Genomic DNA, 56,675 nt, shown 5'->3' on the forward strand with positions numbered 1-56,675 from the left:
AGGTCCTTCGTGGCCCGGTCCGCGGCCAGACGCAGGATGGTCTCCGGCGGAGAATCCGCACCGGGGTCGCTGAGTTGGAGCAGGTTCTCCAGTCGGCGCTGATTGACCAGACCGTGCAGGGCCTCTAAGACTTGTTCCTCATCCAGGCCGAATTCTCTCCGGTAGCGGTCGATGAGCTGCACAGCCCGGACGGTGTGCGGCGGATGTCCCAGGTCGGCGGGGGTTTCCCAAGCGTGCTCCCCGTCGAGGACCGCGCGCAGACAGTGCGCCAACGTGAGCATCGGCGGGGTGACCTTCAGTTCCTGCTCCCCCAGGCGGAGAGTCCACGGGGTCCACCGACCCCGGTACTGGCGTTGGGTGGGCTGCCGGACACCCCGGGAAATCCGCAGTCTGTTGTTGTTCAGCACCGCGGAATCGGCACCGTCGGCGAAATCGGTGATCCCCAGCAGCGCCGCCGCACTGAACTGTGCCGCAATCCAGGAGGGGTACTCCGTCAGGTGCGCCACAATCCGGGTCCCTGCGTTGACCTGGTGGTGGTGTCCACGTGGGTGGTGCGCGGCATCCCGGGCGACCAGTCCCGCGGAGCGGGCTGCCTGACGGGGCACTCCGTGGCTCATCGAGACCGGCAGATAGCGCTGGCCCACCTGGCGGGTGACCTCAGGGTCTCCGTGCGGGAGCCCCAACTCCCCCGCCAGCTGCCGCATCAGCTCCTCCGTGGCGATGGGCACAGTGAAGCGGTCCGGTGACAGCCCCATCCCGTCCGCGGCCACCAGACGCCCGTTTCCCTCCGCAATGAGCCCGTCGATCCTGGTTCCCCTGTAACTCATCTCCGCATCCCTCCATGTCTCATCATTCTTGGACTCTGTGGACAATCGAATGGTTCCCGAGGTTGCGGAGCTGGAAATAGGTGCCTGAATATCTGGCCTGAATATCTCACCGGCGCCTGAATATCCCTGCTCACCATTGGTGTGACGTGAGGTTTTCAGGGCCCTGAATAACTCACCTGAAAACCTCACACCCCTCCCCGGCACAATGGGGCCATGAGTTTTGATCTGAGGCGCATCGGCCAGGGCCTGCCGGTGGCCGCCACCATCGGCCAGCTTCCCACCCTGCTCAGCAACAACCGGACCCTGGTGGTGCAGGCCCCTCCGGGCACCGGCAAGACGACGCTGGTGCCGCCGGCCCTGGCCAACCACGTGCAGGGGAAGGTGCTGGTCACCGCGCCCCGTCGCGTCGCGGTGCGCGCGGCGGCCCGTCGGCTGGCCTATCTGGATGGTTCCCGCATCGGCGAGCGCATCGGTTTCACCGTCCGCGGGGAACACCATCCGGGCAGCCTCGTGGAGTTCATGACGCCGGGTGTGCTGCTGCGCCGGTTGATGTCCGATCCGGAACTCACCGGTGTCAGCGCTGTGGCGGTCGATGAGGTGCATGAGCGGCAGCTGGACACGGATCTGGTGCTGGGCATGCTGCTGGAACTGGTGCAGCTGCGTGATGATCTGACGGTGGCGGCGATGTCGGCGACGCTGGATGTGGAGAAATTCGCCGCGCTCATGGAGGCACCGGTGCTGGACACCCCGGCAGTGACCTATCCGTTGAGCTTCGAGTACGTCCCGCACCCCGGCCGGGCGGGCAACACGCGCGAATTCCTCGATCATCTGGCGCAGCTGGCCACCGGGCACACCGACGCGGTGCTGGTCTTCGTCCCCGGGGTCCGGGAGGTGGAGTACGTCGTCAACCGGGTCCCCGGGGCGGTGCCGCTGCACGGTTCGCTGGATGCCCGGGAGCAGGATGCGGCGTTGTCGGGTGGGGCGCGGGTGATTGTGGCGACGTCGATAGCCGAGTCCTCGCTGACTGTGCCGGGGGTGCGGGTGGTGGTGGATTCGGGGCTCTCGCGGGTGCCGCGCCGGGATGCGACGCGGGACATGACGGGTCTGGTGACGGTGTCGGCGGCGCAGTCGACGGTGGATCAGCGGGCGGGTCGTGCCGGGCGTGAGGGGCCGGGCACGGTCATCCGTGCTTATTCACAGGCCGACTACCAGCAGTTCCGTGCACACATCACCCCGGAGATCGCGACGAGTGACCTGACGCAGGCGGCGCTGACTCTGGCGGTGTGGGGCACCCCGCGCGGCGCAGGGCTCCCGCTTGCCGACACCCCTCCCACCCCCGCCCTCGACTCCGCTGAGACGGTGCTGCATGGCATCGGCGCCGTCGACGGGGAGGGGCAGGCCACCGCGCTGGGTCGCCAGTTGGCGGGGATGCCGGTGGACCCGCGGCTGGGGCGCGCCCTGGTGGAGTGTGGTCCGGCGGCGGCCGGGGTGGTGGCGGTGCTGGCGGATTCGCCACGCGGCGACATTGCGCGAGCCCGCGCCCAGGCCCGGGAGGTGGCGCGCCTGCGGAAGCTGGTGCGCGGCGGCACCGGGGAGACTGATCCCGGGGTGGTCACGGCACTGGCTTTCCCGGGCAGGGTGGCCCGCCGGGTGGGTGAGGAATACCTGCTGGCCAGCGGCACCCGGGCGGTTCTGCCGGGGGATCTGGGCCTGACGGGTGCGCAATGGCTGGCGGTGGCGGAGGTGACCCGCAGTGGTGGCACCTCACGCGAGGGGCGGGCCGGGGCCACCATCCGGGCGGCGGCCCGTCTGGATGAGACGCAGGCACGCCGGGCCGTGGGTGTGACGGAGGAGATCGTGGCCTCGGTGGTGGACGGGAGGGTCCGGGGGCGGAAGGTGGTGCGCCTGGGTGCCATCGAGCTGAGTTCGACGCCGGTGCAGGTGCCGGTGGCAGAAGCTGCGGCAGCGCTGGCCGCCACGGTGGCCCGGGAGGGTCCGGGGATGTTCCGTTTCTCGGAGGCCGCGCAGAACCTGCGGGAACGGCTGGCCTACCTGCATCAGCAGCTCGGCGAGCCGTGGCCGGATATCGACGCCGTCGATCCCATGTCCTGGCTGGGGCCGGAATTGGACGGGCTGGCGCGGGGAACGCAGATAAGCAGGGTGGACATGTACCCGGCCCTGCAGCGCCTGCTGCCCTGGCCGGAGGCCGCGCGGCTGGACGAGCTCGCGCCGGAACGCCTGCGGGTGCCCAGCGGCCACCGCCACCGCCTCGACTACTCCGAGGGGCGGCCGGTGGTGCGCGTGAAGCTGCAGGAGTGCTTCGGGCTGGCTGAATCGCCACAGCTGGCGGGGATGCCGGTGCTCTTCCACCTGCTCTCCCCGGCGGGACGACCGCTGGCGGTCACCGATGACCTGGCCAGCTTCTGGTCCGGCCCCTACACCCAGGTGCGCGCGGAGATGCGGGGACGCTACCCCAGGCACCCGTGGCCGGAGGACCCGTGGACAGCACCGGCGACGGCGCGGACCAAGAAGAGGTCCTAAACCTCCACCAGCTCCACCAGACGGAAGTTGGCGGGCATGTCCGCCGCGTCGAAGGCACCGGCGGCCAGCGCCAGGGTCGGCAGGGCCTCGGTGCTGGCGGTGACCTCGAGATCATCGTTGCCGTAGACCTTCGCCAGGAAGAACTCCCCGGCGAGGAAGTCGAGCGCGGCGTCATTGTCACCGGCGACCTCCTCCGGGGCGGTGATGCGCAGGGGTTCGATTGTCATTGTCGTGCTCATGACTTCGACGATAGGGACGTCAACTGGAAAATTGCTGCCAGGCGAGATAAGAACTCATGACAATCACCACCACCAGCAACGCGGTCCGCACCAGCTTCACCCCACCACCCAGCACGGTCCGGGCCCCCAGTTGCGCGCCGACGATGTTGGCCACCGCCAGGACCACACCCAGCTGCCACCACACGTGCCCACCGACGGCGAAGACGAGGAGCGCACCCAGGTTGGTGGAGGTGTTGACCACCTTCGCCATCGCCGCCGAACGCAGGAAATCCTGGGAGAGCACCGCGGTGAAGGCCATGATGAGGAACATCCCGGTACCGGGTCCGAAGATGCCGTCGTAGAAGGCGATGACGCCGACGAGCAGCAGCACCAGCAGCCGCCGCCACCGGCCCGGCTCAGCCGTCCCACCCCGGACCTGCGTGCCGAAGCCGGGGCGCAGGGCCACGAAGGCGCCGACCGCCAGCAGCAGGACGATGATGAGGGGGCGCAGGAGGGTGGCGTCGATGAGCGAGGCGGACAACGCACCCGCACCAGAGCACCCCAGGCCGAGCACGACGTACCACGGGGAGAACCGCGGCCGGACCCGCCGCATCATCGTCCACGCCGCGGACGCCGTCCCGGTGACCGCCGTGAGTTTGTTGGTCCCCAGCGCCGTCGCGGGCGCCAGACCCGGGACCACGGCCATGAGCAGCGGGATGAGCACCAGCCCACCACCACCGATGACGGCATCGATCCACCCGGCGACGGCCGCCCCGACGATGAGCACTGCCCACAGTTCCGGCCCCACGGCCACCTCCTCACACTGACGGTTCCTCTCAGCATGCCACGCCTGGTCACCCGACATCCGGCGTATGGTGCTCTCATGGGTTCAGGCAAAGTCAGCATGCGGTGGCTCATCGTCGTCCCCGCCTCCGTGCTCCTCGGCCTGCTCTTCGCCTGGTGGAACGTACCCGCCGGCTGGATCCTCGCCGGCATCCTCGCCGCCGGCGCCACAGCACTCCTCGGCCGCGCGGAACTTCCTCTGAACACCTACGTCAACCGGGTCGGCCGCGGCACGATCGGCATGCTTGCCGGCATCCCCCTGGCCGGGGTGCCGCTGGCGGAACTTGCGGGCTACCTCGCGCCGGGACTGGTGGTGGCGTTGGTCATCGTCGTCGCGGGCATCGCCGGCGGACTGCTGCTGGCGCGCATGGAACCGGAGCTCAGCCGGGAGACCGGTGTGCTGTCGATGCTGGCCGGCGGCTCCTCGGTGATGCCGGTGATGGCCCGGGAGCTGGGGGCGGATTTCCGTTATGTCGCACTCTCCCAGTATCTGCGCCTGCTCATCGTGTCGATGACACTGCCGCTGGTCACCGCTTTCTTCGCCACACCCGGGGCGGCAGGCGGGGTGACCCCGCCGGTGGTGAACTACTGGATGTTCCCCGTGGTGCTGCTCATCGCCTTCTTCGGCGCGGATCTGGGCAGGTTGCTGCGCCTGCCCTCCCCCGGAGTCTTCGGCCCGCTGCTGATCACCGTCGTCCTCGGACTGCTGCTGCCAGCGGAGTGGTCGCTGCAGCCCCCGGAGTTCTTCCGCGTCTTCGCCTTCCTGGTGGTCGGCTGGATGTGTGGTGGGGCGCTCTCGCTGCCGGCGCTGAAACTCTTCGCCCGTCAGCTGCCGGCCACGCTCATCTTCATTGTCGGTCTGTCGGGGGTGTGCGCCCTGCTGGCCATCCCACTGGTGCCCTGGGTGGGCATCACCTACTTCGAGGCTTATCTGGCCACCAGCCCCGGTGCCATCGAAACAGCGCTGGCGCTGTCCTCGGAGGGCGGGGCCGGACCGTCAGTCGTGGCGATCCAGCTCATCCGCCTGCTGGGGGTGCTGCTCATCGCGGGTTATCTGCCGCAGATCCTGCGGCTGTTCCACAGGGATCCGGACTCAGGAGGAGAGAAATGAACTGGCGTTGGGCCGTGGTGATCCCCGCCTCCATCGGGCTCGGCTGGTTGTTCACGTGGTGGCAGGTACCGGCCGCCTGGATCCTGGCGGCCATCATCGCCTCAGGGACGACGGCGCTGGCCACCTCCGCGGAACTGCCCATCAACGACCACGTCTACCGCTTCGGCCGTGGTGTCATCGGCATCCTGGCGGGCCTGCCGCTGGCGGCGGTCCCCCTGGCCACGCTGGGTGGGCTGCTCATCCCCGGCCTGCTGGTCTCCTTCGTCACTTTGGGCATCGGCGTGGCCGGTGGTCTGCTGCTGGCGAAACGGGAGCCCTCCGTCATACCGGAGACCGGGATCCTGTCCATGCTCGCCGGCGGGGCCTCGCTCCTGCCGGTGCTGGCGAAGGAACTCGGTGCCGACTACCGCTTCGTGGCGCTCGGCCAGTACCTGCGGCTGCTCATCGTGTCGATGAGTCTGCCGCTGATCACCGCCTTCTTCGAGGCCCCGGGTGGAACCGCAGCCGGGGGGCAGGCAGCCGGCCCGTGGTACATGTTCCTCGCGGTGCTGTTCATCGCCCTGTTCAGCGAGAGACTGGGCAGGCTCATCCGCCTGCCGGCCCCGGCGATCCTCAGCCCCATGCTGTTCACTGTCCTGATCAGTCTCGCCCTGCCGGAGGGATGGAGCCTGCAGCCGCCGGAGGCTTTCCGCATCGCGGCCTTCCTGGTCATCGGCTGGATGTGCGGTGGCGCGCTGTCCCTGCCGGCCCTGAGGGCCTTCGCCCGCCAGCTGCCGGCGACGCTGAGTTTCATCGTCGTGGTCATCCTGGCGTGCGCAGCCACCGCCTATCCCCTGCACCTGTGGCTGGACATCACCTATTTCGAGGCTTACCTGGCCACCAGCCCCGGTGCGCTGGAGACCGTCCTGGCGCTGTCCTCGGAGGGCGGGGCCGGACCGGTGGTGGTGACCCTGCAGCTGCTGCGGATGCTCACCCTGCTGGCGGTGGCCGGTTATCTGCCGCAGATCATCCGCCTGCTCACGCGGAAACGTTGATCCCGCTCCCCGACCGCGACTAGCCTGATTGACATGTCAACTATCTATGTAGTCCGGTCCGGGGAACGCGACATCTGGCGCGATCCCGCGCTTATCTCCCGGCAGTCCTTCCCCGCCACCGGGAACTTCGACCTGGCGGCCAACGCCTTCGGCCTGCTCATGGTGCATAACGACGACGTCGTCGCACCCGGTGAGGGCTTCGACATGCACCAGCACGACAACGTCGAGATCCTCACGTGGGTCGTCGAGGGGCGCCTGCGCCACCGCGACAGCGGCGTGGCGGGCGCTACCGAGCTGGGGGCCGGTTCCGCCCAGCACATCAGCGCGGGTTCCGGGGTGCGGCATTCGGAGGTCAACGCCGCGGGCTACACCAGCCGTGAGCGCGTGCGGGTGGTGCAGTCCTGGCTGCCGGCCGATGTCCGCGACACCGTCCCCCGCCACGCCTCCCGGGACTTCAACGCGGAGCTGGCCGGCGGGGGCCTGGTGCAGATCGCCGGGCCAGGTTCTCCCCTGCCGCTGGGCACCACCGGGGCGGCGCTCTACGCGGCCCGTTCCACCGGAAAGGTGACGGTGCCCGCCGGAGCCTTCGTGCACCTCTACGTCATCGACGGGCAGGTGGGGGCGGCAGGTCACCACCTCGGGGAGGGTGATGTCCTGCGCGCCACCGGTATCGAATCGTTCACCGTGAATGGCGAGGCCGAGATCCTCGTGTGGGTGATGGACCGGGGAATCTAGGACTCGAACTCGCGGACCTCGATCGGCTGACGGCAGGCCGCGGAGGCCTGCTCAGCCAGCTTCCTGGCGCCAGCACGGCCATCGACCTCGACCACCCAGAAACCGCCGAGCTGCGCGCCCTCCCGGACGGGTGGTTCGTCGACACCCTTCGCGGTGACGATGTCGGCCTCCGAATGGAGCGCACCGACGAAGACGAGCCGGCCGTCATCAGCGAGCTGCTGGTTGAAGGCCGCGACGGCCGCGAAAGCCGCCTGCATCTCCTCCTCCGAGGCATAGGGTTCGGATCCCGGTGTGTGATGGACGGAGAGCATGAACTGTGTCATGCGTCTCAGATTAATCCAGAACCTGCTCCCGCAGAAGGGACATCGGGATGGAACCCAGGGAGAGGGCCTCGCGGTGGAAATCCGCCACGGCCATGCCCTGGGCGACGGCGTCGTCCCGCGTCTGCTCCCACAGGCGCTGCCCCAGCGCGTAGGACGGGGCCTGGCCCGGCCAACCGAGGTAGCGGTTGAGCTCGAAACGCAGGTTGGCCTCGTCCATGGCGGTGTTCTCCCGCAGGAAGGCCTTGGCGTAGGTGGCATCCCACACCATGGTGCCCTCGGGGACCTTCTTGCCCAGGTGGACGCCGATGTCGAGGACGACGCGGGCGGCGCGGAGCCGCTGGGCGTCGAGAAGCCCCATCCGGGTGCCGGGATCCTCGTGGTAGCCGAGCTCCTCCATGAGCTGCTCGGCATAGAGGGCCCAGCCCTCGCCATGTCCGGAGTTCCAGCACGCGACGCGGCGCCACAGGTTGAGGTTCTCACGCTCAACCAGGGTCTGGCCGATCTGCAGGTGGTGACCCGGCACAGCCTCGTGGAAGACGGTGGTCAGCTCCTGCCAGGTATGGAACTTCTCCTGGCCGGCCGGGACGGACCACCACATGCGGCCCGGGCGGGAGAAGTCGTCGCTCGGCGGGGTGTAGAAGATGCCGCCGGTGCCGGCGGGGTCGATCTTCGCCTCGATGGTGCGGACCTGCTCGGGGATGTCGAAGGCATTGCCGTGCAACCCCTTGATCGCGTCGTCGGCGGTCTCCTGCATCCAGGTCAGGAGCGCGTCCTTGCCGTGAAGGGTGTAGCGCTCCTCCTCGTTGAGCTTCCGGTAGGCCAGGCGCACATCAGAGGTGCCGTAGAGGGAGCGGGCGATGGCCTGCTGCTCCGCATCGATCTCGCGGAGGCGCTCCAGACCCCAGAGGTAGGCCTCGTCCAGGTCGACGGTGTCACCGACGAACAGATGGGAGAAACGCTGGTAGCGCTCCCGGCCCACGGCATCCTCGCGCGGGGCGTGGGTGGCCAGCTGCTCGGAAAGCCAGTCGGCCATCTCGGCGAAGGCCTCCTTCGCTGCGTCCACCTCCGGGGTGTCCTTATCGACACCGAGGTCCTCCAGCAGCGAGGGCGACTCCACCAGGTCCTGGCATTGGGAGTAGACCTCGTCGACCTGACGGATCGGGGCGACATGGCCGTGAGAGGCGGCCTCCGCAAGCGACTCGCGGTAACCGGCCAGGGCGGCGGGCACCTTGGACAGGCGGGAGCGGATCGCGTCGATCTGCTCCGGGGTGTCCGTCGGCATGATCAGGAGGGTGTCGCGGATCGTCTGCACGGGTGAGGCGATGTTGTTGAGCAGGGCCAGGTCCTCACCGTGATGGTGCAGATCCAGGTCCAGGCAGAGGCGGTCGCGCAGGACCGCGGCGGTGACGTGGTCGACCTCGTCGAAGTCATCCTCGTCGTCGGAATCATCGGTGCCGTCGTCGAAGGCGTCGACGTCCGCGATCATCTCACGGGTGCGGTCGGCGAGGGCAGCCCAGTAGGCGGGGGAGAAATCCTGCAGCTCGCCCTCGAAGCCCGGGATCCCCCAGGCAGTGGCGTCAGTCGGGGACAGGGCCGCCAGGTCATGGACGAATCCCTCACAGGACGCGTCGAGCAGCGACGGCGAGCGCCCGGCGGTGTCAGAGTTGTGGGGAGTCGAATTCACGGCGGTATCGGAACTCATGGCACGTCAGTGTAGCGGGGGCGACGCCACTAATCCCATTTTCCGCCCGTCCCGAGCAGGTAGCGTGTAATCCTTAACGGTTCCCTCACAGCTGAAACCGGGGGATTTCCAGCTCAGACTGCACGCACAACCTCCCCGGAAGGAGGTTGCAGATGTCTGATGTCCTCAACACTGGTGTGACCCCGTTCTGCCACAGCCAGAATCACCCTGGCAGCGTTGCGGTCCCTGCCTGCGGTGTGCCCGCAGTTCTGGCACCGGAAGGTTCGTTCATCGAGTCAGGGTGCTTGCTTGGCTCTCGCGAAACACCCCGAACACGTCATTGCCGTGTAGGCGGGCTGAACCAGCACCACCTTCCGGCCAGCCCGCGCGGCACTGGTGATCAGCTCCCGCTTCGCCGCACCGATGGCAGCGTCCGCGGCCTTCCTCGCCATCGTGGACCTGGCGAGAAACATCGGCTTGAAGTCTTCCACCGCGATCAGGTCGTGGTTGTCGGTGACCCTTTTGGCCCACACCCGGGAGTCGTGTTCGGTCTGTCGGGCGGCTTTCTTGTGCAGCCTCGCGGCCTGGCGGCGGGCACGCTGATATCCCTTCGACTGTTTGCGTCCCTTGCGGTGGCGACGCGCCATTGTGCGCTGTGCCGTGGCCAGTTCTGCGGCACAGCGCCTGCGATGCCCGAGGTCGGGAAGATCATAGTGTTCGTCGGTGGTCGTGGCGGTGGTGGACACGCCCCAGCCGATACCGATATGTCCCTCAACCTCGGGTGCTGGCTCTACTTCGCGGCGGACCACGAACGAGGCGTACCAGTGACCGAGACTGTCCTGGTAGACCCGCACACTGGTCGGCTCGGAGGGCAGTTCCCGCGACCACACCACCGGAATCGACACACCCTTGGGCAGTCGCAGTCGACCGTCCTGCAGGGAGAACCCCCGGTGTTGTACTCCAGGGACGCCGACGTGCGCTTCCTCGTCTTGTACGTGGGCCGGCCTCTGCCTTTGACGGTGTACGAGTGCTGGAGTGCCTGCGCATAAGAGCGGAGCATGGCTTGTTGGGCGACCTGGGAGCCCTCCCGCATCCACGTGTTGTTCTTCCGCAGCTCAGTGAGCAGCTTCCCCAGCTTCGCCAGAGTCGGCTTATTGCCGGCCTTCTGCTGGTGGACTGCCTCATTCCACAGGAACCTACCCCGACCCCATTCCTGGGAAAGCGATCGCTGCGCCTGGGCTCCGGGGCGCAGGCGGTAGGTGTACCGCACGATCTCGTCCACACCGCCAGCTATACCCCACCACGTGATGCTTCGTCTAGAGGGCTGCCATCAGCTCAAACAATGCCATCGCCACTCGCCGGTGTGCACATCATGCGGAGTAACCCCATCTACCCCAGCCCAGTTATCACAGACAATGCGGGAGAAAGGCTCACACAGATCACCCGGGAGGTTGCCACCGGACGGGAGTGCATCATTGATGCTAACCATTCCCGACCACGTGCACCTCCTGGTGGAATACGATCAGTACTACGCGATCCACTGTTTTACCGAGCAGATTCAAGGGATGGTCATCGTGTGTTCTTCGTCAAGAGTTCCCGTACCTCACATCCAGGCTGCCCGCGCTCTGGACCAACTCGTATGTCGTCGCCACAGCCGGCGGCTCACCCCTGGGAAGTTATTAGGCAGTATGTCGACATTCAACGCAACGTATCAAATGCCCCTTTCCTCCTCATGCCTCAAGGCGGGGGTTTCCAGGGGTGATCTCCGATGAGGACCGAACAATACGCCGATGCCCTCAACCTCGTCCGCGACGCCGGCCGGGTGGAGGTATTCACCGGGGCCGGAATGTCCGCCGAATCCGGGCTCGACACCTTCCGTGACGCGCAGACCGGCCTGTGGACGAAAGTGGATCCCGCGGCCTTCGCCTCCATCGACTCCTGGGCCCGCGATCCCGAACCCATGTGGGCCTGGTACCTGTGGCGCGCCAGCGTATGCCGCAACGCCGCACCCAACGCGGGGCACCGGGCCATCGCCGACTGGGCCAGCCTGCCGGGCGCCTCCGTGGGCGTGACCACCCAGAACATCGACGACCTCCATGAACGCGCCGGCACCGACGATGTCGTCCACCTCCACGGCTCCCTCTTCGACTACCGCTGCACCATCTGCTCGCGTCCCTGGCGCGGGGAGATCGACTACCCCACCGAACCGGTCGCCCGCCAGACCCCGCCCACCTGCCCGCAGTGCGAGAACCTCATCCGCCCCGGCGTCGTCTGGTTCGGCGAGAATCTCCCCCAGGATGAATGGGAACGGGCCGAGGAACGGATGCGTCAGACGGACCTCGTGGTCATCATCGGCACCTCCGGCGTGGTGCAGCCAGCAGCTGGCCTGCCCCTGGTAGCCAAGCAGGCCGGGGCGAAGATCCTCGAGATCTCCCCGGAGGAGACCGAACTGAGCAGCATGGCGGACGTCTCCTGGCGCAATACCGCCGCCCGTGGCCTCCCCGAGCTGGTCCTTGAGCTCACGCTCTAGGATCTGAGGGCATGAGAATCCGTCTGTTCACGGCCGCACTGCTCGGCACCGCCCTCACCCTGACCGCCTGCGCCTCAGACTCCGGGACCGACACCGGCACTGGGGCGGACGGCGAGGCCACCGCCTGTGGGGATGTCACCGTCGAGGACACCGCCTTCGCCCCCTACCTCGACCTCGCCACCATCCCCACCGACGTGGACCTCGACATGCAGGAGGTTCAGATCCGCGAGGACCACTTCGATGCCTGCCAGCTGTTGAGCTGGCTGATCGTCGACGGCACGCTGGGTGCGGATCCGGCCTTCGGCGTGGTCTTCTTCCACGAGGGTGAACTCGTGCGTGACACCTCCGTGCTGGCGGGGGACATCGCGGCGTCGACACGCGTGTCGGAGACCGCCGTCAGCGTCGACTACCCCTCCGGGGACGACACCTGGACAGTCGAGCATGCCTGGGAGAACGGCCGGATGATGCTCAGTGCGGGCGATGTCCCGGAGTTCACCACCGATGTCCTCCGCGGCGCCCACCTGGACCTGCTGAGAGCCCCCGGACAGTAATTCCTGCTCAGGGGCTAGCATTCCACATCGTGAGCATCCGTGACTTCTTCGCCGACACCCGTCCCCTCCAGGTACCCGCCTACCGGCGGTTGTGGACCGCGAACATCGCCACCACCATCGGTGCCCAGCTCACGGTGGTGGCCGTGCCAGCGCAGATCTACTCCATCACCGGCTCCTCGGCCTATGTCGGCCTGACGGGTCTGTTCGGCCTGGTGCCGCTGGTGGTATTCGGGCTCTACGGCGGATCGATCGCGGACAGCTTCGACAAGCGGAAGGTGCTCACGGCCTCCACGTTCGGCATGATCCTCACCGCCCTGGCCTTCTGGGGCCTGACGGCCGCCGGAAACACCAACGTCTGGTGGCTGCTGCTGACCTTCTCGCTGCAGCAGGCCTTCTTCGCGGTGAACCAGCCGACACGCACGGCTGTGTTCCGGTCGATCCTGCCGCTCGAGCAGTTGCCCGCCGGCGCCAGCCTCAACATGATGCTCATGCAGTTCGGCGCCATCGTCGGCCCCCTCATCGCCGGCGCGCTCATCCCCTTCATCGGCTTCTCCTGGCTCTACGCGCTGGATGCCGCGCTGCTGATCCCGACGCTGGGAGCGGTGTTCGCCCTGCCGGCCCTGCCACCGAAGAAGGAGGCCATCCGCGCCGGCATCCGTTCGGTTCTCGACGGCCTGAGCTATCTGCGGGGGCAGCCGATCCTCATGGTGGCGATGCTGCTGGACCTGATCGCCATGACCTTCGGCATGCCGCGCGCCCTCTATCCCGAGATCGCCGCCGTGAGCTTCGGTGAGGCGGACGAGGGCGGCATCATGCTCGCCCTCCTCTATTCCTCCATGGCTGTCGGCGCGGTGCTCGGCGGGCTGATCTCGGGCTGGATCTCGCGGGTGGTGCGCCAGGGACTGTCTGTGATCGTGTGCATCATGGTCTGGGGTGTGGCCGTGATCGTGGCGGGCGCGGCCGTGATGGCCAGCCCCGGCGCGGTGACGGTGTGGGCGTGGCTGGTCATCCTCATGCTGGTCCTGGGTGGGGCGGCGGACATGTTCTCCGCCAGCCTGCGCACCGCGATCCTCCAGCAGGCGGCCGCCGAGCACGTGCAGGGTCGCATCCAGGGGGTGTACATCGTCGTGGTGGTGGGCGGCCCCCGGTTGGCGGATGTCCTGCACGGCTGGGCCGCGGCGCCCTTCGGCGTGGGTCTGGCGACGCTGCTGGGTGGCGTGCTGGTGGTCGTCGGCACGCTCGCGTGTGCCGTGTTCGTGCCCAGTTTCACGCGCTACCTGAAGCCGGCACCGCGGCATATCGACGACCAGGACCCGACGAACTGAGCTGTCTATTTAGATTCCCAATAATTAGACAGCGTTGTCTGAATAGTTGTACTATTCCGGCATGGCCACCGTCTTCTCCCGTCCCCGCACTCCGGCGGCGAAGTGTCTCCACCTGGTCCGGGTGAACCAGATCGTCACCCGCAGTGAGCTCGTCGAGGCGACCGGCCTGTCCCAGCCCACCATCACACGCGCCATCACCGCGCTCATCGGCGCTGGCCTGGTGCATGAACGCACGGACCTCACCCGCTCCCAGGGCCGCGGCCGGCCCACGGTCCCGCTCGAGCTGACCAACCACCCGGCCCTGCACGCCGGCATCGCCGTGGGCACGTCCACGACCTACATCGGGCTCTTTGACACGCGCGGCCGGACCATCCGCGACGCAGAGGTACCCACCCCCGTCGCGGAGCTGACCGAATCCGATTTCATCGAACACGTCATGGCCGGCCTCAACCGGCTGACCGCCGGACTGGAACGCCCGCTGGCCTCCGTCGGGGTGACCACCTCCGGGCGGGTCACCGACGACGGCATCGTCGATGCCCCCAACCTCGGCTGGCACGGCGTCGACTTCGCCGGCCGCCTGCGCTACCAGTTCTCCGTGCCGGTGGTCGTCTCCGCGGCGGTGCCCGCCATCCTGGGTTCGGAGATCCAGTCCGCCGGCCTGCTCACCGGCACCATGGCCCTGTTCGCCGACGATTCGATCGGTGCCGCCGTCGCCGACGACGAAGGTGTCGCCCAGATCGACCTGCCGCTGCACGCCCGCGAGCTGACCACCGCCGGTGTCCTGGGCGACCGCTGGTCCTCCATCAGCTCCGCGGTCGAGGACGCCGACGCCCGCCCGCTTCTCGACGCCCGCGCCTGCCGCCTCGCCCAACTGACCACCGAAGTCGCCCGGGGACACGACCCCGCCACCATCGTCGTGGCAGGTTCCGCCTTCATTGATGACCCCGCCGCACCGAAGCTCTTCGCCTCAGAGGTCCGCTCCCGGCTGCCGGACGTCCAGCTACGGCTGATCCCCACCCACCGGGAGGTCGTGCGCGCCATCGCCCGCGCCGTGGCGCTCGACCAGACGCTGCGTGAACCCCTGGCGCTGTACGCCTGAACGAAAATGCCTGTCCGGGACCCTCCGGGGCATATACTCATGACCCATGGTTTCCCGGATGCGTACCCGCCATTTCGCCCAGGCCAAGGCCGAGGGCCGGAAGATCTCCTGCCTGACCGCCTATGACGCCCCCACGGCCGCGATCTTCGACGAGGCAGGCATCGACCTGCTGCTCGTCGGTGATTCCGCCGCGAACGTCATCCTCGGTCAGGACTCGACCCTGTCGATCACCGTCGAGGAGATGATGACCATGGCCACCGCGGTGGCACGTGCCACCGCGCGTGCCTTCGTCGTCTCCGACCTGCCCTTCGGCTCCTACGAGACCTCCCCGGCCCAGGCGCTGGAGACCGCCGTGCGCTTCATGAAGCAGACCGGCATCGCGGGTGTGAAGATCGAGGGCGGCGTGGAGATCGCCCCGACGATCCGCACACTCGTCGACGCCGGCATCCCCGTCATGGGCCACATCGGCTACACCCCGCAGTCGGAGCACACCCTCGGCGGTTACGTCGTCCAGGGCCGTGGCGACGCCGCCGCGAAGCTGCGTGCCGATGCCCTCGCCGTGCAGGAGGCCGGTGCCTTCTCCGTGGTCCTGGAGATGGTGCCCGCCGCCATCGCCGGCGAGATCAGCCGCGAACTGGCCATCCCGACGATCGGTATCGGCGCCGGCAACGGCACCGACGGCCAGGTGCTGGTGTGGACCGACGCCTTCGGCCTCACCCGCGGCCGCACCCCGCGTTTCGCGCGCAGGTACGCCGACGTGGGCAACGTGCTTCTCGACGCCGCCCGCGCCTACCTCGCCGACGTCGAGTCCGGGGACTTCCCCAACGAGGCCGAGTCCTTCGAGGACGGGAAGTGACCGTCCTCGCGCGCTCGGTCGCGCAGCTGCGTTCCGCCATCGCCGACCTGCCGGGTTCCGTCGGTCTCGTGCCCACCATGGGCGCGCTCCACGAGGGCCACGCCCGTCTGGTCTCCCTCGCCGCGCAGGAGAACACCTCCGTCGTGGTGAGCGTCTTCGTCAACCCCCTGCAGTTCACCGACCTCGGCGACTGCGACGACTTCCGCAACTACCCGCGCGACCTGGATGCAGATTTCGCGCTCCTGGAGAACCTGGGTGTCGACGTCGTCTTCGCCCCCACCACGGATGAGATGTACCCCGGCGGACTGCCGCAGGTGTGGGTCCGCTCCGGCGAGATGGGCGAACGGCTCGAGGGTGCCTCCCGGCCGGGGCATTTCGACGGCGTGACCACCGTCGTGGCCAAACTCTTCCAGCTCACCCAGCCTGACCGCGCCTATTTCGGGGAGAAGGACGCCCAGCAGCTGGCCATCATCCAGCGCATGGTCGCCGACCTCAACTTCCCCGTGGCCGTCCGCCCGGTGCCGATCATCCGCGGTGAGGACGGCCTGGCCGAGTCCTCCCGCAATCAGCACCTGAGCGCTGAGGCACGGGAGCAGGCACTGGTCCTGCCCCATGTGCTCGCTGAGCTGCAGGAACGCGCCGCAGCCGGCGTGCCGCTCGACATCAAGGGGGCCCGCCGTATGCTCCGCACTGCCGAAGGCGTGGAACTCGACCACCTCGAGGTCATCGACCCCGCCACCCTGCTCCCGGTCGAGGAGGTCGGCGAGGGCGCGCTGGCCGTGGCCGCGATCCATGTCGGCGGTACGCGGCTCATCGACAACGTGCGGCTGGTGCCGGGGGCCTGAGTGACAGCCTCGGAAAATGTCACCTGATACGTATGCACGTATTTCTATAGGCGCAGGTGGGGCGTGGCCAAGAAAAATACGGGTGATCGCATTTCCCCGCGCCCGTATTATCCGGCATGACATGACACCTGATTCTCAGTTCAACGCAGCATTGTGCCGCTTCGCCAGGTCGACGTAGCGGCCGGCGTGCGGGATGAAACCGGCTGACTGCTCCTCAGAGAGCTCCCGGCGGATCTTGGCGGGCACCCCGGCGGCCAGGACGCGGTCGGGGATCTCCATGCCTTCCAGCACAACCGCGCCGGCGGCGATGAGCGCCCCGGAACCGATGACGGAACGCGAGAGCAGAGAGGACTTCATCCCGACGAGGGTGCCGTCGCCCACCGTCGTGCCGTGGACGAGCGCCATGTGGCCGACGGTGACGTCGTCGCCGAGAATGCAGGGCGCGTCCCCGTCCACGTGGAGCACCGAGTTGTCCTGGATGTTGGTGCGGGCGCCGATGCGGATGGCGTTGACGTCACCACGCAGCACACTGCCGTAGAAGACGGAGGAATCCGGGCCGATCTCCACGTCCCCGATGATCACCGCCGTCGGGGCGATCCAGGCGCTCGGGTGGATCTTCGGGGTCTTCCCCTCGAACTCGATGATCACTGCAGAATCTCCTTCACGGAATCAGGACCGGTGAACAACACCGACCGTAGTCCGAATTCCTCGGCGGCCTTCACGTTGCGGATATCAGCATCAAAGAAGACCGTCTCCTTCGCGCTGACGCCCATCGCGTCCAGCGCCACCGCAAAGGCGCGGGGATCAGGTTTGACCAGGCCGATGTCGCAGGACATCGTCACCGCCTCGAACCTGTCGAACCACCCGTGCTCGGCGCGGGCACGTTTCGCCAGACCCGCGGGGACGTTGGAGAGGATGCCGCAGCAGTAGCGGGCGTCGATAAGCGAGAGGACGTAGGCGACCATCCCCGTGTCCTCCGCCATCAAGGTCTCCCAGTCGGCTTCCACCGCCTCCACGATGTCGAAAGGCACCAGACCTGCACGGACCTGCAGCTGACGCCAGAAACGCTCATCCCCGACGTCGCCGGAATCATAGGCGGGCCGCAGATCGTCGTAGACGGGCCAGATACGCGCGTCCCCACCGACGGCAAGTTCCACCTGCCGGCGGCCGGCATCGGTCCGCTCCTTCAGCAACACCCCGTAGAGATCGAACAACAGAGCACTCATATGCCTACCCTACGCAAATAGAGTGGGGAGTCATGATCGATTTCACCGCACCAGCAGATCACGTCGCACCCCAACTCCTCGGTTGCGTGGTGACGATGAACGGTGTCTCCCTGCGCCTGACCGAGGTCGAGGCCTACCTCGGGGCCGAGGACGAGGCCGCCCACACCTACCGGGGACCCACCCCACGCAACGCCGCCATGTTCGGCCCGCCCGGGCGGCTCTACGTCTACATCTCCTACGGAATCCACATGGCCGGAAACATCGTCTGCGCACCTGAGGGCGTCGGCCAGGGGTGTCTCATGCGCGCCGGTGAAGTCATCGACGGGCTGGAGACCGCCCGCCACCGCCGTGGCGACGTACCTTTCGAGCGGCTGGCCTCCGGGCCCGGCAACCTGGGCAAGGCACTCGGCCTGTCACTGCAGGATAACGGTACGCCGGTCTCTCTGGAGCGGCCCGCGGAGGCGCCGGAGTGGGTGGCGGGCCCACGGGTGGGGATCTCCAAGAACATCGATGCCCCGCTGCGTTTCTGGATCCCCGGTGACCGCACCGTCTCCGCGCGGCGGGGACGGCCGCGGTAGTCGAAGCAGTCAGGGCGGCGCTAATTTGTCATTCAGGCCGTTTATGGTCAGTTAAGAAGGGCGTGGGCTGCCCCCATCCGGCCCACCCATCGTCGGCGTAGAATACGGCCCATGGATACCTTCACCATTCGCCGGGAGGCGGAAGCTGATATTCCCGCGATCAGGGGGCTCACCTCGCGCGCGTTCGTGGACAAGCCCTATTCGCGGCAGCGGGAGGCCGAGATCGTCGAGAAGCTGCGCGACACCGACGCCCTCACGCTCTCCTTCATGGCGGTCAAGGGACCGGCGGTGGTGGGGCACATTGCGGTGTCTCCGGTGGGGATCAGCGACGGGACGGCGAACTGGTATGCCGTGGGCCCGATCAGTGTGGCCCCGGAGCGTCAGGGGGAGGGTATCGGCTCACTGATCCTGGAGCGTGCCCTGACGGAGCTGCGCGGGATGGGCGCGGGCGGCGTGGTCGCCGTGGGCGACGCGACCTTCCTCGAGCGTTTCGGTTTCGAGGACGTGCCGGGGCTGGTGTGGCCGGGCATGGACCCGCAGTTCGTCCGCGCGCTGGCGCTTGCCGACGCCGCCGTTCCCGCCGGCACCATTCTCTATCACGAGGCTTTCAGCCGGTGACCGCTCGGAGGCGCACCAACTTCTCATTTTAGTGGACTTCCTCCGCCCTTGCAGAACATGGGATTCTGGCCACCAGTTAAGCCTATCCTTGGTTGTTTGCGCAGCTCAGGGCACTTATACTCAAGATCATCAGATACGCGGAGACTCTCGAAACACAACCACAACGCAAGGAGACTCGCACCATGTCCACTGTCGCCAAGATCGCTTCCTGCACCGCCACCGCCTGTGCCTTCAACAACGACGGCTGCACCGCCTTCGCCATCACCGTCGGTGGCGCCGACCAGCCGGCCTGCGGCACCATCAACACCATCGACCTGCGCGCCGGAATGCAGTCCCCCGACGCCCACGTCGGTGCCTGTCAGCGCCTGGACTGCAAGCACAACGCAGACCTCATGTGTACCGCTGGAGGAGTAGACATCAGCGGCGACATGGCCCTCTGCACCACCTACGCGCCGCGTTAGACAGAACCGCACGCGACAGACAAGAACGCGCGGAACCCCCCGAGGGGGATTCCGCGCGTTCCTCGGTTACCGGCTGTCAGATACGCGGAGACGCGTGCCGGACCGAGGTGTGGACGGCAAGGGCGTCCACGGCCCCGGCCAGGTCTGCGATGGTCATGACCGGTTCCGGGAAGGTCACCAGGACGGTGGTCATGCGGCCGTCAATCATCTTCAGCAGGGCGACACCGGAATGGTCGACATCGACCACCCACAGGTTGTCGCCCGCGGGGGCGGAGCAGCCGCCCAGCTCCGACTCGGAGAGCAGGAAGCCCGGGGCCATGCCCACCAGTGCCCCGGAGAGCAGGGTTGACAGCTGCACATCGGAGAGGCGGGCGATCTCATCACGGGCGTCGATCTCCCGGGAGTTCAGCTCACTGGCCTCAGCGGTGGCCAACAGCTCGCCGGCATCGCACTTGGTCACACCGTGCGGGCCGTGGAGCAGCACCGTCTCCATCTCGATGACGCCGACGCGCAGGTGGGGGCCGGGCTCGAAACCGAGGGTCGTCGGGGTTGCCGCGCTGTCCTGCCACTCGACACGCGCCAGGGCGTGGAGGCTGGCGACGGTGATGTCGACGGTGAACTCGAGTGCCTTCTTCACGCCGTCGAGACGGATCTCGGCGTCGCCCATGAACTCGGCATCCTCAGCAGAGCAGATCACGACGAAACGTCCGTTGTCATCGAGTCCGTGCACCAGGGCGGAGACCGCCATGGTGGGGTCGAGACGGTACGGTACCAGAGTCAGTGCTCCGGCGCCGGTGATGATGCGGCGGGCGAGGTTCTCGCCGTACGTGGTCTTGCTGATCATGCTCACTCCTTGATTGAGGTACGCCTAACTTAGCCTAGGCTTAGTGGTCGGTCAAGAAGTGTCAACGTATATTTTCCCGGGACTGTCCCTGGCCTTTACCCAGGGCAGGGGCATGAATAAGTGACCTGCACCATAAAAATGCATGACCGGACATGTTCCCACAGTCACTTCCGGCGGGACCACGAGACCTCCGCCACACGGCCCGAATGCGCGGTTTCCCAGCCGCATCCCACCATCCGGCATCCCTCCGTGGCCCCGAACCCACCAGCGCTGAAACGGTATTTTCGGCCGGATTCCGGACATCGGTTTCCGCCCCTGCCCGATCGTCCGGAAACCTGCTCCCTGGATCAGAGCACCGCGACCTCCCGGTTCGCGTACTCATAACGACGCCTCTCCCCCTCCTGGTAGACACGCCCCGGCTGGCCCGGCTGCAGGGTGCCGGCAGGGCCCTCCTGCATCCGCACCTCGACGACCACCGGTGAGGCGCAGTGGAGGAGCAGTTCCTGTCCCGAATCCAGCACGATGCGCACGCCGGAATCACGCCACCACTCCCAGTCCACGGTGCCCTCGAGCTTGTTGATCTGCGCGACACGGTCCTGGATACGCACGACCGCGGCGATGGTCCCCGTCAGCGGATAGGGGTCCCCGCCCGGGTCGAGGCCAGTGAGCGGATGAACGGTGAGCACGGATTCGACGCGCTCGCCGTCGGGGAAATCGATGACCTGCTCCACGAACTCAATCCCGACCCACCCCTGCCCGAACTGCAGCCAGGCACCGAAGGCGCCGACGCGGTCATCGAGTTCGAGGTCGCTGCCGTAGGCCAGGAGTTGCTGCCCGGTGAGTTCGCTCAGCCGGGCCAGGCTCTCGGGGCTCAGGAAAGTTTCGGTGGTCATCTCTGTTCCTCTGCAGGTCGGGGCGCGTTCTGTCTCCAGCCTAACCGGGGTCCAGCACTACCCTGTCCCCGCGGTCCAGGCCGCCCGGACCATCTCCTCGAGCACCGCCAGGTCGATGTCCTCCGGTTTGTTCACGTAGATGCAGGAGCTGCCGGTCGTGTGCTTCCCCAGCCGACTGAGGAAGCCCTCCGCCTGCGGGAGTCCGTAAAGGGTGAGTTTCGCCTTGCGCGGGCTGAAGCCCACGCGGAAGGTGTCCCCCTCACGCCCGGTGACGTAGCGGTAGTGCATCTGGCCGTAGCCGATCATGCACGGTCCCCACATGACGGGCTCCTCACCGGTGGCGCGGCGGAAGATCTCCAGCAGCAGTCGGCCGTGCTCCACGCGCCGCGGGGTGTCGAGTTCCTCGACATACTGTGCCGGGGACTGGTCGGTGGCATGTGTTCTGATGTCCGCGGCGTTCGCGCCCGTGTGCCCCAGCGTGAAACCCGTCTCCCGGGCCTCCGATTCGGGGACGCCCGGGAGGGACTCGTAGGAGGTGCCCATGAGTGAGATCCTACGCCCGCACCGGCGTGAGCCGGGCCCCTGAAAAACCGCCCTGTGATTGACCCCACGGATCATGTCAGAGAAACTGCGGGGACAAGGGCCAATCTCCATGCAGTTCACAGTAAATTCATCCACAATTACCTTTCGTTACCCCCGGTCTCGTATTTCTGTGCAACCCTGTTCGGGTTGGGTATTCTTTGTCTCCGGAAAGGAAGAGAAGTCTCTATGGGCAGAACGGTTTCCCACTTCCTCGGGGCAGCACTGCTGGGGGCAGTGGTGGTACTCAGTGGCTGCAGTTCCGACGCGGAATCAGCCGACCCTACGACCACGCCCCTCACCTTCGCCCTACCCCCGAGCACCGACGACCCCAGCCTCGCTGAACGGTCGGCGGTCGTCGCGGAACTGGTCGCGGCGGCCACGGGCCGGGAGGTGGAGATCCAGGAACCGGCCGACTACATGGCGGTCGTGGAATCGGTGCGCTCCGGTTTCACGGACGTGGCCATGACCAGCCAGTTTGCCACGGCGTTGGCCTATGAGAACGGTTCCGTCACCCCCATCATCGTCTGGAATCAGGAGGAAGGTCCGGCCTCCCTGTGTTTCGTCCGGGCAGACAGTGACATCCACGATCTCGACGATTTCGCGGGCGGCCAGATCACCTTCGTCGACCCCGCCTCCACCAGCGGACACTTCCTACCGAAATCCCTGCTCGTCAGGCACGGCTACACCGAGGGCCGGGACTACACCGCCACCTTTGCCGGCAGCCACGAGGCCGCGGTCCTGGCGATGCTCAACGGCACCGTCGACATGGCATGCACCGCCCGTCAGCTGGTCCCGACCTACATCGAGGAGGGCCTGCTGACTGAGGGCAGTTACCGGCAGGTGGCAGAGACCGCGCCTTTTCCGCTGGGGATATCCGTGGTCGTCTCCGCGGAAGTCGATGAGAACACCCGCCGCCAGCTCACCGGGCACCTGCCTGAAGCCCTGATGGCGGACGAGGACCTGGCCTCCCTCTACGGTGGGGCGGAGTCCTACCAGATCAACCCGGACAAATCGGTCTATGCACCGGTCCTGCAGATCGCGCGCGAGGCTGGCGTGGAACTGGCGGACATCCGGTGACCGCGGTGGTCCGTGCCCGCAGGCTCACTGTGCGTTTCGGCGGCAACACCGCCCTCGAGGCCGTGGATCTGGACGTCCACGCCGGGGAGGTGGTGGCCCTGCTGGGCCCCTCCGGCTCGGGGAAATCCACCCTGCTGCGTGCCCTGACCCGGATGGTGCCGACCGTCGCGGATGAGCTGGCGGTGGCGGGACGGGACGTCAATAAGCTGCGCGGCGGGCAGCTGCGGGCGCTGCGCTCGGACGTCGGGTACGTCTTCCAGCATTTCCACCTCGTCCCGACTCTCTCCTGCCTGACCAACGTGCTCACGGGCGGTCTCCACGAGGCCGGAACGGTCAACCTGTTGGGGATGTTCTCCACGGCGCAGCGCGCGAAGGCGCTCGCCCTGCTGGAACGCGTCGGGCTGGAGCAGCGGGCACGCGAGCGCTGCCGGGTGCTCTCAGGCGGCCAGCAGCAGCGGGTGGCCATCGCCCGGGCGCTCATGCAGGATCCGCAGCTGCTGCTCGCCGATGAACCGGTCTCCTCGCTTGATCCGCAGCTGGCGGACTCGGTTCTCGCCCTGCTGCGGGAGGTCGCCGCCGAGCGCGGCATCCCGGTGCTCATGAGTCTGCATGCCGTCGACCTGGCCCGCACGCACGCGGACCGGATCATCGGACTGCGGCACGGCCGCGTCATCATCGACAGCCGGGCCCACCAGCTTGATGACGCCGCCCTCACCCGCCTCTACCAGCCCGCTCCGGAGGTGCATGATGCTCAGTGAACAGGAGCGGATCCGCCTTGCCCGCCCCCTGCAGGCCCCGGGACCAGCCGGTCTCCTGATGGTCATCCTCGGACTGGCGGCGATCGGCTGGAGCTGGCGGGGGTCCGGATTCAGCATCAGCGAGCTCATCAACGGGCTACCGCGCATCGGGGACTTCCTCGCCCGGTTGTGGCCGCCGGACTTCGACCGCCTGCCCCTCATTCTCGGGCTGCTGCGGGAGACCCTGCAGATGGCGGTGCTGGGCACCTTCCTGGGTGCGGGCCTCTCCCTGATCCTCGCCTTCGGCGCCACCTCCACCATCGCCCCACGGTGGTTGTACGCGCTGACCCGCCTCCTGCTCAACACCCTGCGCTCAGTGCCGGACCTGATCTACGCCCTGGTCTTCGTCTCCGCCGTGGGACTGGGACCTTTCGCCGGGATCCTCGCCCTGACGCTCGGTTCGGTCGGCTCCATCGGCAAGGTCTTTGCGGAGGCGATGGAGGCAGTGGACGAAGGCCCGGTCGAGGCAGTGACCTCCACCGGGGCGTCGCGACGCCAGGTCATCACCTGGGCCGTCCTACCCCAGGCCGCACCAATGCTCATCAGCTACACACTGCTGCTTTTCGAGGGCAACGTCCGCGGCGCCACCATCCTCGGACTCGTGGGTGCAGGCGGCATCGGCATGGAACTGACCACCGCCATGCGCCTCTATGACTACGGCCACCTGTTCGCCATCATCATCAGCATCATCGTGCTGGTGACCGTCATCGACCGCATCAGCGCGGTCATCCGTCACAAAGTGAGATAAATGTTCAGAACAACACGACCCCCACTGCGGCTGCGCCCCCTGGCCAACTTCCGCGACCTGGGCGGCATCCCCGTCAGCGACGGCCTGGTCACCCCCGGCCTCCTCGGCCGCGGCGACGACCTCTCCTTCATCGATGAAAACGGCGCCCGCGCCCTGTCCGAGGCCGGCACGAGCCTGATCGTTGACCTGCGTTCCCTGCCCGAGACCGCCTACACCGGCCGCGGTCCGCTCGGCGACATGGACATCACCTACCTGCACCAGCCCCTCACCGATGACACCTCCATGCCCGGCGCGACGGCCCTGGCTGAGATCGCCCACCAGCTTCCCGGGGATCCCAGGGCCGCAGAACTCATGGGCCACTGGTATGTCTCCCTCGTCGAGGGCTACGGGGCCGGTATCCGCGGCGGCCTGGAGTCCATCGCCGACGCCCCCGGGCCGGCTGTCTTCCACTGCGTGGCCGGCAAGGACCGCACCGGCGTCTTCGCCGCCTGCCTGCTCTCCCTGCTGGGTGCCGACGATGAGGCCATCATCGCCGACTACGTCCGCACCAATGCGGCGATGCCGCAGGTGCTCGACCGGATCAGTCAGCTCGCCGAGATCGCCGTGGGCGGGCACGCCGCCGCCCTACCCCTGGACTCCGTCCTCCTGTCCGCCCCGGAGACAGCGATGCGCACCATGCTGCAGGTCCTCCACGAACGCTACGGCGGACTCAACAGCCAGCTGCGGGAGGCCGGGGTCGACGGAGAACTCGTCTCCGCTCTGCGGGAAAGGCTGATCACGCGTTGACCGGAGTATCGGAAACCCCCCTCCGCCGTTCCCCCGGACGCCCCCGCGACCCCGAGAAACGTGAGCAGGTCCTCAAGGCGGCGACTGAACTGCTCAACGAGGACACCTGGCCCATCACCGTCCGGCACCTCGTGGAACGCAGCGGCGTGGCCCGGGCCGCGATCTACCGGCGTTGGCCCTCCCTCGACGCCGTGCTCGCCGACGCCCTCGACCACGGCCGCCACCCCATCCGGGTGCGCAGGGACCTGGACCTCTACGACGCCCTGGTGGAAACCTACGTCGGCACCGGCAACCACGCCTCCGACACCGAACGGATGATCCGGCGGCGCATCCACCTCAACATCCTGGATCCCGAACTGCAGCAGCAGTACTGGCGCTCCCACGTCCGGCGCCGCCGCACCCCGGTCGCCGAGCTACTGTGCCAGGGCATCAAGGACGGGATCCTGCGCGAGGACCTCGACATTGAGGCCACCCTCGACCTGCTCTCCGGGGTGGCCTACTACCAGTTCGTCGCCCGCGGGATGGCCCTGGAGGGGGCGGAGGTGACCGCGCGGCTCCGGGCTGCGGTGGACATCGTGTGGCAGGGGATGGTGCGCCGGCCCGGTCCCGGGGAATGACGATGCGGCGGTGCGGTGGCGCGGTGGCGCGCAACATCCCACCTTGACGCGTCAAAACCAGGGCTGCGAACAGGGACAATGCGCACCGGCCACTGGGGGCGGGAGGTTTTCAGATCAGATTTTCATGCGCGCAGCGACTCCAGCGCCTTCGCCCATGCCGTGACCTGCTCGAACACGTCCTGCAGGGCACCGGTCGAACCGTCGGTGGGGGTGAAGGTGGTCATGTCGGCGAAATCGGTGCTGAAGGACAGGAAGACCTGGGCACGGACATCGGCCATCTGCAGTTCCGCGGCGATCAGGCGCCAGGCCTCGACCGCGCGGGTGCCGCCGGCCGAACCGTAACTGACGAAGCCGATGGCCTTGTTGTTCCACTCGGCATAGAGGTAATCCACCGCGTTCTTCAGGGCGGCGGGCACGGAGTGGTTGTACTCGGGGGTGACGAAGATGTAGCCGTCGAAGGAGGCGACCTTCTCGGCCCAGACCTTCGTGTGCTCGTTGTTGTACTGGCCCATGGCCGGCGGCATGGGCTCATCGAGAAGCGGCAGGTCGAAATCGGCGATGTCGACGAGCTCGTATTCGGCGTCGCCGCCCTGGGGCGCGTGCTGGTGTACCCACTCGGCGACGTCGCGCGCGTTGCGGTTGGGCCGGGTGCTGCCGACGACAATGGCGATACGGGTCATGGTTGTCACTCCTGGAGATCGTATGGGTGTAACGGTTCCCCCGGGCGCGGGCCCATGAAGAACCGTCCTTGTGACCCACGCTACGTTTTTTCCCGGGGTCGTGCGGGCTCGGAGCTGCGCGGAACGACAGCAGAAACATCGCTCTTACGGGAGAGTGGAGGGGAACCCGAGTCTCAAGGAGTGGATCCCACGTGCACACCCACGACAACCGCCGCGAGGAACTGCAGGTTGCGGTGGACACCGGTGGCACCTTCACCGACATCGGTGTCCGCCGGGCGGACGGCAGCCTGAGCGTCTGGAAGGTGCCCTCGACACCCGCCGCGCCTGACGACGCCGTGATCACCGGCATCACCGGAGCCCTGGAACAGCAGGGCGGCGCGGCATCCGACATCACCCGCCTCGTGCACGGCACGACCGTGGCCACCAACACCGTGCTCACCCGCGACGGCGCACGCATCGGCCTGCTGACCACGCGCGGTTTCCGCGATGTGCTGGCCATCGGTCACCAGGCCCGTCCCGCGCTCTACGACAACCGGGTGCACCGTGTGCCGCCGTTGATCCCGGAGGAACGCATCGTCGAGGTCGATGAGCGGATGAGTGCCTCCGGCGAGGTACTCATGCCGCTGCAGCCCGGGGACCTGGACGCGCTGGCACCGCAGCTGCGGGAGCTGGAGCTCGACACCCTCGTCGTCTCCTTCCTCAACGCCTACCGCAATGATGCCCACGAACAGCTCGCCGTGGCGCGGCTGCGCGAACTCGGCGCCGCACCACTGATCACCGCCGCGACGGACATCACCTCGGAGATGCGCGAATACGACCGCACCTCCACCGCCGCGGTCAACGCCTACGTCCAGCCGAAGATGGCCGGCTACATGGGCCGCCTCGTCGAGAGCGTCACCGAGATCGGCGTGCCTTCCCGACTGTGGGTCATGCAGTCCAGCGGCGGGCTACTCAACCCCGCGATCGCCAGCACCCACAGCGCCCGCACGGTGCTCTCCGGGCTGGCCGGCGGGGTGGTCGGTGCCGCGAACTGGGCCCGCCACCTGGGCCTGGACAAGGTGGTCAGCTTCGACATCGGCGGCACCAGCACCGACATCGCGCTGATCCGCGCCGGGGAGCCGGATGAGACCACCGCCGGGGAGATCGACTCGATGCCGCTGCGCCTGCCGAGCGTCGACGTCCACACCATCGGCGCCGGCGGCGGCTCCATCGCCTGGCGTGATTCCGGTGGTGGACTGCGCGTCGGCCCGCACAGCGCGGGCGCGGAACCCGGCCCCATCGCCTACGGTCGGGGTGGGGTGGACCTGACCGTCACCGACGCCCACCTCGTGCTCGGCCGCCTGGGTACCGACCTGCTCGGTGGGCGTTTCACCCTGGACCGGGAAGCTGCTTATTCCCGCATGACGGAATTTGGTGCTGAGCTGGGCCTGGGTCCGGAAGAATGCGCCGAGGGTATCCTCCGCGTCATCGCCGCGACCATGGCGCGTGGCATCCGCCGGGTGAGCGTGGAACGCGGCATCGACGTCCGCTCCTGCCACCTCATGGCATTCGGCGGCGCGGGTCCCCTCCACGGAGCGGATCTGGTCCATGAGCTGGGCATGGAATCCGCCGTGATCCCACCGTTGCCGGGCATCGCCTCGGCCGTGGGCATGCTCGACGCCCCGGTCCGCCACGATTTCGCCGCGCCCGTCCAGGCGGACGCAGCCACCGGCTTCGCCGGTTTCGAGGAGGCCTTCCAGGATCTGCGGGAGCGCGCCATCGAGGAGATGGGCACGTTCGATTTCGGGGCGGCCCTGCTTGTCGACGCCCGCTACACCGGACAGAGCTACGAGCTCACCGTCCCCTGGGCCGCCGACTGGGCGGCCCAGCGCGAGGCCTTCGACCTCGCCCACGAGGAACGCTACGGTTTCCGCGACCCGGACGCGGAGATGGAGATCATCGTCGTGCGCCTGGTCGCTACCATCGGCCAGCCGGTGGTACCCCAGGAACAGCTCGGCGCAGCCGGCACTGGAGCGGTGCCGAAGCACCGGCGTCCCGTCTTCATCCAGGGCACCTGGGTGGACACACCCGTCTACGCCCGGGCTGATCTTCCCGCCGGGGAAGTACTCACCGGACCGGCGATCCTCGACCAGTTCGACACCACCACCTACATCCGCCCCGACCAGCAGTGCCGCTGCGACGAGTACGGATTCCTGCACCTGACCCGGAAGGGAGAGTCCTGACATGCGTACTGACTTCAATGCCGTGGAGATCGAGATCGCGCGCAACCGCCTGGCGTCGATAGCCGAGGAGGTCGGCATGGCGCTGATCCGCACCTCCTACTCCCCCAACATCAAGGACCGCCGCGACTGCTCCGCCGGCATCTACGGCCCCGACGGGGAACTGATCTCCCAGGCCGAGCACATCCCGCTGCACCTGGGGCTGATGCCCACCCTCATCGCCAACGTCATCACCGAATACGGCGCGGAGAACCTCCGGCCGGGCGATGTTCTGATGACCAACAACCCCTACCTCGGCGGCTCGCACCTGCCCGACATGTGCGTGATCACCCCGATCTTCGTCGACGGTGTGATCATCGCGCTGGTGGCGACCATGGCCCACCACGTCGACGTCGGCGGCATCACCCCTGGCTCCATGGCGACGCATGCCACGGAGATCTACCAGGAGGGCGTCCGCGTCCCCCCGGTCCGGCTCTTCGCGGCAGGCGAGCTGCAGCGCGAACTCCTCTCGCTGCTGTTGATGAACATCCGCACCGCCGACAAGACCCGCGGTGACCTCATGACCCAGGTCGCCGCCAACCGCCTGGGTGAACGCCGCATCCTGGAACTGGTCGAGGAATGGGGTGTGGCCGGCTTCGCCCGTTCCGCCCGCGCCCTGATCACCTACGCCGAGCGCCGCACCCGTGCGGCCATCAGCGAGCTTCCCGACGGCACCGGCTCCTTCACCGACCACCTCGAACACAACGGCGTCGACGAGGAGCAGATCCCCATCACCGCCACGGTCACCGTCACCGGCGGGGAGATCACCATCGACCTCAGCGCCAGCTCCGGCCAGGTCCGCGGCGCGGTGAACTGCTCCTATGCGGTTACCCGGGCATGCGCCGCCTACGTGGTGAAGATGCTCGCCGACCCGACCCTGCCCTCCAACGCAGGACTCATGGCACCCATCAGCGTGGTGACCAGGCCAGGCAGCCTCGTCCACGCGGAATTCCCCGCGCCGGTGGCCCACGGCAACATCCAGACCGCCCAACGCATCGTCGACGCCATCCTCGGTGCCTTCGAGGCCTTCACCGAGGGCCTGGTCCCGGCGGCCTCCAGCGGCAGCATGAGCATGGTCACCGTGGGCGGCATCGACCCGCGGACGGGGCGCTACTACTCCTATGTGGAGACCTACGGCGGCGGGCAGGGCGCCTACCCCGACGCCGACGGCGCCTCCGCGGTGCACACCCACATGACCAACACGCGCAACACCCCGTGCGAGGTCATCGAGCGCGAGTATCCGCTGCGGGTGGAGGCCTACGAGATCGCCCGCGGTACCGGAGGTGCGGGTAGATCCCGCGGCGGCGACGGTCTCTACCGACGCCTGCGGCTCACTCATGGCGAGGCGATCGTCGTCCCCGGCACGTCGCGCGTGACCACCTTCCCCTGGGGACTCGACGGCGGCGCGGACGGCACCCCGGCGCTGGTGGAGGTACACCGGACAGCAGGATCCGAGCAGCTGCCCTCTCTGAGCCGCGTGGACCTCGAGGCAGGTGAAGGCATCTCGATCCGGACCGCGGGGGGAGGTGGCTACGGGAAGGCAGAGTAATTGTGGAGTTGTTTGAAACAACTCTCAAACAACTATTTGCGGGAAAGGGCGCAAAACCGCTGAAAGGCCAGCTCAGGATAGTTGTTCAGAGTTGTTTCGAGTTGTTTCAAGTGATCGGTCAGCGCCCCGCCACCCACCGGGTGGAAGGGCCACGCTGCGGCCCTTCCGGGTCAATCATCGCTCGTCCGAGCGTGCGGAGATGCCGGAGGATTCCGGTGATCTCCTCCCGGTCAACGCCGAGCTCCTCCGCCGCTTCCCTCGCGAGAACACCCGCGCCTGAGTTCAGCTTCGCCTCCAACCATTCCTGGATACTCACAGCGGCGACCGTGCGCTCCTTCTCCTGCGCCAGGAGACGCCGCGAATGGTCAGTGAGAACCCATTCCTGCACAGAATCACTCACCGGCTGCACCAGACCGATGTCCCCCAACCAGTCCATGCCCTCACGAACAGAAAGTTCACTCTGCTGAGTCTGGGATGCCACTTCCCTCAACGTGATGAGGGGATGATCAAAGAGGTGCCGGAGCACGATCAGGGTGAAAACCGAATGAATGACTTCCCGCCCGTGTACATCTGTCAGCCGATGTACGCCGACCACAAAGTCCCTGTCCGGCCGTCCCGCAGAAATGGTCACCTGGACCGACGACTGCGTGGTCTCCACCTCTGGAGCCCGTCGACCAGTCGCCAGCATCGACACCCACATCCGGTCAAAACCCCGGGAGGACTCCTCCGCCAGGCCCATCATCCGCATCGCCGCCATGAGTTTGTGATTCCGGGGATGCGAGACCGTGGTCAGAAGATTTTCCTCCGTCACCCCATAAGGCAGAGGGCCCGGGGACCACACCAGAAGAATCCGGGGAGACTGATCGACCACCACGGGAGCTGTCATGTTCCAGTCACGGTGGATGAGAGCATTTGCCACCACTTCGTCAACAGCCCGGGCAGGAAAAGCAGGCAACGGCACCTCCTGCCCTCCTCCCAGATCCACACGATCGATTTCCTGGGGTGCGCTCTCCGAAATCCGGTCAAGGATCTCGCGGAAGGCAAGCACCAGAGGAGAAGAGATCTCCCGGACACGGGGTTCTCCGCCGGGCACAGTGCGTAATAGATGCCGAACACTCAAACGTCCTCGCCGCATCGGCATCAACAGGATCTCTGCTGCTACCGTCAGCTCTTTCTTTTGCGTGAGCAGCCCCAGCTCCTCCAATAGACCATTCATGGTCTGCGGAACCGGATCCGTCTGACCGGCCGCGGATCGACGCGCTGCCAGTCGAGAGCGGGCTTCGGCAACCGCAAGAGGATCAAGATCCTCGATTTTCGCCTCTGCGACTGCGGCGGTGAAATCAGGATTCGCCCGAGCTGCGATCAACGCCTGGCGTTCTGCATTGGTGAGTGGCACGCAGGAAGTACCCATCCGACGGGTCGCCTGCCCCTTGGTCCGTTCATAGACAGTGAGGGCGGCGGGAATTCTGATCCACACCAGTCTCGCTCCCTCGTACCGGATGATTTCCGCCTCCACCCTGAGGTTCGGCTTCGTTCCATTAAAGATCTTCTCCACCAACCAGGCCGGCTCCCGGTCGGTACCGGTGAATGCTGCTGGACCAGGAATTCTATCCGCGACACCGAGAAGGATATGCGCGTCACCTCCCTCCCCGTTGGCCAGGCAGACACACTCATCGAGAAGAAAATCCACCAGCTTGGCGTCCTGATTCCGCCCAGCCGCTTTAGCCGAACGCGCAGGATCTTCCTTGAAGTCCAGAATTTCTGACTCCTGGGCATCCGCGGTGGAGCCGTCCCGGATATGGGTGAGGGCAGAAATTATCTCGTCGGGAAGAACATGACCGCTGGAGCATACGGGGGTGGGCATGTTCTTTACTCTACCCGGTAGTAATTGCAGAGTTGTTTGAAACAACTCTCAAACAACTATTTCCGAAAAAGACCTCTAAAATGGATAAAAAACCAGCTCAGGATAGTTGTTTAGAGTTGTTTCGAGTTGTTTCATTATGGACCCGGCAGTAATTACCCCACCAGGTTGAGGCCGGTGACCGGGAAACCGAGATCCACCACAAGCTGCTTGCCCTGTTTCGAGTGAGCGGGGTCCGGGACCGCCCAGATCTTGCCGGAGAGATCCGCGACGTAGGCCACGCGCGCTGGCTTATCCACACTCAGCCCGATGGCCTCCTCGAAACCGTCCGCCAGGATCTCCGGGGCCACACCCTTCTCCCCCACCGGCGGGACCACCGCCCGGTTGAGGGAGTTGCCGCCGGGATGCGAACCGGAGCCGCGGTCGGTCCAGAGCAGACGACCGCCGATAAGCTCCAGGTCAATGGGGGCGGGCAGGTTGTCCCAGAGCAGCTCGATGTCACTGCGGTTCTCCGCGGTCTCGCCGGCGGGGATCTCCAGGCCAGCGCGGAAGATCTTCCCGTCCCCACCGGCGAAGGAGCCTTTCTGACTCCAGTACATATGGCCGTTGGCCTCGTCGAGAGCCAGACCGACGATCCAGTCACGCTCCGCCCCGGAACCGTCGCGGCGGACCAGATCCCGCAGTCCAGTACCGTCCTTCCGGGCGGTGGCCAGCGAGAAGCCCTCGCGGTTTCCCCAGTACAGGTTGCCCGCACTGTCCAGGGCCAGCTGCTTTCCGGTGGTCGTCCCGCCGGGGGCGACGATGTCACGCCGGTTGAGGCCGTTGATGTCGATGGCGTGGACCCCGCCGTCCACATTCGCGTACACCGCTTCTCCGCTCGGGCTCAGCGAGGTCCGCTCCCCCATGGTGGTCCAGAAGATGGTGCGGCCGTCGCAGACCACTCCGTCCGGGTGGCGGCCCGTCTCAGTGATGATGACCTGACGGTTCCCCGTGGGGACATCAATCAACTCGATGCGGTCCAGGTCCCGGGCGAGCGCGAGAAGATAGGTCATGTCGGGGCTCCCTGTTCGGCGGTGCGGTTGCCCCGAGGGTACCGGCGGGGGTGGGGTTGGGGTCAGGGATTGACCACCACCAGCCGCGACACCGCGCCTTCCTTCAATCTGCGGTAGCCGTCATTGATGTCTTCCAGCGCGATGGTCTCCGAGATGAGTTCATCCAGACGCAACAGGCCGCGCGCCTCCAGGCCCGCGAAGAAGGGGATGTCCACCTGGAGGTTTGCGCTGCCCATGTAGACGCTCTCTAGCCGGTTGCGGTTGCGCATGAATTTCATGGCGTTGACGGTGACGGTCACGTCAGCCCCGCCGATACCCACCAGGTACAGGGCACCGCCATAAGAGAGCATGTCCAGCCCCTGCTGGGCCACGCGTTCAGAGCCGACGAAATCAAAGACATGGTCGATCCCCTCGGGGATGATCTCGTGGATCGCCTGCACCGGGTCCGTGGCCAGCGAGTTGATCGTGTCGGTGGCGCCGAAGCCGCTGGCCTTGGCCAGTTTCTCATCGGAGATGTCGAGGGCCACGATCCGGGAGGCCCCGGCGAGGACCGCCGCGCTGATCGCGTTGAGGCCCACCCCGCCGGCGCCGATGACGGCGACGGTCTCGCCGCGTCCCACCTTCGCCGTGTTCAGGACAGCACCCGCACCGGTGATCACTCCACACCCCAGCAAGGCAGCATTCTCGAAGGGAATGCCTGCCGGGATCTTTGCCAGCTGATTCTCGTGGACCAGCGCCTGCTCCGCGAAGCCGCCGAGGCCGAAAGCCTGGGTGAGTCCCTGCCCGTCCACCGAGAGTCGCGGTGACTGCCCCTTCTCACGCAGGGTGAAGTCAACGTTGCGGCAGTAGTAGGACTGCCCCGACAGACAACGTTCGCACTCACCGCAGTAGCGCACCAGGGCAGCCACGACAGGGTCGCCTACCCGGAGAGCGGTCACGTTCTCTCCGACTTCCCGCACGACACCGGAGATCTCGTGGCCGAACACCGCGGGGAAGGGAAATCCCAGGTCGGCGCTGGCCAGCGTGTAATCCGAGTGGCACAGTCCCACGGCCTTGACATCGATGAGCACCTCCTTGGCCTCAGGCGCGGCGATCTGGACATCCACGATCTCGAAGCCGGCTCCGGCGGAGGGGACAACAGCTGCTTTCATCAACTTCTGCTTTCTGGTTGGTTCTTCAGTCGTCACGCGTTGGGCTGGAGGAGGTACACGGACTTGAGCACCTGGTAGTGCGACAGGCCTTCCGGCCCCAGTTCACGCCCGAGGCCGCTCGCCTTCACCCCGCCGAACGGCGCGGACGGGTCCGTGGCGTAACCGTTGATCCCGATGGTTCCGGTCTCCACCTGCTTTGCGACGCCCACCGCACGGTCAAAGTCCGCACTCCACACGCTGCCGGCAAGACCGAAGTCGGAGTCGTTGGCGATGTCGATGGCGTCCTGCTCGTCGGTGTATTTGATGATGGAGAGGACCGGGCCGAAGAACTCCTTCTGCGCGGCAGTTCCCTTGCGGTCGACGTCCGCGAACACCGTCGGCTCAAGGAACCAACCCTTATCCTGGTCCGCGGGACGGCCACCACCAGTGGTGATGCGTGCACCCTCCTCGGCTGACTGTCTGATCAGGGATTCCACGCGATCCCGGTGACGTTCGCTGACCAGGGGACCGATCTCGGTGGCGGGGTCGAAGGGGTCGCCGACCTCGAGGTTGCTGACCTTATCGGTGATCAGCTCGACCATCTCGTCGTAGCGTGATTCCGGGACCAGGATCCGGGTGGACAGCCAGCACACCTGCCCGTTGTTGGTCATCGACGCGTGGTAGAGCTGATCGATGTTCCCGGCCAGATCAAAGTCATCGAGCAGGATGGCCGCAGACTTGCCGCCCAACTCCAGAGTGACGGGGCGGAGTAGGCGGCCACAGGTCTCGCCGATGAGCCGGCCGACCTCCGGGGAGCCGGTGAAGGAGATCTTGTCCACGCCGGGGTGGCTGACCAGATGGGAACTGACGGACCCACCGGCGGGCACGATGTTCAGGACGCCGGCGGGCAGTCCCGCCGCCATGGCAGCCTCGGCGACGGTGAAGGCATCAAGGACCGTCTCCGGGGAGGGTTTCAATACGACAGTGCAGCCGGCGGCCAGGGCGGGTGCCAGCTTGAGGAAGGTGATGCTCTGGGGAACATTCCACGGGAGGATGGCACCCACCACCCCGATCGGCGAGCGTGTGACCAGCACCTGCTTCCCCTTCACACCGGGACGGACCTCATCCTCCTGCGCACAGACCATGTCGGCGTAGAACCGCAGCAGCTGCGCCGGGTTGGTGGTCTCCCACTTCTGGGAGAGGGAGACGGGCATGCCGTTCTGCGCCGTGACCCGATTCGCGATCTCCTCGCCACGGGTCTCGAGTTCCCCGGCGAAACGCCGCAGTGTCTCAGCCCGCCTCTCGGCCGGCCAGGTGGGCCAACCTTCTGGGTCGTCGAACGCTACTCGAGCAGCCGTAACAGCGCTGTCAATATCCTCATTCTTCCCCTCCGGGACGCTTCCTATGTATTCCTCCGTGGCCGTCGAATGAACCCGGATGCGGTCCTCCGATGACGGTGTCTGCCATTTACCCCCGATAAAGAGGCTGTCGTATTCGATGGTCATCGTCGTGGTTCTCCTTCAGGAAATCTCATTATTGTCGAACTGTTCAACATTTATTTTGAAGCCTAAGAAATGGGGCCGGCGAGGCCGACCCCACCCGGACCCCTGGCTGCAGGGGCACGTCAGCAAGCTGTTTAAGGAGCGGTGAACCAGATGCTGACAGGGTCCATCGCATCACCCGCGAAATAGTTGCCCATGAACAGGTACTGGCCTTCCTCGGCAAGCTGCGCCCGGAACGTCAGGTTCGGCAGCTGGAGGGCGGGGGAGTTCTCCCGCATGAGGTTGGCTATGGCCATCCGCACCGGCTTCCCGTCCTCCTCATCAACCTCTGCCGAGAGAACCCCCTCACCGTCTGCAGTGAAGCTCACATGCGGGTTGGCGATCCTCACTGACAGAGCCCCATGGTGGCCGGTGAGATGCACCGCCCCCTTGAATGCCAGGGTGTTGACGTCGGCATCCGCAGTCGGGTCTGTCTGGAACTCGATCTGGCCGTCGCTGCACCTGCGTGCTTCTCCGGCGAAACCGTAGCTGTGATCCGGCAGACGCTCGAAGTAGTTACGGAAGGACTCCTTGATCCCCCACTCCAGGGAGGCGTGAGCCAGGCTGGTGCCATGGGCTTCCATGAGTGAATTCATTATGGCGCTCCTCTTAATTGGTCACCGACAGCTGCTGCGGCAGCCATGTGACCAGGTCGGGGAAGAAGATGATCAGGACGGTGACCACGAGCGCAACACCGACGAACGGCATCACACCGATGAACGTGGTGGTCAGCGAAATCGGTTTACCTCGGTTGACCTCCGGATCCTGCGCGATCCTGTGGATGACGAAGCTCAGGACACCGAGAGGTGGGGTCACCATCCCGATCTCCACCATGATCACCAGGAAGACACCGAACCAGATCATGTCGATACCCAGGGCCGTGACCGGCGCCGCGAGGATCGGGACGGTGAGAAGGATGATGGCCATGGTGTCCATGAACATGCCCAGGATCAGATACAGGATGACCAGGATCAACAGGAAGGAGACGGCATTCAGGCCGATGTCCAGGATCATGTCCGTCAGGCTGTTGGCCAGGCGACTCAACGTGACCACACGGGTCAGGACATGCACGCCGATGAGAAGCAGGAAGATGCCGGCCGACGCCACGGTGGCCACCACCAGCACACTCTTGATGTAGCCGAAGAAGTCCTTCAGGCCATTGGAGCCATCTGTTCGGGTGAACCAACCGAGAAGCAGGGCGACGATGGAGCCGACGGCCGCAGACTCCGTTGGAGTGAACAGGCCGGACGCGATGCCACCGATGACCACGAGGGCCACAACCGCCAGCGGGATGACCTTGATCAGGCCCTTCATCTTCTCTGCGAGAGTGAAGTTCTGTCGGGCACGCGGTGCGACATCCGGCTTGATGATTCCGACAGCCAGGATGTAGAGGCAGAACGCGATGGCCAGGATGATTCCCGGAATGATGCCCGCCATGAGCTGACTGCCCACGGAAGTCTGGGCAGCGCCGGCGTAGACGACCAGCAGAACGCTCGGCGGGATCAGCTGCCCGAGCGTACCCGCCATCGCAGTGGAGCCGATGGCGAATCCCGGCTTATAACCTGCCCGGATCATCTCCGGGATGGCCACGCGGCCGAGCGCGTGGGTGAGTGCGATGGTGGAGCCGGACGATGCCGCCAGGCCCGCACCGGAGATGGTGGTGGTCAGTGCCAACCCCCCGGGCACGTTGCCCAGCCACATTTTCGCGGCATCGAAGGCACGGTTGGTCAGGCCCGACTTCCACAGAGCGGTGCCCATGAGGATGAAGGTCGGGATGACAGAGAGCTGCCACGTCGCGGTGGGATCGAAAGTCCCCTGTTCAAGTGTCGTCTGCAGTGCGGGGCCCCCGCCCAGCGAATAGAGCCCCAGGCTTCCTGCCCCCACCATGGACAGGCCGATGTGGATTCCTGCGAGCATGAGTATCAGCATGAGCACGACGGTGAGGATGCCGATGACAACCCGGTCCGGACCGCCGAACATCAGGTACGCGGCGATGAGTAGGCCGCCCCCGAACAGTGCGATCACCCAGGCCCAGGACTTCGCGTGTGAGACGTTGTCGGGAGAATCGCCGACGGCCGGAAGGTTCGTTGCGACGTCGTTCTTCACAGCAGTACTAAGCACGGGGACCACCTTCATTTCCAGGTTGGGGCAGGTTGTCTTCATCGGCGGGCTGGTGCAGGTCTGCCTCCGAGGCCGGGACAGTGACGTGATCGGGAATGACGATCGCGACAAGGTTGGCGATGGTCTGGCCACTCAGCCAGAGCCAGCCCGCGAAAACCGCCACCTTGACGGGCCAGACGGCCAGGAGTTCGGTGCCCATGGGGACGGTCTCACGGATGCCGAAGGAGTCGAGCGCCAGTTGGTAGGAGCTCCACGTGAGAACCAGCGCCACGGCCACGGAAGTCAGCTGCCCCAGGACACGGAGGGTCTTCTGGGGACCACCCTTGATGGAGTCCTCGATGATGGTGACCCGGATGTGTTCGTTCTTGCGCTCGGTGTAGGCCAGTGCGAAAAGAATGGTGGCGGGCATGAGCCACTCAGAGACGTACTCGGCTACGCCGGTCATGGCGGAGCCGAGGAGGTTGCGCATGAGCACGTCATAGGAGACAAGCAGCACCATGATCGACAGCGCGACCCCGGAGACAACAAGCAGTGCCGAGCTTCCACCGTGGACGATTTTTAGGAGACCGCTCAGTGGTGAGCGACTCTGCGGACGGACTTGCAGCATGGAGGTATCCTTCCCACTTGGGAAAATGAGGGTTGTTGGCCCTTAGCCTTCGGTGCGGCCTGCGAAGACATCGGACAGGCGGTCCTGCCAGGCGGGGAAGTCGTCGATGGATTCGGAGGCCACTTCCCCGGATTCCGCCACAGCAACGTCTTCGGTGACGGTTTCGGCCCAGGAGTCGATGGCGGTGGTGAGGGTCTCACCGGTGGCCGCAGCGTCAGAGACCCCGGCGGGGGCCCGGTCCAGCCAGCCGTCACGCTGGGACTCCTGGAACTCCGCGAGCGCGGCGTTCATCTCGGTGACGTCGTGGGTGGTGATGCCGAGCTCCTCGCGGCGGTCAAAGAAGGCCATCTGGGACTCGATGTCCGCCTGGGTGCGCCCGGCTGCGTAATCCTTCATGCTCTCCTGGAGGAGGGCCTGGGTCTCCGGGGAGAGGCTCTCCCACTTGTCCAGGTTCATCAACAGGACGAGACCCATGTTGGCGGAGAAACCCGCCGGATAGTAGTGCTTGGCCACCTCATTGAGTCCGTAGTCCTCGTACATGAAGGGTGCACCGATCTGGCAGTCGATGAGGCCACGCTGGAGCGCCTCGTAGGTCTCACCCTGCGCGACGTTGACCACGGTCATGCCGAGAGCCTCAGCTTCGGCCGCCCACACGGGCCCAGGGGCACGGACGCGCAGGCCGTTGAGGTCGGTCTGATCGGTGACTTCTTTACTGCACAGCAGGTCATACTTGCCGGCCACGCTGGTGGAGGCCAGGAACTTCACGCCCTGGGAATCGAATTCAGCGGCCATGTCCTCAGTGTTGAACAGCTCATTCATCACACCCACGGTCTGCAGCTGGTTGTGGGGGTAGGAATCCATGGGCAGCGAGCCCTGTTCATTGATCCAGTTGGCCACGGGCAGTGCCTGTGGCTGATAAGTCACCACGGTGTAAGTGATGTCGGAGATGCCGGAGCCGGTTCCGGAGAGCGCATCATTGCTGGTGAGCAGGGAGCTCGACCAGTAGGGCTCGACGACGACATTGCCGCCCGAGTCTGTCTCCAGAGAGTCGATCCACTCCTGCACGGACTCACCCGCACTTGAAGTCGCAGAGGTGAGGTCACTGTAGGAAAGGGTCACTTCATCGATCCCGGCTGCCCCGCCGGTGGCCGAGGTGGAGCTGCTGGAGTCCCCGCAGGCGGCGACAGCGAAAGTACCCGCGACAGCGAGGGTGGCGATCACGTAGCGGGCGGACCTGAGGGCAGGTCGGCGAATTTCTTTCACGCTCAAGGGATTCCTCATTTCGTTCTGGTGGACAGAAATTGTTCCTGGAGATGGTTCCAAATTCTGACGAACTGTGCCACAGTGTAACTGTGCATGTAAGATGTGACACTACACACACGCCCACGGCTGTTCAATAGGAATCCGAAAGTTTTCTGGCGGGCTGGCTCCATCCGCACAGCCCCCAACGTCCCCGACCAACAAAGCCCCGAATCTGAAGGAGGAGTTGTGACCGCAACTCAGACCCGCGTCCCCCAGGAAATTGCCGAGCAGATCGTTCTGCCCACAGGTCACCTCGATGAGGAAGCCCTGTTCAAGGCCTACGAATGGTTGCGTGCCAACGCACCACTGGCCAAGGTCGAGGTCGACGGTTACGACCCACTGTGGCTGGTGACCAAGCACGCCGACATCCTTGAGATCGAGCGCCAGCCAGAAATCTTCCCCAATGGTGGCGGCCCGGACAATCCCGGAACCCACAATCCGATCCTCAACACCAGGGCCGGCGACGACTACACACTCAGAACCCACGGCACCCTCCGACCCCTGGAGTCCCTGCAGATGATGGACCCGCCGGAGCACACCATGGTCCGCGACATTGCGCAGGGCTGGTTCCGCCCGGTTGAGCTGAAGAAGTGGAACGACCGTATCCGCGAGCTGGCCGACAAGGTGATTGACCGCCACCTCCAGACCGGCGTGAACGAGATTGACTTCTCCAAGGATTTCGCCTGGTTCTACCCCCTGCACGTCGTTATGACGCTCTTCGGCGTGCCCGAGGAGGATGAGCCGCAGATCATGAAGCTCGCACATGAGCGCTTCGGCGTCAACGATCCCGAGTCCCGTCGCGCAGGAATCGCAACGGACTCCCCCACGGCCGCCGCGGAGCAGAACCTGGCCAACATCAAGGACTTCTTCGCGTACTACACGAAGCTGGTGGAGAAACTCCGCAAAGAGCCCGAGGACAACCTGGCCAGCCTGATCGCCAATGCACGCATGAGCAACGGCGAGTTTTACCCGCTCAAGATGTGCATCGGCTACTACATCGCGATCTCCGGTGCGGGTCATGACACCACCTCCACCACCACCGCGGTGATTTTCGAGCAGCTGGCAAAGAACCCCGAACAGCTCAGGGCCGTCCAGGAGGACCTCTCCCTGATCCCGAACCTGATCAACGAGGGTCTGCGCTGGGCCTCGCCGGTCAAACACTTCGTGCATCAGGCCGCCGTCGACTACGAACTGCGCGGCCAGAAGATCGAGGCCGGCGACCGACTCATGCTGCTCTTCCAGTCCGCCAACCGCGACGAGGACATCTTCCCCGACCCCAAGAATTTCCGGCACGACCGCAAGCCGAATCCGCACATCGCGTTCGGCTCAGGCCCGCACTCCTGCCTCGGCCAGCCCCTGGCCCGTCTCGAGCTGCGGATCCTGCTGGAGCAGCTCCTCCCTCGCGTCCGCAACATCGAGCTGCTGGACGGACGCAAGGTCCTGCAGACCAACTTCGTGGGTGGGGTGAAGTCCCTGCCGGTTCGTTTCGACCTGGTTGACTGAACTTATCGACGTCGCGCCCGCCATCAGCTAAGCCCACGCCTCGGCGTGGGCTTAGCTGCGCGCTGCCGTCGGAATGAACAGGCACAGCACGGTGGCCACGAAGGCCGCTGCGCTACACAGCACGATGGCCAGCTCGACGCCGAAGACAGTGGGCACCACGACGCCGTGATGGCCGATTGACCAGTGAGCCAGGACCGCCGCCAGGATCGCCGACGCTGCTGCGGTGCCGAAGAACCTCAGCTGAGCGTTCAATCCGTTTGCCGCGGCGGTGTCCCGTCGATCCACTGATTCCATGATGATCTGGGGCATGGCGGCGAAGGACATTCCGAATCCGAATCCCAGGCCGATGTTGATGCCGAGGAACAGCCCCGCGCTCCAGGGAGCCACCAGCCCGAGCCCCAGGCAGACGCCGACCACGAAGGTGCCGGCCACCATGAGTCGCTTCGGGCCGAAGCGTGCATTCAGCGAAGTGATCAACGGCGTGGCCAGGGCGGTGGTGACGCCGGAAGTCATCATGATCAGACCCGCGAGCACCCGATCGATCCCCAGACCGGCGGGAGCATCAGCGGGTAGGGCCATGAGCTGCGGGAAAACAATGATGGCGCCCATCATCGAGAAGTTCATGAGCAGAGCGCTGATATTGGTCAGCAGGACCCGTGGCGCAAGGGAGGACCGGACATCGATGATGGGATGGCTACGCCGCCACAGGTGGGCGATGGTCGCCGCCATCGACACCGCACCGACTCCGAAAGTGGCCAGCGTCGCCACCGAATCCCAGCCCCAGGGCAGGGACTGCGCCAACCCGATGAGCAGCACGGTCACGCTGAGCCCCAGGCCGAGCGCCCCCAGGGCATCGAAGTCTCCGTGCGAGCGGACCTGGTGGGCGGGAACCGCCCACTGAACCCATCCTGTGCTCAATACCGCGAGGAAGAAACAGACCCAGAAGATTCCCCGCCAGCTGGCGTATTCGTTGACCAGCGCGCCCAGCGGAAGCCCCACTGCGCTACCGATGCCCAGAGTGCCGGAGGTCAACGCAATCGCACCACCCAGGCGGGCCGGGGGCACGATGTCCTTGAGAATGGACATGGCCAGGGGAATGACACCGATGGCCAGACCCTGGAGAGCACGCCCCAGGATCACGATCCACACATTGGGTGCCAGTGCAGCAACAGCAGACCCCAAGGCCAGAATCATCAATAGGGAGACAGTGACCCGCTTGCGGCCGAGCATGTCCCCCAGCCGGGAGGAGACCGGGGAGAACGCACAGGCGGCAAGAATCGTGGCGGTGACAATCCATCCTGTCACCTCCCGGGTGCTGCCCAGCAGGGCAGGGAGTTCGTCCTGAATCTGCAGGACGATGGATTGCAGCAACCCCGCCACGAGGCTGGCGAAGACCAGCGCACCCACCGCAAGCCGGCCGCCACCCCGCCCCGGAATTGTCTCTGCCGGCACAGCCACTCCTCCACTCGTAGTCCCCATAACCACCACGGCCTCTCCCCGCCTTCGAAGGCGGGGAGAGGCGGGCGTCGATAAGCGGTGGTTCTAGCGTCCGGACGCCCAACCGATGGATTTGGTCTGCAGGTACTCCTCGATGCCCCACTCGCCGTACTCCCGGCCGATGCCCGAGGCCTTGTAGCCACCGAAGGGCATGGAGATGTCCGGGAAGGCGCCGCCGCCCCCGTTGATGACCACGGCGCCGGTGCGTAGACGGCGGGCGATGTTATAAGCGCGGATGGTGTCGGGGGTGTTCACGGCGCCGGAGAGACCGTAGATGGAATCGTTGGCGAGCTCGACGGCCTCATCATCCGTGTCAAAGGGGATGATCACGTTGACGGGGCCGAAGAACTCCTCCTGGGCGATACGGGAGGAGTTGTCCACATTCGCGAACAGGGTGGGCTCAATGTAGTAGCCCTTGCCCAGACCCTCCGGGCGTCGGCCGCCGGTGACCAGAGTCGCGCCGGCCTCCACACCGGAGGCAATGAGTTCCTCCACCTTCTGGCGCTGTGCCTCAGAGATCAGTGGGCCCATCTGAGTGTCCGCCGCGGTCGGGTCGCCGACCTTGATGGCCGCCAGGCCTGCCGCGACCTTCTCCACGAGCTCGTCATGACGCGAGCGGTGCACCAGGGTGCGCATGAGCAGTGAACAGCCCTGGCCCGCCTGGATGATGGTGTGGGTGACCACCTGGGTGGCGACGGCGTCGAGGTCGGCATCCTCGAACACAATGTTGGGACTCTTACCGCCGAGCTCGAGGACAACTTTCTTGATGGAGGCTGCGGCCTGCTGGTAGATCTGCGCCCCCACGGCATCAGAACCGGTGAAGCTGACCAGGTCGACGCCGGGATGAGTGGTCAAGGCCTGGGTGGGGATCCGCCCGCCCGTGATCACGTTGATCACGCCCTGCGGGATTCCTGCCTGCTCACCGATCTCTGCCAGGATGAGCCCCTCGAGCGGAGTGGTCGAGGCCGGCTTGAGCACCACGGAGCAGCCGGCGGCCAGGGCCGGGGCAAGCTTGGTCATGTTCAGCCACAACGGGAAATTATAGGCACTGACCAGGGCCGCAACACCATAACTCTCCCGGACAACCTGCCCCTGCCCGATTCCGTTGCCGAAGTGGATGGGCGATGACTTCTCCCACTCGAAACGGTCCATGGCCTCGATCGTGGAACGAAGGTGGGCGATGGCACCGCCGACCTGACCGACATCCGCAAACCAGCCCACTGAACCACATTCGGCGATGTCGATTTCGACGAGCTCAGCCTTGCGCTCATCCATGATCTCGGCGAAACGGATCAGGACCTTCTGACGCTCCTTCGGCGAGAGCGCTGACCAGCGCCCATCGTCATGGGAGGCGCGGGCGGCACTGACCGCAGCATCCACATCTGATTCCGTTGCCTCCACCACGCGGGCGATGATCTCCTCAGTGGCTGGGTTGTCCACCTCAATCAGCTCCCGGCCCGTGGGCGAGATCCACTCGCCGTTGATGTAGAGGCCGTAGTCCTTGATGTATGCGGGGTCGAAAAAGGGGGCCATGATCGGGCCTTTCATGTCTGGAGACGCTGGAGAAAAGGAAGGGTGGAACTGTGCCACACTTACTTATCGACAAGTGTCTACTAAATATGCGCGCCCCGCAAGTGGTCCAGCTCACTTCTGTCATATTTTCGCAACTGCCGTCACTCCCCGCCCGCCTCCCCGTCGGCCGTTGGACGCAGTCGGTACAACCATTCCGGGACCAGCATGACCATGTGCCGGGTCACATCCCCTTCCGTGGCCTCAAGATCGCCCAGTACCCAGTCCGTTATCACGGTCGTCCACCCGCCAGCGATGAACAGCGCCGCCAGCCGGATATTCACCCCCGCGGGCACCACCGCATCGACGGACATGTGCTCGTACAGTTCCGCAGCCAATGCCTCAACGCGCAGCCTGGCATTCGCCTGCGAGACCGGCATCGAGAACACCGCCGCATAGAAGGACCGGTACCTGGAATAGTGCTCCACCACCCCGCCCAGAGCCTCAGCGATACTGTCCCGGCGCGAACGCACCAGCTCCTCGGGGTCAAGGTGGGCACGGGTGCGCTCCAGTCCGGCGAGGAGGTGCACAATCTCGGCCTGGAGCTCCACGGCGAGCTCCTCGAGGCCGGAGTAGTGCGTGTAGAAGGTACCCCGACTGATGCCGGCTTCCCGGACGATCGAGCTGACGGTGATTTCCACCCCCCGCCCCGTGAGCCTCTCCAGGGCTTCCGCAATCTGCCCCCTCGTGCGGACGGCCCGCACATCAGATGACCCCCGGAGGGTTTCGCGACGCCCCACAAGTCCGGCATTGGCAGGCTGTTTTTCCATGAGAACAGCTTAACTGTGGCGAGGTTATTGACAGGTGTTCATTAATGGGGAAAAATGTGACACAACACAACAGTTGACGTTTAATGAAAGGCAGATCACGTGACACATCTCCCCCGCCAGTTCGACTACATCGTCGTCGGCGCAGGTTCAGCAGGCGCGATCGTCGCTTCCAGGCTCTCCGAGAACCCCCGCAACCAGGTACTCCTCATCGAGGCCGGCCCCGAGGACAAGAGCCTCTGGTCCCGCATCCCATTGGGCTTCGCCAAGATCATCTTCAACAAGAAGTACACCTCCTGGGATAATCAGACCGAGCCCGAGGAGGCCATCAACGGCCGCCAGTACGCCCTCCCCTACGGCCGACTCGTCGGAGGATCCAGTGCCATCAACGGCCTGGTCCATGTCCGCGGAATCAAGAGCGACTACGACGCGTGGGTGGAGGCCGGTGCGGAGGGCTGGAGCTGGGAAGAGAACCTTCCCTTCCATCGCAAATACGAATCCGACCACCGCGGCAACACAGCCCTGCACGGGGCGGACGGGCCGATCGGTATTGAGCGTGCCCGCTGGAAGAACCCGCTGGCCGATGCCTACATCGACACCGCCGCAAAGTTCCTGGGGACCAGCAAGAATGTCGACTTCAACTCAGGCAATCCCGCGGGCTCCGGCTACTGGGACCTGGCCACCCACCGGGGAGTACGGTCCTCAACCTCACGGACCTTCCTCAAGGAGGCCCGCAAACGTTCCAACCTGACCGTCCTGGCTGAATCCACGGTGGTGAAAATCAACTTCGAGGGCAAGCGCGCCACCGGTGTCACCTACCGACACGGCACCGAAGAGCTGAGTGTCACCGCCGCCAGGGAGGTCGTCCTGAGTTCAGGCGCCCTGCTGACCCCGAAGCTGCTCCAGCTTTCCGGGGTAGGCCCGGCCGCCCTGCTCAAGGAACACGGCATCGAGGTAATCCACGATCTCCCCGGAGTCGGCGAGAACCTCATGGACCATTTCCAGGTGGGACGCAAATACACCACCAACTCCCGGTACACCTTCAACAAGGTGATGCGCACCCCAATCCAGCAGGCACTCAACGGCCTCCGCTACTTCGCAGGCGACCGTAACGGCCCGCTCACCATCGGCGCATCCCTGGCCGGCTCCTACCTGCAGGCCAGCGAGCTTTCCGACGACGTGGACCTCCAGCTCCACTTCCTCCCCTTCATGCCCGGTGACCAGGGCTGGGACCTGGCGAACTTCTCCGGATTCCGCCTGGGCATGTACCAGGGACGGCCGAAGAGCCGCGGCCATGCCCGCATCACCTCCGCCGACCCCCTGGCCAGCGCAAGCTACACCTTCAACCACCTCTCCGAGGAGGAGGATCGACAGGTTCTGCTCGCCGGCATGCGGATCGCAGAAAAGATCGCCGCCGCCATGCCAGCAGAATATGAAGTCAAGGAAATCGCCCCCGGCCCGGAGGTCGATGCCTCCGATGAGGCGCTCCTGGACTACATCAAGGAAACGGGCGACACGGCCTTCCATTATGCCGGCACCGCCCGCATGGGAACCGACCCTCTGTCCGTGGTCGATCCGCAGCTGCGTGTCCACGGCATCACCGGCCTACGTGTGGTTGATGCCTCCGTCATGCCCGGCGAACTGACCGCCAATATCCATGCCGGTGTGCTCATGATCGCTGAGCGTGGTGCGGACTTCATCCTGCGGTCCGAGTAGGTGGACAAAAAATGCTCCTCCCAGTGGAGGAGCATTTTTGTTTTTCTAGACCAGCTTCACAGGATCGAGCGGTTCACCCGCCTGGTAAACCCCGTTGAAGGTTTCAAGGGCAGATTCCGCCAACCTCAGCGGAAACTCCGTGCCGTGGGTGGTGTCCGAGATACCCAGAACTTCCCGCCTGGAGGTGTCCGGCCAGTGCATCAGGTCCACGACACTGAGCTCCACCCGACCATCCAGGAAGGTCAGCCAGGGATGCATGAAGATAACCAGCAGCATCCCGCCGTGCGCCTTGATACGTACATCGCCCTTGAACTCAAGGCGATACCCATTGCCGTCGAGCTCAATTCTGCGGGCAGAGGGGAAGACGAAGGCCCCGGTGGCCTCGTCCCGGGACGCGCCGTCCTCCGTGGTGATCATGCAATCGGGCAGACTCTCCAGGTAACCGAGAAAGCTGTGCTTGATCCCCCAGGCAAGATCGGCGGTCACTGCGAAACCACCTCCCTTCCCCGATCATGCGAAACATTCGCCCGCGGGGCGTTCCAGGGATCCGCGACAAAGTGATTACCGGCGATGGACTCAACGTCAGGATCATCAGAGCTCAACCCCTCGATGAGTTCCACATGGAACTGGATCCAGCGATCAACCGGGAGCTGCTCCAGCCAGGCCAGAGACTGCATGCGACAGAGCCGGAACTCGTCCATCATGTCGGAGAACGCACGGCTGAGACGAGGGCTGCCGGCCAGGTCCACCAGCGCCTGGTGGAGCGCAGCGTCTGCATCAATGCGCTCTGACCAGGGAGTTTCCTGGGTCATACCCCTGATCCGCGCCAGTGCATCATGCACTCGCGCATCCGGCTTCACGCCCTTTTCCACCGCCACCCTGTAGGCGGTTTTCTCAAGCGACTCGCGAAGCAGAAGGATATCTGCGTACTCCTCCTGGCCAAACTGCGGCACTGACCAGCCGTGATTCTCCCGGTATTCGAGCAGACCGACATTCTCCAGACGCGAGAGAGCCGCGCGCAGGGTATGCCGGGAGACCTCCAGTTCCCTGGCCATGGGGGATTCCTTGATCCTCTCCCCCGCCGCAATTCGTCCACTGAAAATGTAGTTGCGGAGATGCTCTTGCAGAGCATCCACTACTGAAACCGTTTGCAGTTTACCGGCGATCATATCTGTCCCGCTCTCTCTAGTCAGGTGGTACTCGATTCGGGAACAGGACCCCTTATCGAAGGAAAGGCTGATACCACGAGAAATGTGTTCTACAGATCAACAATACTCCGTGTAAGGGTAAGTCATAAGCTGGAAGCGGTCCTGACCACAATCAATTCATTGCTGTAATTGCCCCAGGCGGTCCTCAAGGCCCTGCAGAAACAGGCGACGATCGCTGATCGTGTTGAACACCTGCGCGCCGAGATCCCGCCACCGCTGGAACTCCGCGGCCACTTCTTCATCGGTGCGGCCCCGGTAGAGAGTGGCGAAGAGCGGGACACCGGCTTTCCTGGTGGCGGCGATGATCCGGTCGATCTGCTCCACTACCTCAGCCGCACTGTTGTCACCGTAGAAACCCATCTCATGCGCCAGGTCGAAGGTGCCCAAGAAGATGGCGTCGATGCCAGGAACCTCCAGGATCTCATCCAGCGCCGCCACGCCCTCAGGGCTCTCAATGGCCAGGGCCACGAAAATATTCTCATTGGACCGGTGAACGAATTCCCGCCAGTTCGCGGCCATGTGGCTGGCGGCACGCACACTCGGACAGGCACCACGGGCACCATGCGTACCGTCCGTACGATAGCGGGCAGCATTGACGGCGGTCTCCGCCTGCTCCCTGGTGGAGATATGCGGGACCACCACCCCCAGCGCCCCCGCATCCAGGACCCGTTTGATCCACACAGGGTCATCAGAGGGAATACGGATGATCGGGGTAACCTCGGTCAGCTGCGCCGCCCGGATCATGGCGACGACGGCGTCGGTGCCGAAGGAACCGTGTTCCCAGTCGATCATGACATGATCGAAACCGGCGTACCCGACCATCTCAACGATCTCCGGACTGTTGGTCTGGACGTTGACACCCGTCGATGTGGTGCCCGCGCGGAGATGCGCAAGAATGCGGTTATCCATTGACGGCCCCCACATAGCTGCTGGCCAGGGTGTCTGCCACCACACATCCGAATACTGACCCCTTACCCAGGGAGCTGCCGGTCATGTAGGCCGCCCCATGAAAGCCTCCGGTCACTTCCCCTACGGCATAGAGGCCGTCGATGACCTCACCGTCGACGTCCGTGACCTTGCCCTGCGGCGTGAAGGTGAGACCGCCGTAAGTGGTGGTCATCAGGGTCTTCGCCGGATAGGCGTAGAATGGCCCGACCTCGATCGGCTGGAGCTCGCCCACCCCGTTGCACAGATGGGTGCGGCCCACCTCGTCGGCTTCCCCGCCACGGATGGCGGCATTGTACTTATCGACGGTGCCCACCAGCTGGTCAGCGGGGATCCCGACAAGGCCGGCAAGTTCTTCAAGCGTGTCCGCGCTCGGCAGATGACCGAGATCCTCCAGGGTGTCCATGTCCTTCAGGGCAATGCCGCGGTGCGACTTCGCCCGGACCGGAGCATCGAAGATCTGGAACGCCAGCGCTTGGGGCTGGGTGAGGACTGCGGAACCCAGGGTCTTGTAGTCCACGGATTCATCGACGAAGCGCCTGGCGTCCGTATTCACGATGATGCCGCCCATGTAATAAGAGGTGAGTAGTTCCTGCTGTTCATCGGTAGTTTCCGGATGCGAACCGTAGGTCCCCGAGATCGAGGACATGTCGGCCATGCCCGCACCCAGCTTCCATCCCATGCGCAGTCCGTCGCCGGTGTTACCGGGACCGCCGTAGGGAATCGCGGACAACTGTTCCGGGGCGAAGACAGACAGCAACTCCCTGGACCGGGAGAATCCCCCCGAGGCTATGACCACGCCGAGAACTGCGTTGAGCTGCGTGTCATCGTTGATGATGACCCCGGTGACACGACCGTCGGCGTTACGGTCCAGGGCGGTGACGCGGGCGTCGAAAAGCGTCTCTCCGCCGTTGGCGGTGAAATCCTCATGGAGGAGCTGCAGCACCTCACGGATACGCGTGCTGTGACCGCGGGGGGCTGATTGGCCGGAGCTGATCTCGACCTCCCCGAAGCTGACCCCTTTAGCGCGAAGCCACTCGTAGGTCTGGAGCTGATTGTCCATGTAGGCCTCAACGAGTGCGGGGTTGTTGCGGTACCCTCCGACCTTTCGCAGGTCCGAACGGAACAGCTCGATGCTGTCCTCGATCCCCGCGTCCTGCTGCTCCTGCGTACCGGTGAACGCGAACCATCCGCCGCTCATCGCGGAAGAACCGCCGATAGCGGACATCTTCTCCACGAGCACCACCCCCAGGCCCTGCTCCGCCGCGCGGGCGGCGGTGGACAGGCCGGCGATTCCTGCGCCGATGACGATGACATCGGCCTCCTGGTTATCCATGGTCAGTTCCTTCCTGATCAGTTCGTGGCTGGTGGTGAGTGGTTATCCGAACACTCCGCCGTTGACGTCAATGACGGCACCGGTGATGAAGCTTGAGTCCTCAGATGCGAGGAAGGAGATGGCGGCGGCGAGTTCATCGGAGGTTCCCACGCGACGTAGTGGAACGGTCCTGGCGAACTCCTCATGCAGGTTCTGGCTGGAGCCCAGCCCGCTGACATCAGACAACGGAGTCTTGATCCGGCCCGGGGCGACCGTGTTGGCGGTCACGCCGTGGGGACCGCAGTCGCCTGCCAGGGTGCGGGTGAAACCGATGACCGCGGCCTTGCTGGCCGCATAGTGGGCGCCGCTGATCGGCATGTACATGCGGCCGGCCCGGGAAGCGACGTTGACGATCCGCCCCCAGCCCTTCTCGGTCATGCCTTTCATCGCCCACTGCGAGAGCAAAAACGTGGCGGTCATGTTCACGTTCATCACCAGATTCCACTGGTCGAGCGTGATCTCTTCAATCGGGAAATGGCTGCTGTCGGGGCGTTTCGGATGGATGCCGGCGTTGTTGACCAGAATGTCCACACCGCCGAAATCCCGGTCGATCTCGCCGGTGACCCGGTTGATTTCCTCTGCGCTGCTCAGGTCCGCGACCTTTGCGTGGACCGGAAGCTCCTCAGTAGAGAGCTTCTCCGCCAACTCAAGCGACTGCTCGGAGCGGTCGATGATCAGCACCTGGTGTCCGTCTTCGCGGAGCCTGTTCACGGTCGACAGGCCGATTCCGCTGGCGCCGCCTGTCACTGCGGCGAGGCGGCCGGTGGGGATGATGGTTGTTGTCATGGTTTAGTCCTGGAGCACAATCGCCTTGGCGGGGCAGGCGTGGACCGCTCGGCGGACATTCGCATGCTGGTCCTCCGACGGCGACTCCTGCAGCAGGATGACCACACCGTCCTCATCTCGCTGATCGAAAACTTCCATTGCCTCCATGACGCAGGCGCCGGCGGCAATGCACTTGTCGGTGTCAACAATGACCTTCATGGTGTTGCTCCTTGCTGTAGTGGTGGTGTTCATGACGATGGTCCTTCCTGGTGATCTAGTTGGCGTTGGCGAGTTGTTCGGCCGCGGCCTGTTTCAGTTCTCGGCGGTAGGGCATGAGTTGTTTGACAGCGTTCTTCCCGATCACCGCCTCGAGACGACCGTCCCGGCGAAGCACCGCGACGAGTTTGTTACTCTCGGGCTCGTCCAGGACGATCTCGATGTCGGCCTCCCAATCGACATAGCCGTAGGCCTGCCATTTCTCCTTGTACTGGTCGGTCCAGAAGAAGGGCAGATCCAGGTGGCCGGATTCGGTGCCGGTGAGTTCGGCGGCGACTATCTGCGCCTGCTCACCGGCGCTGAGGCGGTGTTCGATACGCCGGCTCTCTCCGACAAGTGGGTGGAACCAGTTCGACACATCACCGATGGCGTAGATGTCGGGTGCGGCCAGCCCGTGGGCGTCGCAGATGATGCCGTTACCGATCTCCAGGCCGGTATCGTCCAACCAGCCGGTGGCGGGAACGGTGCCGATGCCGATGAGCGCCGCGTCCGCCCGGAGCTCGGTGCCGTCGGAGAGCACCACGGACCCGAGCCTGCCGTCCTGCGCGTTCCAGGTGTCGACGACCTTGCCGAAGTGGAAGGTCACGCCCTGTTCGACGTGTGATGTCTCGATGCGCTCAGCCAGCACCTGCGGGAATTTTCCGTAGAGGACCCCGGGTGAGGGTTCCACCACATCCACGGTGCAGCCCTTGAGGACGGCGGTGGCCGCGACCTCGAGGCCGATGAAACCGGCCCCGACGACGAGGATGCGGCGTCCTTCCACCATCTCTGCGCGGAACTTCATGGCGTCGTCGAAGGTGCGGAGGGTGACTGCGGCGTCTATCTCCGCGGTGGCCGGCAGCTGACGGGCGTCGACGCCGGTGGCGATGATGAGCTTGTCGTAGTTCAGGGTCTCGCCCGTGGACAACTCCACGGTGTGGGCGGAGGAGTCCAGTCGGGTGGCGGTCGCGCCGAGAAGCAGGTTGATGTTGTTCCTGGTGATGTCCTCATCCGTGCACAGACGGACGAAATCGAACTCCTCGGTGCCGGCGAGCAGCGCCTTCGACAGTGGTGGGCGGTCGTAGGGCAGGTGGTTCTCCGAACCGACCAGGACGATCTCGCCTTCCCAACCTCGTTCCGTCAGGGCCTCTGCGGCCGCCAGGCCAGCGGCACCGGCCCCGATGATCACGGCCTTCATGACTTGTCCTCCTCCAGGGTCCAGGTGACCGGCAGCTGCTTAGGGCCACGCATGAGCATGTCGCCGCGCCAGTTCTCGGACGGTGTCGCGGCTTCGATGGTGGCGAAGCGGTCCAGCACCGCGTCGAGGACCTCGCGGATCTCCATGCGTGCCAGCTGGTTGCCGGGGCAGGCGTGGGAGCCGAAACCGAAGCGCAGATGGGTCTCGCCCTCGCGCGCGAAGTTGAGCTCGTCGGGGTTCTCGAAGATCGTCTCGTCGAAGTTGGCGGGGTGCACCACCGGGTGGATGCCCTCGTCCTTCTTCACCAGAACACCCCCGATCTCGACATCCTCGGTGGCGATGCGCACGCGGGTACCGGTGCCGGCGGGCACCACGCGGAGGAACTCCTCGATGGCTCGCGGCAGGATATCGCGGTTGTCCTTCAGGTACTGGAAACGCTCGGGGTCGTGGGCGAGCCAGAACAAGATGCCGCCGATGATCGATGCGGTGGAGTCATGACCTGCGGTGAGCAGGACGAATCCCACACCGCCCAGTTCCTCGTCATCCCAGAGACCGCCGACGTCGTTGAGCAGCGCGCTGATCAGGTCGTCGCCCGGCTCTTTACGTCGTCGCGCGACCAGATGATCGAAGTATGCATTCACCTTGGTGATGTGGGCGTTCGCCTGTTCCTCGGTGGTGATACGGCCGTTCATGTGGTCGAGAGCGGCCTCCAGGAAGATGTCCGTCTCCTCAGCGGGAACGCCAAGCAGATCAGAAATGACGGCGAGGGGAACATGCTCCACGAAATTGCTCATCAGATCGCTGCCCTGACCCTGAGCGATGAAGCGGTCGAGGAAGTTCTCGACCTTGTTGCGGGTTTCCTCGCGCATCCCCATGACCCGGCGAGCGGAGAGGTGCTTGGCCAGTACACGGCGGCGGGCGATCTGCTCGGGGCCGTCCATCTTGTCGAAGGCCATCCGGAACGGCGGGCGGTTGCCCTCATTGAAACGAAGTCGCGGGTAGTTGTTGCCCCGGTGCTTCCAGACGACGAAGCGCTCATCGCTCATCACCTGACGGACTTCGTTGTAACCGATCGCTATCCAGGCGTTTCCTTCACCGAAGGGCATGAGGGCGGGAACCACCGGACCGTACTCCTGACGCAGGGTACCGAGGTCATGCTCCAGCTCCGCGGCCACGATCAGGTCCTGACGGGACTGCATCGGGTAGGGCACTTCAACGGCCGCAACCGCTGATTTTTCCTGAACACTCATGTGATTCCTTTCGTCGAATGTGTACACTGTGCAACAGTTCACCATATGAACGACGGTGGCGCAACCCCTTCCGACAAAACTTTCTGACCGGCTGGAGAAAACAATGAACTCTCTTCGAACCCAACTGGCCTCTGGCGGGGTCATCGCCCCCGGCGCCCATGACGCCCTGACTGCGGTCCTCGCGCGGCGCGCCGGCTTCTCGACGATCTACGCTTCCGGTTTCGCTTTCGAAGCCACCCAACTTGGTGCTCCCGACATGGGTATCGCCACCATGCGTGAGCTGGCGGATCACACGGCACGTCTGACGGCGGCCACCCCTGGCCTCAACGTCATCGTCGATGTCGACACCGGCTTCGGCGGTCCGAACAGCGTCCACCGGACAGTCCGTGAATTCGTGCGGGCTGGCGCGGCAGCCATCCAGATCGAGGACCAGGCCGACCCGAAACGCTGCCCCTTCCTCGGCGGGCGAAGCGTGGTTGACCAGGATGCTGCCGTTGCACGGGTGAAGCTCGCCGTTGAAGCGCGCGGCTCCGACGATCTGCTGATCATCGCCAGGTCAGACGCGGATGAGCTGGGATTCGATGAGGTGGTCACACGTTGTCGTCGTTTCGCGGAGGAAGGTGCCGACCTCGTGCTGCCGATGGTCAGCAATCTGGACGGGATCGCCTTCGCCGACCGCTCGCCGGAAGAACGGATGGATGTCTACCGCTCACTGATCGAAGCAATCGGACACCCCCTGGTCACACTCGATCCCCCGCCCGGCTTCACCGCCCAAGACCTTCTCAATCTCGGGGCGTCGGTTGTCGTGCTGCCCCTGATCTCCCTGCAGGCCGCCGCGAACGCCACCATCTCCTATTTTGATTCCCTCCGGGAGACTGGATCCTCAGATGCCTACAAGGCTGCCAACCCCCCGGTGCTGGCAGCCAATCTGGACATGATGGAAGTCCTCGGACTGGCAGATTATGAGGACCGGCTCCAGGCCCTGCCCTCTGCCTGAGATCGGGCTTCACTCTCCAAACGCCCCATAGCCCCACACCGCATCGGGTGTAGGGCTGAGGCCAGAGAGATCAGCTCAACTCACGTGGTTCCTGTCAGTGGGCCTCCTCCAGGGACTGCTTGTAACGCTCGGGCAGGGACAGGACCGCCAGGAAGGAGATGATCACCAGTCCGAGGGCGATGGCGGTCAGTGCCAGGGTGCCGTTGGAGGTGTTCTGGAAGATCCAGGCGGCGACGAACGGGATCGGGGCGCCGAAGAGCAGGCCGGCCATGGTCATACCGAGGGCGGAACCGGTGTAGCGCATGGCGGTGGGCAGCGCCTCCGAGAAGAAGGCTGCCTGGACACCGGCGGTGATCTGGATACCGCAGAGGGCGACGGTGATGATCGCGACGCTGGCCGGGTAGTTCATGGTGTTCATGATGGGGAACATCGAGGCGGCGGCGATGCCCTGGAGCGTCAGGCCGATGAGGAAGACGTTCTTGCGTCCGAGGCGGTCGCTGAGTCGTCCACCGATGATGGCGGCCGGGATGGAGATCAGGTTGGCGATGAGGAGCAGGCCGAAGGTGATGTCGTTCTCGTAACCGAGGACGCTGGTGAGGTAGTTGACAGCGTAGGTGACACAGATCCAGAAGAGGCCGGCGGAGGCTGCCCAGGACAGCACGAGTTTGATCACGGTGCCGGGCTTCTTCATGATCACCATGAGGGCCCGTTCCTGCTGCACGGTTTCACCCTTGGCGGCGGCCTCGGCGGCCTGCTTCTGGCTCTCCCGGAAGGCGGGGGTCTCCTCAAGCTTGGTCCGGATGATCACTCCGACCACCAGCAGGAGCACGCCCATGATGAAGGGGATGCGCCAGCCCCAGGAGGCGAAGGCGTCCTCGCTGAGGAACATTGCGAGACCGGTCAGGGTGAGGGAGGCGAAGGTCTGCGCCAGCGGGGAACCGGTGGCCAGGATGCCACCGTAGAGACCGCGGTGGTCCCTGGGAGCGTGTTCGACGACGAGGACCTGCACGCCGGTGGCCTCCCCGCCGAGCGCGAAGCCCTGCAGGAAACGCAGGATAACCAGCAGGGTGGGGGCGACGACACCGATCATGGCGTAGGTGGGCAGCAGGCCGATCGCCACGGAGGCCAGGCCCATGAGGACCAGGGTGAACATCAGGACGTTGCGACGCCCGATCCTGTCACCCAGCGCACCGAAGACGACGCCGCCGAGGGGACGGGCGACCATGCCGGCGCCGAAGGTGGCGAAGGAGGCCAGTACCGCAGTGTTGGTGTCGTAGGCCGGGAAGAACAACGTGGGGAAGAGCGTGGCCGACAGCGTGCCGTAGACCGCGAAGTCGAACCATTCGAGGGCGGTGCCGAAGGTGCCGCCGGCGACGGCCCGGCGGGAGTGCTTCTTGTCGAAGCCGGGGGCTTCCTCGGTGAATACCGGGGTGGGCGGGACGTTGGGGGTCTCGGACTCAGTTGTTACGGACATGGGGGCCTCGTTCCTTGTGTCGAGGAGAACTTCAGAAAATGTTGTGTAGCTTTCTGGGCGCGGGGCCCGTCACTGGCGGGATGGGTGGAACCGGGGCCCTACTAGGTGGCTGCTGCGGCGGTTTCGCGCTGCGGCTCGTCGACGGCGCCGGGGCGGCGCTTCATCAGGGCGGTGCGGCGGACCACGCAGACGAGTTCGTCATTCTGGTTGTAACCGCGGTGCTCGATGCCCACGATGCCGGTCTCGGGGCGGGACTTGGAGACCCGCTTGTCCAGGGCTTCGGTCTCCACGCGGAGGGTGTCACCGAAG

At 65.5% G+C, this 56,675-nt stretch carries 57 protein-coding genes and 1 pseudogene (2 of these 58 running past the window's edge); 24 read left to right on the plus strand and 34 right to left on the minus strand.

The annotated features are described in order from the left end of the window. On the minus strand, positions 1-827 hold the 5' portion of the coding sequence (locus tag EAH68_RS05990; protein WP_126120420.1) for a putative endonuclease domain-containing protein. The gene continues 310 nt to the left of window position 1, outside the view; 827 of the gene's 1,137 nt are visible here — the first part of the coding sequence; it begins with the start codon at positions 825-827; its stop codon lies beyond the left edge, outside the window. A 213-nt stretch (positions 828-1,040) separates the two neighbouring features. On the opposite strand from EAH68_RS05990, the gene EAH68_RS05995 reads away from it, so the two are divergent. Then, positions 1,041-3,368 (plus strand): ATP-dependent RNA helicase, encoded by a 2,328-nt coding sequence (locus tag EAH68_RS05995; protein ID WP_126120421.1) that lies wholly within the window; start codon positions 1,041-1,043, stop codon positions 3,366-3,368. On the opposite strand, the gene EAH68_RS06000 is transcribed toward EAH68_RS05995, so the two are convergent. Together EAH68_RS06000 and EAH68_RS06005 are read right to left on the minus strand one after the other, a co-directional pair. Next, positions 3,365-3,607, minus strand: a complete 243-nt coding sequence (locus EAH68_RS06000) for a hypothetical protein (RefSeq protein ID WP_126120422.1) — start codon at positions 3,605-3,607, stop codon at positions 3,365-3,367. The two genes, EAH68_RS05995 and EAH68_RS06000, sit on opposite strands and share 4 nt — an antisense overlap. A gap of 19 nt (positions 3,608-3,626) precedes the next feature. After that, positions 3,627-4,394, minus strand: coding sequence for a TSUP family transporter (locus EAH68_RS06005; protein ID WP_241228316.1), 768 nt, complete (start codon positions 4,392-4,394; stop codon positions 3,627-3,629). Between the two features lie 75 nt (positions 4,395-4,469). Here EAH68_RS06005 and EAH68_RS06010 point away from each other — a divergent pair, with 75 nt between their 5' ends. The 3 genes from EAH68_RS06010 to EAH68_RS06020 are packed head-to-tail and all read left to right on the plus strand — an operon-like array spanning position 4,470 to position 7,309. Beyond that, positions 4,470-5,540 carry an AbrB family transcriptional regulator gene (locus EAH68_RS06010; RefSeq protein WP_126120424.1) on the plus strand — a complete coding sequence of 357 codons (1,071 nt, stop codon included), beginning with the start codon at positions 4,470-4,472 and terminating at the stop codon, positions 5,538-5,540. Further along, entirely contained in the window at positions 5,537-6,574 is a 1,038-nt protein-coding gene (locus EAH68_RS06015) for an AbrB family transcriptional regulator (RefSeq protein ID WP_126120425.1), read from the plus strand. Before EAH68_RS06010 ends, EAH68_RS06015 begins: the two co-directional genes overlap by 4 nt. Before the next feature lie 33 nt (positions 6,575-6,607). Then, positions 6,608-7,309 carry a pirin family protein gene (locus EAH68_RS06020; protein ID WP_126120426.1) on the plus strand — a complete coding sequence of 234 codons (702 nt, stop codon included), beginning with the start codon at positions 6,608-6,610 and terminating at the stop codon, positions 7,307-7,309. On the opposite strand, the gene EAH68_RS06025 is transcribed toward EAH68_RS06020, so the two are convergent. From EAH68_RS06025 to EAH68_RS14915, 4 genes and pseudogenes are all read right to left on the minus strand, one after another. Beyond that, positions 7,306-7,632, minus strand: coding sequence for a YciI family protein (locus EAH68_RS06025; RefSeq protein ID WP_126120427.1), 327 nt, complete (start codon positions 7,630-7,632; stop codon positions 7,306-7,308). The two genes, EAH68_RS06020 and EAH68_RS06025, sit on opposite strands and share 4 nt — an antisense overlap. Before the next feature lie 10 nt (positions 7,633-7,642). Further along, complete coding sequence (locus tag EAH68_RS06030; RefSeq protein ID WP_126120428.1) at positions 7,643-9,334, minus strand: DUF885 domain-containing protein; 1,692 nt, start codon at positions 9,332-9,334, stop codon at positions 7,643-7,645. Positions 9,335-9,447: 113 nt separating this feature from the next. Beyond that, positions 9,448-9,573: pseudogene (locus EAH68_RS15125) on the minus strand (hypothetical protein); the annotation flags it as partial. 36 nt (positions 9,574-9,609) lie between these two features. After that, on the minus strand, positions 9,610-10,218 hold the full coding sequence (locus EAH68_RS14915; protein WP_241228317.1) for an RNA-guided endonuclease InsQ/TnpB family protein: 609 nt from the start codon (positions 10,216-10,218) through the stop codon (positions 9,610-9,612). A gap of 616 nt (positions 10,219-10,834) precedes the next feature. Between EAH68_RS14915 and EAH68_RS15170 the strand changes: the two genes are divergently transcribed. From EAH68_RS15170 to panC, 7 genes are all read left to right on the plus strand, one after another. Beyond that, entirely contained in the window at positions 10,835-10,996 is a 162-nt protein-coding gene (locus EAH68_RS15170; RefSeq protein WP_126120588.1) for a transposase, read from the plus strand. An 85-nt stretch (positions 10,997-11,081) separates the two neighbouring features. Continuing rightward, positions 11,082-11,843, plus strand: a complete 762-nt coding sequence (locus EAH68_RS06045; RefSeq protein WP_126120429.1) for an NAD-dependent deacylase — start codon at positions 11,082-11,084, stop codon at positions 11,841-11,843. Positions 11,844-11,854: 11 nt separating this feature from the next. Further along, complete coding sequence (locus EAH68_RS06050) at positions 11,855-12,394, plus strand: LppP/LprE family lipoprotein (RefSeq protein WP_126120430.1); 540 nt, start codon at positions 11,855-11,857, stop codon at positions 12,392-12,394. Between the two features lie 29 nt (positions 12,395-12,423). Continuing rightward, entirely contained in the window at positions 12,424-13,719 is a 1,296-nt protein-coding gene (locus EAH68_RS06055; protein ID WP_126120431.1) for an MFS transporter, read from the plus strand. A 61-nt stretch (positions 13,720-13,780) separates the two neighbouring features. Beyond that, complete coding sequence (locus EAH68_RS06060) at positions 13,781-14,818, plus strand: ROK family protein (RefSeq protein ID WP_126120432.1); 1,038 nt, start codon at positions 13,781-13,783, stop codon at positions 14,816-14,818. 46 nt (positions 14,819-14,864) lie between these two features. Then, entirely contained in the window at positions 14,865-15,674 is an 810-nt protein-coding gene (gene panB, locus EAH68_RS06065; protein ID WP_126120433.1) for a 3-methyl-2-oxobutanoate hydroxymethyltransferase, read from the plus strand. Continuing rightward, entirely contained in the window at positions 15,671-16,519 is an 849-nt protein-coding gene (gene panC, locus EAH68_RS06070; protein WP_126120434.1) for a pantoate--beta-alanine ligase, read from the plus strand. Before panB ends, panC begins: the two co-directional genes overlap by 4 nt. Before the next feature lie 135 nt (positions 16,520-16,654). On the opposite strand, the gene EAH68_RS06075 is transcribed toward panC, so the two are convergent. Both EAH68_RS06075 and EAH68_RS06080 read right to left on the minus strand, forming a co-directional pair. After that, on the minus strand, positions 16,655-17,167 hold the full coding sequence (locus EAH68_RS06075) for a gamma carbonic anhydrase family protein (protein ID WP_126120435.1): 513 nt from the start codon (positions 17,165-17,167) through the stop codon (positions 16,655-16,657). Continuing rightward, a complete protein-coding gene (locus tag EAH68_RS06080) occupies positions 17,164-17,745 on the minus strand; it encodes an HAD family hydrolase (protein ID WP_126120436.1) in 582 nt (193 codons plus the stop codon). The genes EAH68_RS06075 and EAH68_RS06080 overlap by 4 nt, the downstream gene beginning before the upstream one ends. A 32-nt stretch (positions 17,746-17,777) precedes the next feature. On the opposite strand from EAH68_RS06080, the gene EAH68_RS06085 reads away from it, so the two are divergent. The 3 genes from EAH68_RS06085 to EAH68_RS06095 all read left to right on the plus strand — a co-directional run bounded on the left by EAH68_RS06085 (position 17,778) and on the right by EAH68_RS06095 (position 19,402). Then, entirely contained in the window at positions 17,778-18,323 is a 546-nt protein-coding gene (locus EAH68_RS06085) for a DNA-3-methyladenine glycosylase (protein WP_126120437.1), read from the plus strand. A 111-nt stretch (positions 18,324-18,434) separates the two neighbouring features. Beyond that, positions 18,435-18,941 carry a GNAT family N-acetyltransferase gene (locus EAH68_RS06090; RefSeq protein ID WP_126120438.1) on the plus strand — a complete coding sequence of 169 codons (507 nt, stop codon included), beginning with the start codon at positions 18,435-18,437 and terminating at the stop codon, positions 18,939-18,941. Between the two features lie 182 nt (positions 18,942-19,123). Further along, on the plus strand, positions 19,124-19,402 hold the full coding sequence (locus tag EAH68_RS06095; protein WP_126120439.1) for a DUF1540 domain-containing protein: 279 nt from the start codon (positions 19,124-19,126) through the stop codon (positions 19,400-19,402). 76 nt (positions 19,403-19,478) lie between these two features. On the opposite strand, the gene EAH68_RS06100 is transcribed toward EAH68_RS06095, so the two are convergent. The 3 genes from EAH68_RS06100 to EAH68_RS06110 form a co-directional block, all read right to left on the minus strand. Next, positions 19,479-20,246 (minus strand): hypothetical protein, encoded by a 768-nt coding sequence (locus EAH68_RS06100; protein ID WP_126120440.1) that lies wholly within the window; start codon positions 20,244-20,246, stop codon positions 19,479-19,481. 347 nt (positions 20,247-20,593) lie between these two features. Next, positions 20,594-21,139, minus strand: coding sequence for a hypothetical protein (locus EAH68_RS06105; protein WP_126120441.1), 546 nt, complete (start codon positions 21,137-21,139; stop codon positions 20,594-20,596). Positions 21,140-21,196: 57 nt separating this feature from the next. Next, positions 21,197-21,682: a DUF1801 domain-containing protein gene (locus EAH68_RS06110; protein ID WP_369408333.1), complete on the minus strand. Its 486-nt coding sequence runs from the start codon at positions 21,680-21,682 to the stop codon at positions 21,197-21,199. Positions 21,683-21,907: 225 nt separating this feature from the next. Here EAH68_RS06110 and phnD point away from each other — a divergent pair, with 225 nt between their 5' ends. Genes phnD through EAH68_RS06135 form a run of 5 tightly spaced genes read left to right on the plus strand, consistent with a single transcriptional unit; the run spans position 21,908 to position 25,746 of the window. Then, positions 21,908-22,798 carry a phosphate/phosphite/phosphonate ABC transporter substrate-binding protein gene (gene phnD / locus EAH68_RS06115; protein WP_126120443.1) on the plus strand — a complete coding sequence of 297 codons (891 nt, stop codon included), beginning with the start codon at positions 21,908-21,910 and terminating at the stop codon, positions 22,796-22,798. Next, positions 22,795-23,556, plus strand: coding sequence for a phosphonate ABC transporter ATP-binding protein (phnC, locus tag EAH68_RS06120; RefSeq protein WP_126120444.1), 762 nt, complete (start codon positions 22,795-22,797; stop codon positions 23,554-23,556). The genes phnD and phnC overlap by 4 nt, the downstream gene beginning before the upstream one ends. Beyond that, positions 23,543-24,343, plus strand: a complete 801-nt coding sequence (gene phnE, locus EAH68_RS06125; RefSeq protein ID WP_241228318.1) for a phosphonate ABC transporter, permease protein PhnE — start codon at positions 23,543-23,545, stop codon at positions 24,341-24,343. The genes phnC and phnE overlap by 14 nt, the downstream gene beginning before the upstream one ends. After that, a complete protein-coding gene (locus tag EAH68_RS06130) occupies positions 24,344-25,129 on the plus strand; it encodes a tyrosine-protein phosphatase (RefSeq protein ID WP_126120445.1) in 786 nt (261 codons plus the stop codon). Next, positions 25,126-25,746, plus strand: coding sequence for a TetR/AcrR family transcriptional regulator (locus tag EAH68_RS06135; RefSeq protein ID WP_126120446.1), 621 nt, complete (start codon positions 25,126-25,128; stop codon positions 25,744-25,746). The genes EAH68_RS06130 and EAH68_RS06135 overlap by 4 nt, the downstream gene beginning before the upstream one ends. A 122-nt stretch (positions 25,747-25,868) precedes the next feature. Here the strand turns inward: EAH68_RS06135 and EAH68_RS06140 are convergent, their stop codons facing one another. Further along, positions 25,869-26,426, minus strand: coding sequence for an NADPH-dependent FMN reductase (locus tag EAH68_RS06140; protein WP_126120447.1), 558 nt, complete (start codon positions 26,424-26,426; stop codon positions 25,869-25,871). Positions 26,427-26,617: 191 nt separating this feature from the next. On the opposite strand from EAH68_RS06140, the gene EAH68_RS06145 reads away from it, so the two are divergent. Together EAH68_RS06145 and EAH68_RS06150 are read left to right on the plus strand one after the other, a co-directional pair. Continuing rightward, positions 26,618-28,648, plus strand: coding sequence for a hydantoinase/oxoprolinase family protein (locus EAH68_RS06145; protein WP_126120448.1), 2,031 nt, complete (start codon positions 26,618-26,620; stop codon positions 28,646-28,648). Between the two features lies 1 nt (position 28,649). Further along, positions 28,650-30,233 carry a hydantoinase B/oxoprolinase family protein gene (locus EAH68_RS06150; RefSeq protein WP_126120449.1) on the plus strand — a complete coding sequence of 528 codons (1,584 nt, stop codon included), beginning with the start codon at positions 28,650-28,652 and terminating at the stop codon, positions 30,231-30,233. A gap of 118 nt (positions 30,234-30,351) precedes the next feature. Here EAH68_RS06150 and EAH68_RS06155 read toward each other — a convergent pair whose 3' ends face one another. The 8 genes from EAH68_RS06155 to EAH68_RS06190 form a co-directional block, all read right to left on the minus strand. Next, positions 30,352-32,097: an RNA/DNA-binding domain-containing protein gene (locus EAH68_RS06155; protein WP_126120450.1), complete on the minus strand. Its 1,746-nt coding sequence runs from the start codon at positions 32,095-32,097 to the stop codon at positions 30,352-30,354. Between the two features lie 152 nt (positions 32,098-32,249). After that, the gene (locus EAH68_RS06160) at positions 32,250-33,146 is read right to left on the minus strand and encodes a hypothetical protein (RefSeq protein ID WP_126120451.1); all 897 of its coding nucleotides are present in this window, start codon (positions 33,144-33,146) and stop codon (positions 32,250-32,252) included. A gap of 62 nt (positions 33,147-33,208) precedes the next feature. Then, positions 33,209-34,297 carry an alcohol dehydrogenase catalytic domain-containing protein gene (locus EAH68_RS06165; RefSeq protein ID WP_126120452.1) on the minus strand — a complete coding sequence of 363 codons (1,089 nt, stop codon included), beginning with the start codon at positions 34,295-34,297 and terminating at the stop codon, positions 33,209-33,211. Positions 34,298-34,329: 32 nt separating this feature from the next. After that, positions 34,330-35,781 carry an aldehyde dehydrogenase gene (locus EAH68_RS06170; protein ID WP_126120453.1) on the minus strand — a complete coding sequence of 484 codons (1,452 nt, stop codon included), beginning with the start codon at positions 35,779-35,781 and terminating at the stop codon, positions 34,330-34,332. A gap of 131 nt (positions 35,782-35,912) precedes the next feature. Continuing rightward, positions 35,913-36,413 carry an HtaA domain-containing protein gene (locus tag EAH68_RS06175; RefSeq protein ID WP_241228319.1) on the minus strand — a complete coding sequence of 167 codons (501 nt, stop codon included), beginning with the start codon at positions 36,411-36,413 and terminating at the stop codon, positions 35,913-35,915. 13 nt (positions 36,414-36,426) lie between these two features. Further along, positions 36,427-37,938, minus strand: a complete 1,512-nt coding sequence (locus EAH68_RS06180) for a TRAP transporter large permease (RefSeq protein WP_241228320.1) — start codon at positions 37,936-37,938, stop codon at positions 36,427-36,429. Further along, the gene (locus tag EAH68_RS06185) at positions 37,931-38,545 is read right to left on the minus strand and encodes a TRAP transporter small permease (protein WP_126120455.1); all 615 of its coding nucleotides are present in this window, start codon (positions 38,543-38,545) and stop codon (positions 37,931-37,933) included. Before EAH68_RS06185 ends, EAH68_RS06180 begins: the two co-directional genes overlap by 8 nt. 42 nt (positions 38,546-38,587) lie before the next feature. Then, positions 38,588-39,808, minus strand: coding sequence for a C4-dicarboxylate TRAP transporter substrate-binding protein (locus tag EAH68_RS06190; protein ID WP_241228321.1), 1,221 nt, complete (start codon positions 39,806-39,808; stop codon positions 38,588-38,590). A 225-nt stretch (positions 39,809-40,033) separates the two neighbouring features. Here EAH68_RS06190 and EAH68_RS06195 point away from each other — a divergent pair, with 225 nt between their 5' ends. Continuing rightward, positions 40,034-41,350 (plus strand): cytochrome P450, encoded by a 1,317-nt coding sequence (locus EAH68_RS06195; protein WP_126120457.1) that lies wholly within the window; start codon positions 40,034-40,036, stop codon positions 41,348-41,350. A gap of 51 nt (positions 41,351-41,401) precedes the next feature. Here the strand turns inward: EAH68_RS06195 and EAH68_RS06200 are convergent, their stop codons facing one another. From EAH68_RS06200 to EAH68_RS06210, 3 genes are all read right to left on the minus strand, one after another. Next, positions 41,402-42,802, minus strand: a complete 1,401-nt coding sequence (locus EAH68_RS06200) for an MFS transporter (protein WP_164546414.1) — start codon at positions 42,800-42,802, stop codon at positions 41,402-41,404. 90 nt (positions 42,803-42,892) lie between these two features. Next, positions 42,893-44,380, minus strand: coding sequence for an aldehyde dehydrogenase family protein (locus EAH68_RS06205; protein ID WP_126120591.1), 1,488 nt, complete (start codon positions 44,378-44,380; stop codon positions 42,893-42,895). 140 nt (positions 44,381-44,520) lie between these two features. Next, on the minus strand, positions 44,521-45,186 hold the full coding sequence (locus tag EAH68_RS06210) for a TetR/AcrR family transcriptional regulator (RefSeq protein ID WP_126120459.1): 666 nt from the start codon (positions 45,184-45,186) through the stop codon (positions 44,521-44,523). A 99-nt stretch (positions 45,187-45,285) separates the two neighbouring features. Between EAH68_RS06210 and EAH68_RS06215 the strand changes: the two genes are divergently transcribed. Further along, entirely contained in the window at positions 45,286-46,899 is a 1,614-nt protein-coding gene (locus tag EAH68_RS06215; RefSeq protein ID WP_126120460.1) for a GMC family oxidoreductase, read from the plus strand. Positions 46,900-46,944: 45 nt separating this feature from the next. Here the strand turns inward: EAH68_RS06215 and EAH68_RS06220 are convergent, their stop codons facing one another. The 8 genes from EAH68_RS06220 to EAH68_RS06255 form a co-directional block, all read right to left on the minus strand. Beyond that, positions 46,945-47,385: an HtaA domain-containing protein gene (locus EAH68_RS06220; RefSeq protein WP_126120461.1), complete on the minus strand. Its 441-nt coding sequence runs from the start codon at positions 47,383-47,385 to the stop codon at positions 46,945-46,947. After that, the gene (locus EAH68_RS06225) at positions 47,382-48,068 is read right to left on the minus strand and encodes a GntR family transcriptional regulator (protein ID WP_126120462.1); all 687 of its coding nucleotides are present in this window, start codon (positions 48,066-48,068) and stop codon (positions 47,382-47,384) included. The genes EAH68_RS06220 and EAH68_RS06225 overlap by 4 nt, the downstream gene beginning before the upstream one ends. Before the next feature lie 156 nt (positions 48,069-48,224). Next, positions 48,225-49,016 carry an HpcH/HpaI aldolase family protein gene (locus EAH68_RS06230; RefSeq protein ID WP_126120463.1) on the minus strand — a complete coding sequence of 264 codons (792 nt, stop codon included), beginning with the start codon at positions 49,014-49,016 and terminating at the stop codon, positions 48,225-48,227. Beyond that, a complete protein-coding gene (locus EAH68_RS06235; protein WP_126120464.1) occupies positions 49,009-50,388 on the minus strand; it encodes an FAD-dependent oxidoreductase in 1,380 nt (459 codons plus the stop codon). The genes EAH68_RS06230 and EAH68_RS06235 overlap by 8 nt, the downstream gene beginning before the upstream one ends. A 42-nt stretch (positions 50,389-50,430) precedes the next feature. Continuing rightward, positions 50,431-51,213, minus strand: a complete 783-nt coding sequence (locus EAH68_RS06240; RefSeq protein WP_126120465.1) for an SDR family NAD(P)-dependent oxidoreductase — start codon at positions 51,211-51,213, stop codon at positions 50,431-50,433. Positions 51,214-51,216: 3 nt separating this feature from the next. Next, a complete protein-coding gene (locus EAH68_RS06245; protein WP_126120466.1) occupies positions 51,217-51,411 on the minus strand; it encodes a ferredoxin in 195 nt (64 codons plus the stop codon). 55 nt (positions 51,412-51,466) lie between these two features. After that, entirely contained in the window at positions 51,467-52,645 is a 1,179-nt protein-coding gene (locus tag EAH68_RS06250; RefSeq protein WP_126120467.1) for an NAD(P)/FAD-dependent oxidoreductase, read from the minus strand. Then, positions 52,642-53,895: a cytochrome P450 gene (locus tag EAH68_RS06255; protein WP_126120468.1), complete on the minus strand. Its 1,254-nt coding sequence runs from the start codon at positions 53,893-53,895 to the stop codon at positions 52,642-52,644. The genes EAH68_RS06250 and EAH68_RS06255 overlap by 4 nt, the downstream gene beginning before the upstream one ends. 103 nt (positions 53,896-53,998) lie before the next feature. Between EAH68_RS06255 and EAH68_RS06260 the strand changes: the two genes are divergently transcribed. Then, on the plus strand, positions 53,999-54,892 hold the full coding sequence (locus EAH68_RS06260) for an isocitrate lyase/PEP mutase family protein (RefSeq protein WP_126120469.1): 894 nt from the start codon (positions 53,999-54,001) through the stop codon (positions 54,890-54,892). Positions 54,893-54,986: 94 nt separating this feature from the next. On the opposite strand, the gene EAH68_RS06265 is transcribed toward EAH68_RS06260, so the two are convergent. Then, a complete protein-coding gene (locus tag EAH68_RS06265) occupies positions 54,987-56,366 on the minus strand; it encodes an MFS transporter (RefSeq protein ID WP_126120470.1) in 1,380 nt (459 codons plus the stop codon). Between the two features lie 101 nt (positions 56,367-56,467). Then, positions 56,468-56,675: the end of a MaoC family dehydratase gene (locus tag EAH68_RS06270; protein ID WP_126120471.1), read on the minus strand. The gene runs 287 nt beyond the window's last position; only the last 208 of its 495 coding nucleotides appear in the window; its start codon lies off the right edge, out of view — the gene reads right to left on this strand; its stop codon occupies positions 56,468-56,470.

Source organism: Corynebacterium hylobatis (assembly GCF_003955685.1).
Classification (GTDB): Bacteria; Actinomycetota; Actinomycetes; order Mycobacteriales; family Mycobacteriaceae; genus Corynebacterium; species Corynebacterium hylobatis.

Excerpts from the sequence above, each read along its gene's own strand:
- EAH68_RS05995 (WP_126120421.1), top strand. The coding sequence starts at position 1,041 with ATGAGTTTTGATCTGAGGCGCATCGGCCAGGGCCTGCCGGTGGCCGCC.
- EAH68_RS06000 (WP_126120422.1), bottom strand. The coding sequence starts at position 3,607 with ATGAGCACGACAATGACAATCGAACCCCTGCGCATCACCGCCCCGGAG.
- EAH68_RS06010 (WP_126120424.1), top strand. The coding sequence starts at position 4,470 with ATGGGTTCAGGCAAAGTCAGCATGCGGTGGCTCATCGTCGTCCCCGCC.
- EAH68_RS06015 (WP_126120425.1), top strand. The coding sequence starts at position 5,537 with ATGAACTGGCGTTGGGCCGTGGTGATCCCCGCCTCCATCGGGCTCGGC.
- EAH68_RS06020 (WP_126120426.1), top strand. The coding sequence starts at position 6,608 with ATGTCAACTATCTATGTAGTCCGGTCCGGGGAACGCGACATCTGGCGC.
- EAH68_RS06025 (WP_126120427.1), bottom strand. The coding sequence starts at position 7,632 with ATGACACAGTTCATGCTCTCCGTCCATCACACACCGGGATCCGAACCC.
- EAH68_RS06030 (WP_126120428.1), bottom strand. The coding sequence starts at position 9,334 with ATGAGTTCCGATACCGCCGTGAATTCGACTCCCCACAACTCTGACACC.
- EAH68_RS06045 (WP_126120429.1), top strand. The coding sequence starts at position 11,082 with ATGAGGACCGAACAATACGCCGATGCCCTCAACCTCGTCCGCGACGCC.
- EAH68_RS06050 (WP_126120430.1), top strand. The coding sequence starts at position 11,855 with ATGAGAATCCGTCTGTTCACGGCCGCACTGCTCGGCACCGCCCTCACC.
- EAH68_RS06060 (WP_126120432.1), top strand. The coding sequence starts at position 13,781 with ATGGCCACCGTCTTCTCCCGTCCCCGCACTCCGGCGGCGAAGTGTCTC.
- panB (WP_126120433.1), top strand. The coding sequence starts at position 14,865 with ATGGTTTCCCGGATGCGTACCCGCCATTTCGCCCAGGCCAAGGCCGAG.
- EAH68_RS06080 (WP_126120436.1), bottom strand. The coding sequence starts at position 17,745 with ATGAGTGCTCTGTTGTTCGATCTCTACGGGGTGTTGCTGAAGGAGCGG.
- EAH68_RS06085 (WP_126120437.1), top strand. The coding sequence starts at position 17,778 with ATGATCGATTTCACCGCACCAGCAGATCACGTCGCACCCCAACTCCTC.
- EAH68_RS06090 (WP_126120438.1), top strand. The coding sequence starts at position 18,435 with ATGGATACCTTCACCATTCGCCGGGAGGCGGAAGCTGATATTCCCGCG.
- EAH68_RS06095 (WP_126120439.1), top strand. The coding sequence starts at position 19,124 with ATGTCCACTGTCGCCAAGATCGCTTCCTGCACCGCCACCGCCTGTGCC.
- EAH68_RS06100 (WP_126120440.1), bottom strand. The coding sequence starts at position 20,246 with ATGATCAGCAAGACCACGTACGGCGAGAACCTCGCCCGCCGCATCATC.
- EAH68_RS06105 (WP_126120441.1), bottom strand. The coding sequence starts at position 21,139 with ATGACCACCGAAACTTTCCTGAGCCCCGAGAGCCTGGCCCGGCTGAGC.
- EAH68_RS06110 (WP_369408333.1), bottom strand. The coding sequence starts at position 21,682 with ATGGGCACCTCCTACGAGTCCCTCCCGGGCGTCCCCGAATCGGAGGCC.
- phnD (WP_126120443.1), top strand. The coding sequence starts at position 21,908 with ATGGGCAGAACGGTTTCCCACTTCCTCGGGGCAGCACTGCTGGGGGCA.
- phnE (WP_241228318.1), top strand. The coding sequence starts at position 23,543 with ATGATGCTCAGTGAACAGGAGCGGATCCGCCTTGCCCGCCCCCTGCAG.
- EAH68_RS06130 (WP_126120445.1), top strand. The coding sequence starts at position 24,344 with ATGTTCAGAACAACACGACCCCCACTGCGGCTGCGCCCCCTGGCCAAC.
- EAH68_RS06140 (WP_126120447.1), bottom strand. The coding sequence starts at position 26,426 with ATGACCCGTATCGCCATTGTCGTCGGCAGCACCCGGCCCAACCGCAAC.
- EAH68_RS06150 (WP_126120449.1), top strand. The coding sequence starts at position 28,650 with ATGCGTACTGACTTCAATGCCGTGGAGATCGAGATCGCGCGCAACCGC.
- EAH68_RS06155 (WP_126120450.1), bottom strand. The coding sequence starts at position 32,097 with ATGCCCACCCCCGTATGCTCCAGCGGTCATGTTCTTCCCGACGAGATA.
- EAH68_RS06160 (WP_126120451.1), bottom strand. The coding sequence starts at position 33,146 with ATGACCTATCTTCTCGCGCTCGCCCGGGACCTGGACCGCATCGAGTTG.
- EAH68_RS06165 (WP_126120452.1), bottom strand. The coding sequence starts at position 34,297 with ATGAAAGCAGCTGTTGTCCCCTCCGCCGGAGCCGGCTTCGAGATCGTG.
- EAH68_RS06170 (WP_126120453.1), bottom strand. The coding sequence starts at position 35,781 with ATGACCATCGAATACGACAGCCTCTTTATCGGGGGTAAATGGCAGACA.
- EAH68_RS06175 (WP_241228319.1), bottom strand. The coding sequence starts at position 36,413 with ATGAATTCACTCATGGAAGCCCATGGCACCAGCCTGGCTCACGCCTCC.
- EAH68_RS06185 (WP_126120455.1), bottom strand. The coding sequence starts at position 38,545 with ATGCTGCAAGTCCGTCCGCAGAGTCGCTCACCACTGAGCGGTCTCCTA.
- EAH68_RS06205 (WP_126120591.1), bottom strand. The coding sequence starts at position 44,380 with ATGGCCCCCTTTTTCGACCCCGCATACATCAAGGACTACGGCCTCTAC.
- EAH68_RS06210 (WP_126120459.1), bottom strand. The coding sequence starts at position 45,186 with ATGGAAAAACAGCCTGCCAATGCCGGACTTGTGGGGCGTCGCGAAACC.
- EAH68_RS06225 (WP_126120462.1), bottom strand. The coding sequence starts at position 48,068 with ATGATCGCCGGTAAACTGCAAACGGTTTCAGTAGTGGATGCTCTGCAA.
- EAH68_RS06230 (WP_126120463.1), bottom strand. The coding sequence starts at position 49,016 with ATGGATAACCGCATTCTTGCGCATCTCCGCGCGGGCACCACATCGACG.
- EAH68_RS06235 (WP_126120464.1), bottom strand. The coding sequence starts at position 50,388 with ATGGATAACCAGGAGGCCGATGTCATCGTCATCGGCGCAGGAATCGCC.
- EAH68_RS06240 (WP_126120465.1), bottom strand. The coding sequence starts at position 51,213 with ATGACAACAACCATCATCCCCACCGGCCGCCTCGCCGCAGTGACAGGC.
- EAH68_RS06245 (WP_126120466.1), bottom strand. The coding sequence starts at position 51,411 with ATGAAGGTCATTGTTGACACCGACAAGTGCATTGCCGCCGGCGCCTGC.
- EAH68_RS06250 (WP_126120467.1), bottom strand. The coding sequence starts at position 52,645 with ATGAAGGCCGTGATCATCGGGGCCGGTGCCGCTGGCCTGGCGGCCGCA.
- EAH68_RS06255 (WP_126120468.1), bottom strand. The coding sequence starts at position 53,895 with ATGAGTGTTCAGGAAAAATCAGCGGTTGCGGCCGTTGAAGTGCCCTAC.
- EAH68_RS06260 (WP_126120469.1), top strand. The coding sequence starts at position 53,999 with ATGAACTCTCTTCGAACCCAACTGGCCTCTGGCGGGGTCATCGCCCCC.
- EAH68_RS06265 (WP_126120470.1), bottom strand. The coding sequence starts at position 56,366 with ATGTCCGTAACAACTGAGTCCGAGACCCCCAACGTCCCGCCCACCCCG.